At 69.2% G+C, this 56,511-nt stretch carries 53 protein-coding genes and 1 pseudogene (1 of these 54 only partly in view); 27 read left to right on the top strand and 27 right to left on the bottom strand.

What is annotated here, in order from left to right; genetic code table 11:
• Both E3O22_RS13850 and E3O22_RS13845 read right to left on the bottom strand, forming a co-directional pair.
• Positions 1 to 577, bottom strand: the 5' portion of a protein-coding gene (locus tag E3O22_RS13850; RefSeq protein ID WP_134395906.1) for a DUF1003 domain-containing protein. It extends 20 nt beyond the left edge of the window; 577 of the gene's 597 nt are visible here — the first part of the coding sequence; it begins with the start codon at positions 575 to 577; the stop codon falls past the left edge of the window.
• Complete coding sequence (locus E3O22_RS13845) at positions 564 to 1,895, bottom strand: magnesium transporter MgtE N-terminal domain-containing protein (protein WP_134395907.1); 1,332 nt, start codon at positions 1,893 to 1,895, stop codon at positions 564 to 566. The genes E3O22_RS13850 and E3O22_RS13845 overlap by 14 nt, the downstream gene beginning before the upstream one ends.
• Positions 1,896 to 1,949: 54 nt before the next feature.
• Between E3O22_RS13845 and E3O22_RS13840 the strand changes: the two genes are divergently transcribed.
• Positions 1,950 to 2,531, top strand: a complete 582-nt coding sequence (locus E3O22_RS13840; protein ID WP_134395908.1) for a general stress protein — start codon at positions 1,950 to 1,952, stop codon at positions 2,529 to 2,531.
• A 16-nt stretch (positions 2,532 to 2,547) separates the two neighbouring features.
• Here the strand turns inward: E3O22_RS13840 and E3O22_RS13835 are convergent, their stop codons facing one another.
• Entirely contained in the window at positions 2,548 to 4,104 is a 1,557-nt protein-coding gene (locus E3O22_RS13835) for an aminopeptidase P family protein (protein WP_166784660.1), read from the bottom strand.
• Positions 4,105 to 4,253: 149 nt separating this feature from the next.
• Here E3O22_RS13835 and E3O22_RS13830 point away from each other — a divergent pair, with 149 nt between their 5' ends.
• Positions 4,254 to 5,123: a PHP domain-containing protein gene (locus tag E3O22_RS13830; RefSeq protein ID WP_134395910.1), complete on the top strand. Its 870-nt coding sequence runs from the start codon at positions 4,254 to 4,256 to the stop codon at positions 5,121 to 5,123.
• A 181-nt stretch (positions 5,124 to 5,304) separates the two neighbouring features.
• Here the strand turns inward: E3O22_RS13830 and E3O22_RS13825 are convergent, their stop codons facing one another.
• The gene (locus tag E3O22_RS13825; protein WP_134397109.1) at positions 5,305 to 6,882 is read right to left on the bottom strand and encodes a DEAD/DEAH box helicase; all 1,578 of its coding nucleotides are present in this window, start codon (positions 6,880 to 6,882) and stop codon (positions 5,305 to 5,307) included.
• A gap of 286 nt (positions 6,883 to 7,168) precedes the next feature.
• Between E3O22_RS13825 and E3O22_RS13820 the strand changes: the two genes are divergently transcribed.
• Positions 7,169 to 7,798 (top strand): ferritin-like fold-containing protein, encoded by a 630-nt coding sequence (locus E3O22_RS13820; RefSeq protein WP_174720100.1) that lies wholly within the window; start codon positions 7,169 to 7,171, stop codon positions 7,796 to 7,798.
• Positions 7,799 to 7,828: 30 nt separating this feature from the next.
• Here E3O22_RS13820 and E3O22_RS13815 read toward each other — a convergent pair whose 3' ends face one another.
• Positions 7,829 to 8,137 carry a hypothetical protein gene (locus E3O22_RS13815; RefSeq protein WP_134394772.1) on the bottom strand — a complete coding sequence of 103 codons (309 nt, stop codon included), beginning with the start codon at positions 8,135 to 8,137 and terminating at the stop codon, positions 7,829 to 7,831.
• Positions 8,138 to 8,143: 6 nt separating this feature from the next.
• On the bottom strand, positions 8,144 to 8,368 hold the full coding sequence (locus tag E3O22_RS13810) for a DUF3107 domain-containing protein (protein ID WP_104101050.1): 225 nt from the start codon (positions 8,366 to 8,368) through the stop codon (positions 8,144 to 8,146).
• 98 nt (positions 8,369 to 8,466) lie between these two features.
• Here E3O22_RS13810 and E3O22_RS13805 point away from each other — a divergent pair, with 98 nt between their 5' ends.
• Entirely contained in the window at positions 8,467 to 11,781 is a 3,315-nt protein-coding gene (locus E3O22_RS13805) for an ATP-dependent DNA helicase (protein WP_134394771.1), read from the top strand.
• A complete protein-coding gene (locus E3O22_RS13800) occupies positions 11,778 to 15,254 on the top strand; it encodes an ATP-dependent DNA helicase (RefSeq protein ID WP_134394770.1) in 3,477 nt (1,158 codons plus the stop codon). Before E3O22_RS13805 ends, E3O22_RS13800 begins: the two co-directional genes overlap by 4 nt.
• 290 nt (positions 15,255 to 15,544) lie before the next feature.
• On the opposite strand, the pseudogene E3O22_RS16470 reads toward E3O22_RS13800, so the two are convergent.
• Positions 15,545 to 16,300: pseudogene (locus E3O22_RS16470) on the bottom strand (phosphotransferase); the annotation flags it as partial.
• Between the two features lie 90 nt (positions 16,301 to 16,390).
• On the opposite strand from E3O22_RS16470, the gene nudC reads away from it, so the two are divergent.
• Genes nudC through E3O22_RS13780 form a run of 3 tightly spaced genes read left to right on the top strand, consistent with a single transcriptional unit; the run spans position 16,391 to position 19,831 of the window.
• Positions 16,391 to 17,359: an NAD(+) diphosphatase gene (nudC, locus tag E3O22_RS13790; protein WP_134394768.1), complete on the top strand. Its 969-nt coding sequence runs from the start codon at positions 16,391 to 16,393 to the stop codon at positions 17,357 to 17,359.
• Positions 17,350 to 19,065 (top strand): ATP-dependent helicase, encoded by a 1,716-nt coding sequence (locus E3O22_RS13785; protein WP_134394767.1) that lies wholly within the window; start codon positions 17,350 to 17,352, stop codon positions 19,063 to 19,065. Before nudC ends, E3O22_RS13785 begins: the two co-directional genes overlap by 10 nt.
• A 25-nt stretch (positions 19,066 to 19,090) precedes the next feature.
• Complete coding sequence (locus tag E3O22_RS13780) at positions 19,091 to 19,831, top strand: SGNH/GDSL hydrolase family protein (RefSeq protein WP_134394766.1); 741 nt, start codon at positions 19,091 to 19,093, stop codon at positions 19,829 to 19,831.
• Positions 19,832 to 19,970: 139 nt separating this feature from the next.
• Here E3O22_RS13780 and E3O22_RS13775 read toward each other — a convergent pair whose 3' ends face one another.
• Entirely contained in the window at positions 19,971 to 20,831 is an 861-nt protein-coding gene (locus tag E3O22_RS13775; protein ID WP_134394765.1) for a hypothetical protein, read from the bottom strand.
• Between the two features lie 134 nt (positions 20,832 to 20,965).
• Between E3O22_RS13775 and E3O22_RS13770 the strand changes: the two genes are divergently transcribed.
• A complete protein-coding gene (locus E3O22_RS13770) occupies positions 20,966 to 22,528 on the top strand; it encodes an SDR family oxidoreductase (RefSeq protein WP_134394764.1) in 1,563 nt (520 codons plus the stop codon).
• A gap of 581 nt (positions 22,529 to 23,109) precedes the next feature.
• Here the strand turns inward: E3O22_RS13770 and E3O22_RS15970 are convergent.
• Both E3O22_RS15970 and E3O22_RS13765 read right to left on the bottom strand, forming a co-directional pair.
• A complete protein-coding gene (locus E3O22_RS15970; protein ID WP_166784659.1) occupies positions 23,110 to 23,277 on the bottom strand; it encodes a hypothetical protein in 168 nt (55 codons plus the stop codon).
• Between the two features lie 108 nt (positions 23,278 to 23,385).
• Positions 23,386 to 23,664 carry a metal-sensitive transcriptional regulator gene (locus tag E3O22_RS13765; protein WP_134394763.1) on the bottom strand — a complete coding sequence of 93 codons (279 nt, stop codon included), beginning with the start codon at positions 23,662 to 23,664 and terminating at the stop codon, positions 23,386 to 23,388.
• A gap of 228 nt (positions 23,665 to 23,892) precedes the next feature.
• Here E3O22_RS13765 and E3O22_RS13760 point away from each other — a divergent pair, with 228 nt between their 5' ends.
• From E3O22_RS13760 to E3O22_RS13745, 4 genes are all read left to right on the top strand, one after another.
• Positions 23,893 to 25,215, top strand: a complete 1,323-nt coding sequence (locus E3O22_RS13760) for a DUF2207 domain-containing protein (protein ID WP_166784658.1) — start codon at positions 23,893 to 23,895, stop codon at positions 25,213 to 25,215.
• On the top strand, positions 25,215 to 25,550 hold the full coding sequence (locus tag E3O22_RS13755) for a DUF6804 family protein (protein WP_134394761.1): 336 nt from the start codon (positions 25,215 to 25,217) through the stop codon (positions 25,548 to 25,550). Before E3O22_RS13760 ends, E3O22_RS13755 begins: the two co-directional genes overlap by 1 nt.
• A 204-nt stretch (positions 25,551 to 25,754) precedes the next feature.
• Complete coding sequence (locus E3O22_RS13750) at positions 25,755 to 27,935, top strand: DEAD/DEAH box helicase (RefSeq protein ID WP_134394760.1); 2,181 nt, start codon at positions 25,755 to 25,757, stop codon at positions 27,933 to 27,935.
• A gap of 112 nt (positions 27,936 to 28,047) precedes the next feature.
• Positions 28,048 to 29,076 carry a 6-phosphofructokinase gene (locus tag E3O22_RS13745; RefSeq protein WP_134394759.1) on the top strand — a complete coding sequence of 343 codons (1,029 nt, stop codon included), beginning with the start codon at positions 28,048 to 28,050 and terminating at the stop codon, positions 29,074 to 29,076.
• Positions 29,077 to 29,165: 89 nt separating this feature from the next.
• On the opposite strand, the gene E3O22_RS13740 is transcribed toward E3O22_RS13745, so the two are convergent.
• Entirely contained in the window at positions 29,166 to 29,420 is a 255-nt protein-coding gene (locus E3O22_RS13740; protein ID WP_104101065.1) for a mycoredoxin, read from the bottom strand.
• Positions 29,421 to 29,481: 61 nt separating this feature from the next.
• On the opposite strand from E3O22_RS13740, the gene E3O22_RS13735 reads away from it, so the two are divergent.
• The 3 genes from E3O22_RS13735 to E3O22_RS13725 all read left to right on the top strand — a co-directional run bounded on the left by E3O22_RS13735 (position 29,482) and on the right by E3O22_RS13725 (position 31,573).
• Complete coding sequence (locus E3O22_RS13735; protein ID WP_104101066.1) at positions 29,482 to 29,955, top strand: 8-oxo-dGTP diphosphatase; 474 nt, start codon at positions 29,482 to 29,484, stop codon at positions 29,953 to 29,955.
• An 89-nt stretch (positions 29,956 to 30,044) separates the two neighbouring features.
• Entirely contained in the window at positions 30,045 to 31,247 is a 1,203-nt protein-coding gene (locus E3O22_RS13730; protein ID WP_134394758.1) for an inorganic phosphate transporter, read from the top strand.
• Positions 31,244 to 31,573: a peptidase gene (locus E3O22_RS13725; RefSeq protein ID WP_134394757.1), complete on the top strand. Its 330-nt coding sequence runs from the start codon at positions 31,244 to 31,246 to the stop codon at positions 31,571 to 31,573. Before E3O22_RS13730 ends, E3O22_RS13725 begins: the two co-directional genes overlap by 4 nt.
• Positions 31,574 to 31,819: 246 nt before the next feature.
• On the opposite strand, the gene E3O22_RS13720 is transcribed toward E3O22_RS13725, so the two are convergent.
• Positions 31,820 to 33,100, bottom strand: a complete 1,281-nt coding sequence (locus E3O22_RS13720; protein ID WP_134394756.1) for a uracil-xanthine permease family protein — start codon at positions 33,098 to 33,100, stop codon at positions 31,820 to 31,822.
• Positions 33,101 to 33,160: 60 nt separating this feature from the next.
• On the opposite strand from E3O22_RS13720, the gene E3O22_RS13715 reads away from it, so the two are divergent.
• From E3O22_RS13715 to E3O22_RS13705, 3 genes are all read left to right on the top strand, one after another.
• Positions 33,161 to 34,732, top strand: coding sequence for a carboxylesterase/lipase family protein (locus E3O22_RS13715; RefSeq protein WP_134394755.1), 1,572 nt, complete (start codon positions 33,161 to 33,163; stop codon positions 34,730 to 34,732).
• A gap of 138 nt (positions 34,733 to 34,870) precedes the next feature.
• On the top strand, positions 34,871 to 36,376 hold the full coding sequence (locus E3O22_RS13710; RefSeq protein WP_134394754.1) for an NCS2 family permease: 1,506 nt from the start codon (positions 34,871 to 34,873) through the stop codon (positions 36,374 to 36,376).
• Between the two features lie 118 nt (positions 36,377 to 36,494).
• Entirely contained in the window at positions 36,495 to 36,800 is a 306-nt protein-coding gene (locus E3O22_RS13705) for a hypothetical protein (RefSeq protein WP_233194207.1), read from the top strand.
• A gap of 28 nt (positions 36,801 to 36,828) precedes the next feature.
• Here E3O22_RS13705 and E3O22_RS13700 read toward each other — a convergent pair whose 3' ends face one another.
• The 5 genes from E3O22_RS13700 to E3O22_RS13680 form a co-directional block, all read right to left on the bottom strand.
• Positions 36,829 to 37,575 carry a FadR/GntR family transcriptional regulator gene (locus E3O22_RS13700; protein WP_134394787.1) on the bottom strand — a complete coding sequence of 249 codons (747 nt, stop codon included), beginning with the start codon at positions 37,573 to 37,575 and terminating at the stop codon, positions 36,829 to 36,831.
• Between the two features lie 67 nt (positions 37,576 to 37,642).
• Positions 37,643 to 38,434 carry a 3-oxoacyl-ACP reductase gene (locus E3O22_RS13695; RefSeq protein ID WP_166784656.1) on the bottom strand — a complete coding sequence of 264 codons (792 nt, stop codon included), beginning with the start codon at positions 38,432 to 38,434 and terminating at the stop codon, positions 37,643 to 37,645.
• A gap of 35 nt (positions 38,435 to 38,469) precedes the next feature.
• The gene (locus E3O22_RS13690; RefSeq protein ID WP_134394753.1) at positions 38,470 to 39,831 is read right to left on the bottom strand and encodes an aldehyde dehydrogenase; all 1,362 of its coding nucleotides are present in this window, start codon (positions 39,829 to 39,831) and stop codon (positions 38,470 to 38,472) included.
• The gene (locus E3O22_RS13685) at positions 39,828 to 40,631 is read right to left on the bottom strand and encodes a gamma-glutamyl-gamma-aminobutyrate hydrolase family protein (protein WP_241976656.1); all 804 of its coding nucleotides are present in this window, start codon (positions 40,629 to 40,631) and stop codon (positions 39,828 to 39,830) included. The genes E3O22_RS13690 and E3O22_RS13685 overlap by 4 nt, the downstream gene beginning before the upstream one ends.
• Positions 40,618 to 41,985, bottom strand: a complete 1,368-nt coding sequence (locus E3O22_RS13680) for a glutamine synthetase family protein (RefSeq protein WP_134394752.1) — start codon at positions 41,983 to 41,985, stop codon at positions 40,618 to 40,620. The genes E3O22_RS13685 and E3O22_RS13680 overlap by 14 nt, the downstream gene beginning before the upstream one ends.
• A gap of 219 nt (positions 41,986 to 42,204) precedes the next feature.
• Here E3O22_RS13680 and E3O22_RS13675 point away from each other — a divergent pair, with 219 nt between their 5' ends.
• The 3 genes from E3O22_RS13675 (at position 42,205) to E3O22_RS13670 (ending at position 44,767) form a co-directional block, all read left to right on the top strand.
• Positions 42,205 to 43,752 carry an amino acid permease gene (locus E3O22_RS13675; RefSeq protein ID WP_134394751.1) on the top strand — a complete coding sequence of 516 codons (1,548 nt, stop codon included), beginning with the start codon at positions 42,205 to 42,207 and terminating at the stop codon, positions 43,750 to 43,752.
• A 146-nt stretch (positions 43,753 to 43,898) separates the two neighbouring features.
• The gene (locus E3O22_RS16465; RefSeq protein ID WP_241976655.1) at positions 43,899 to 44,219 is read left to right on the top strand and encodes a hypothetical protein; all 321 of its coding nucleotides are present in this window, start codon (positions 43,899 to 43,901) and stop codon (positions 44,217 to 44,219) included.
• Positions 44,207 to 44,767 carry an alpha/beta fold hydrolase gene (locus E3O22_RS13670; RefSeq protein WP_241976654.1) on the top strand — a complete coding sequence of 187 codons (561 nt, stop codon included), beginning with the start codon at positions 44,207 to 44,209 and terminating at the stop codon, positions 44,765 to 44,767. Before E3O22_RS16465 ends, E3O22_RS13670 begins: the two co-directional genes overlap by 13 nt.
• A gap of 42 nt (positions 44,768 to 44,809) precedes the next feature.
• On the opposite strand, the gene E3O22_RS13665 is transcribed toward E3O22_RS13670, so the two are convergent.
• From E3O22_RS13665 to E3O22_RS13655, 3 genes are all read right to left on the bottom strand, one after another.
• Positions 44,810 to 45,571 carry a glycosyltransferase family A protein gene (locus E3O22_RS13665; RefSeq protein WP_166784655.1) on the bottom strand — a complete coding sequence of 254 codons (762 nt, stop codon included), beginning with the start codon at positions 45,569 to 45,571 and terminating at the stop codon, positions 44,810 to 44,812.
• A 61-nt stretch (positions 45,572 to 45,632) separates the two neighbouring features.
• Entirely contained in the window at positions 45,633 to 46,508 is an 876-nt protein-coding gene (locus E3O22_RS13660) for a fumarylacetoacetate hydrolase family protein (RefSeq protein ID WP_241973279.1), read from the bottom strand.
• Positions 46,505 to 48,097: a DNA-3-methyladenine glycosylase 2 family protein gene (locus tag E3O22_RS13655; RefSeq protein ID WP_134394784.1), complete on the bottom strand. Its 1,593-nt coding sequence runs from the start codon at positions 48,095 to 48,097 to the stop codon at positions 46,505 to 46,507. Before E3O22_RS13655 ends, E3O22_RS13660 begins: the two co-directional genes overlap by 4 nt.
• Positions 48,098 to 48,286: 189 nt before the next feature.
• On the opposite strand from E3O22_RS13655, the gene E3O22_RS13650 reads away from it, so the two are divergent.
• The 3 genes from E3O22_RS13650 to E3O22_RS13640 all read left to right on the top strand — a co-directional run bounded on the left by E3O22_RS13650 (position 48,287) and on the right by E3O22_RS13640 (position 51,467).
• Positions 48,287 to 49,678, top strand: coding sequence for an FAD-binding oxidoreductase (locus E3O22_RS13650; RefSeq protein WP_134394748.1), 1,392 nt, complete (start codon positions 48,287 to 48,289; stop codon positions 49,676 to 49,678).
• A 22-nt stretch (positions 49,679 to 49,700) separates the two neighbouring features.
• Positions 49,701 to 50,936: a PrsW family intramembrane metalloprotease gene (locus E3O22_RS13645; protein ID WP_134394746.1), complete on the top strand. Its 1,236-nt coding sequence runs from the start codon at positions 49,701 to 49,703 to the stop codon at positions 50,934 to 50,936.
• A 159-nt stretch (positions 50,937 to 51,095) separates the two neighbouring features.
• A complete protein-coding gene (locus E3O22_RS13640; RefSeq protein ID WP_134394744.1) occupies positions 51,096 to 51,467 on the top strand; it encodes an FKBP-type peptidyl-prolyl cis-trans isomerase in 372 nt (123 codons plus the stop codon).
• A 39-nt stretch (positions 51,468 to 51,506) separates the two neighbouring features.
• Here E3O22_RS13640 and E3O22_RS13635 read toward each other — a convergent pair whose 3' ends face one another.
• Complete coding sequence (locus E3O22_RS13635) at positions 51,507 to 51,791, bottom strand: DUF167 domain-containing protein (protein ID WP_241976653.1); 285 nt, start codon at positions 51,789 to 51,791, stop codon at positions 51,507 to 51,509.
• 56 nt (positions 51,792 to 51,847) lie between these two features.
• Between E3O22_RS13635 and E3O22_RS13630 the strand changes: the two genes are divergently transcribed.
• Positions 51,848 to 52,267, top strand: coding sequence for a hypothetical protein (locus E3O22_RS13630; RefSeq protein WP_134394742.1), 420 nt, complete (start codon positions 51,848 to 51,850; stop codon positions 52,265 to 52,267).
• Positions 52,268 to 52,443: 176 nt separating this feature from the next.
• Here E3O22_RS13630 and E3O22_RS13625 read toward each other — a convergent pair whose 3' ends face one another.
• The 6 genes from E3O22_RS13625 to E3O22_RS13600 all read right to left on the bottom strand — a co-directional run bounded on the left by E3O22_RS13625 (position 52,444) and on the right by E3O22_RS13600 (position 55,946).
• Entirely contained in the window at positions 52,444 to 53,004 is a 561-nt protein-coding gene (locus E3O22_RS13625; RefSeq protein WP_166784654.1) for an integrase core domain-containing protein, read from the bottom strand.
• 8 nt (positions 53,005 to 53,012) lie between these two features.
• Positions 53,013 to 53,324 (bottom strand): transposase, encoded by a 312-nt coding sequence (locus tag E3O22_RS13620; protein ID WP_134394738.1) that lies wholly within the window; start codon positions 53,322 to 53,324, stop codon positions 53,013 to 53,015.
• Positions 53,325 to 53,621: 297 nt separating this feature from the next.
• The gene (locus E3O22_RS13615) at positions 53,622 to 54,056 is read right to left on the bottom strand and encodes a hypothetical protein (RefSeq protein WP_134394736.1); all 435 of its coding nucleotides are present in this window, start codon (positions 54,054 to 54,056) and stop codon (positions 53,622 to 53,624) included.
• 175 nt (positions 54,057 to 54,231) lie between these two features.
• Positions 54,232 to 55,047, bottom strand: coding sequence for an SDR family NAD(P)-dependent oxidoreductase (locus E3O22_RS13610; RefSeq protein WP_255570057.1), 816 nt, complete (start codon positions 55,045 to 55,047; stop codon positions 54,232 to 54,234).
• Positions 55,048 to 55,084: 37 nt separating this feature from the next.
• A complete protein-coding gene (locus E3O22_RS13605) occupies positions 55,085 to 55,510 on the bottom strand; it encodes a pyridoxamine 5'-phosphate oxidase family protein (RefSeq protein WP_134394732.1) in 426 nt (141 codons plus the stop codon).
• Positions 55,511 to 55,622: 112 nt separating this feature from the next.
• A complete protein-coding gene (locus E3O22_RS13600) occupies positions 55,623 to 55,946 on the bottom strand; it encodes an LPXTG cell wall anchor domain-containing protein (RefSeq protein WP_134394730.1) in 324 nt (107 codons plus the stop codon).
• Here E3O22_RS13600 and E3O22_RS13595 point away from each other — a divergent pair.
• Positions 55,933 to 56,325: a hypothetical protein gene (locus tag E3O22_RS13595; protein WP_134394728.1), complete on the top strand. Its 393-nt coding sequence runs from the start codon at positions 55,933 to 55,935 to the stop codon at positions 56,323 to 56,325. The two genes, E3O22_RS13600 and E3O22_RS13595, sit on opposite strands and share 14 nt — an antisense overlap.
• Positions 56,326 to 56,511 lie beyond the last annotated feature (186 nt).

The raw sequence follows: 56,511 nt of genomic DNA, 5'->3' as shown, positions 1-56,511 counted from the left end.
CTTCGCGGTCGCGGTCTCGCTCGCGGTCGCCCTTGCGGAGGCGTTTCCGGGTCTGCTTGTCCTGATCTTCGCGCTCTTCCAGGTTGTCGAGAAGGGCGCGCAGTTCGGAGCGGAGGAAATCGCGGGAGGCGAGATCCTTCATGCCGAGGCGCAGCGCCACCACCTCCCGGGCGAGATATTCGGTGTCGGCCAGGTTGCGTTCGGCGCGCTGCCGGTCCTGTTCGAACTGCACCCGGTCACGGTCGTCCTGGCGGTTCTGCGCCAGCAGGATCATCGGGGCCGCGTAGGAGGCCTGCATCGACAAGACCAGGGTCAGCGCGATGAAGCCGAGCGACACGGAGTCGAAGCGCCACTGCACCGGTGCGAGCGTGTTCCAGGCGATCCAGCTGACGGCGAAGAACGTCAGCCCGAGCAGGAACCACGGCGTGCCCATGCCGCGGGCGATGGCCTCGGTGAACCGGCCGAAGCGGTCGCGGCTGGGGCGGTCGCGGCTACGCCGGCGGTTGCGGCCGAGGGCGGGCGTGCGCAAACCCTTGGGGGAGTCGAGGCGGAGATCCGCTCGGTTAGCTCGGGCCATTGCCGGTCCTCCGTCCGTGGTGCAGCGGGATGCTTCCCGTGGTCAGCTCGGTGCGGGCCTCGGCCCGGCGGCGCACGTCGTCGTTGCCATCGTGGCTGCGCCAGTCGTCGGGCAGTAGATAGTCGAGGACGTCGTCAATCGTCACCACCCCGACGAGTCGGTGGTTGTCGTCGACCACGGGCACGGAGACGAGGTCATAGCTGGCGAGGATGCGGGTGACCTCCGCGGCCGAGGTGTCGGCGGTGACGGGATCGAGACCCTGGTCGAGCAGTGTGCCAAGGCGTTCGTGGGGCGGGTAGCGCAGCATCCGTTGGAAATGCACCATGCCGAGGAATCGGCCGGTGGGCGGCTCGTAGGGCGGGAGGGTGACGCAGATGGCCGCGCCGAGGGCCGGCGCCAGGTCGTGACGACGGATGAGAGCGAGCCCCTCCGCGACCGTGGCATCGGCCGAGACGATGATCGGTTCGGTCGTCATCAGGCCGCCGGCGGTGTCGGGGGCGTAGGTGAGCAGGAAGCGCACATCGTCCGCTTCCTCCGGCTCCATCAGGTCGAGCAGCTGTTCGCCGAGCTCCTCCGGCAGCTGCGCGATCAGGTCGGCGGCGTCGTCGGGCTGCATGTGGTCGAGCACGTCGGCGGCGCGGGCGTCGCCGAGCCGGGTCAGGATGCTGACCTGCTCACTTTCCGGCATCTCCTCGAGGGCGTCGGCGAGGCGGCCGTCCGGCAGCTCGCCGGCAACCTCGTGCATGCGCTCCGGCGGGAGGTCGAGCAGGGTATTCGCGAGGTCGGCGGGCTTGAGGTCGGAGTAGGTGGCGATGAGCTGCTCGGCCGACTGGGCCTGGCCCTCGGTGGTCTGCTCGCGCACCTCGGCCCAGTCCGTGAAGGTCGTGGCGCCCTTCGCGAAGAGGGACAGGCTGGTCTTGGGGCGGCGCACGAAGAGCTGGCTGATCGCCCAGCCGCCCTGGGGGAGCTCCTCGATCGAGACGTCTTCGATGGTCGCCTCACCGGAATTGTCGTTGAAGACCACCGTGCGGCCAAGCATCTCGGCAATGACGCGCACCTCGCCGCCGCGCTGCTCGAAGCGGCGCACGTTGATCAGGCCGGTGGTGATGATCTGACCCGAACCGATGCTGGTGACGCGCCCGATGGACACGAAAACGCGGCGTTTGCCCGGGATCTCCACGATCAGGCCGACGACGAGGGGCGGGTCGTTTTTTCGGTAGACCACCAGCACGTCCCTGACCTTGCCCACACGGTCTCCCGCGGGGTCGAAAACGGTACACCCGGCCAAACGGGCAACGAAGACTCTGGTGGCAGACACAGATCAAATCTAGGCCACCTTCAGGGCGGATCGGTCGTGTGAAAGAATGGACTCATGAGCAATCAGAGCCCCTTCGGCGGGCGCAGGGCCGCATTGTTCCCCGTTTTACCCAAGGGGGAGGTGCTCGCGACATACGCCACCTATGGCGAGGCTCAGGAAGCCGTGGACACTCTGGCGAAGTCCGACTTCCCGGTGAAGCAGGTCTCCATCCTCGGCAACGACCTCAAAACCGTCGAGCGGGTCACCGGAAAACTCACCTGGGGGCGCGTCGCTCTTGCCGGTGCGGCCTCCGGCGCCTGGCTGGGCGTGTTCTTCGGGCTGCTGTTCTTCATCTTCTCGCCGGATGGTGCGGGCCTGCCGTTCGTATTCGCCGCCGTGATGATCGGTGCCGGGTTCGGCATGCTGTTCGGGGTCGTCAGTGCCGCGCTCAATCGCCGTCGCCGCGACTTCACATCGACCATGCAGGTGATTGCCAGTACCTATCAGGTGATCGTCGACGGCGCCCTGGTCAACCGGGCCCGGAACCTTCTCGCCGGGCACGCTGAGGCCGAACGGGCGGTGCCGGCTCCGCCGCATCCGTCGGATCCCCCTCGCGTCGAAGATCCGCCCGCGGCTCCGCAGCATCCGCTGCCCTGACAGTCCGCGACCAGGTTCAGGTGGTGAGGGCGGCGATCCAGGCCTCGACCGCCTCGATGGTGCGGGGGATGCCGGCCGACAGGTTCTCCGGGCCGTCCGCAGTGACCAGGATGTCGTCTTCGATCCTTACCCCGATGCCGCGGTACTCCTCAGGCACCGTCAGGTCGTCGGGCTGAAAATAGAGGCCGGGTTCGATCGTGAACACCATTCCGGGCTCGATCGCGCCGTCCATGTACATCTCGCGGCGCGCCTGCGCGCAGTCGTGCACGTCGAGGCCGAGGTGGTGGCTGGTGCCGTGCACCATATAGCGGCGGTGGTGGCCGTTGTCGGGCAGCAGGGCCTCCTCGGCGGTGACGGGCAGCATGCCCCACTCGGCCGTGCGGCGCGCGATGACCGCCATCGCCGCGGCGTGCACGTCGCGGAACACGGCGCCGGGACGCGCCACGGCGAACGCGGCATCCGCTGCCTCGCGCACGGCGTCGTAGACGCGGCGCTGCACGTCGGTGAAGGTGCCGTCCACCGGGAGGGTGCGGGTGATGTCGGCGGTGTAGTAGCTGTCGACCTCGACGCCGGCGTCGATCAGGATCAGGTCGCCGGGCACGACGGCGCCATCGTTGCGGGTCCAGTGCAGGATGCAGGCGTGAGGGCCGGACGCGGCGATCGTGTCATAGCCGACCGCGTTGCCGTCGGACCGGGCCCGGGTGTTGAACACGCCCTCGACGAGCCGTTCGCCGCGGTGGTGGGTGCTCGAGCGGGGCAGGTCCCGGATAACGTCCTCGAAGCCGCGGGCCGTGGCGGCGACGGCGAGGCGCATCTGGGCGATCTCGTAGGAATCCTTGACCAGGCGCAGCTCCGACAGGCCGCGGGCGAACTGCTCGTCGGCGGCGTGGTCGCCGTTGATCTCGAGGCTGAACGGCGAGTCGGAGGCGTCGGTCGTGAGCACCTTCTCCGCCGCGAATCGGAGGCGGGCCTCGTCGACCTCGGTGGTGACGAGCGGGTCGGCCTCCCGCAGCACGAGGCTTTCGGTGTCGATCGTGTTCATGACCAGGGCCAGGTCGGCGATGCCGCGCACCGGCACGCCGAGGTCGGCGGCAACCTGGGCGATCCCGGGGCGTGGGCCGATCCAGAATTCGCCGATATCGGGGTTCGCGTAGAACTCGTCCGAGTCGCGGCCGGCCCGCTCGCGAAAGTAGAGGGTGGTGTCGTGGCCGGTCGCTGTGGGTTCGAGCACCAGCACGGCGCCGGGTTCGGCGTCGCTGCCCCAGCCGGTGAGGTAAGCGAAGGCCGAGTGTGCGCGGAACGCGTAGTCGGTGTCGTTGGAGCGCTGCTTGAGACGGCCGGCGGGGATGACCAGACGCTGTCCGGGGTGCATGCCGGACAGGCGTTCGCGGCGGGCGGCCGCGAAACGCGCCTGCTCGCGGGCGAGCGGCAGCTCTTCGGTGCGCTCGGCCCAGTCGCTGGAGATGTACGCCTTGAACCCGGCCGAACCGGGGGTGGTGGAGCGGTTCTCATTCGATCGGGGAGCAGGGGTGATCGCGGTTTCGCTGGAAGTGGCCATGGCCCATTGTCCCATTGAGCTAGGAGGTCGGGGCGTGGGCGGCCACGATCGGGCGGTGGTCGCTGCCGGCCCCGTCTCCCGACTCGATCACGCGCAGGCCCTGACGGCGCCGGCTGGGAACCCCGCGGGACGGTCCGGGTCCGCCGCACAACTAGCATGGGGGAATGCTTGGTGCTCGACGATTCCGCGGTCCGATCGACCTGCACACGCATTCGAGCGTGTCGGATGGCACGGAGACCCCGTCGCAGCTTGTGCGGGCCGCCGCCGCGGCCGGCCTGGGCACGGTCGCACTGACCGACCACGATTCGACCGCCGGCTGGGCCGAGGCCGGTGTTGCCGCCCGCACCGCCGGACTCACACTCATCCCCGGCATGGAATTCAGCACCCGGGTGGGCTTCTCCAGCGTGCACCTGCTCGCGTACCTGTTCGACCCGTCCAACGCCGGCATCGTGGCCGAAACCGCCCGGGTGCGGCAGGCACGGCTGGTGCGCGCCGAGCAGATGGTGGAGCGCATTGGCGTCGACTACGCCCTGACCTGGGAAGACGTGCTCGCCCAGACCACGCCGGATGCGACGGTCGGCCGCCCGCATATCGCCGACGCACTGGTGGCCCGCGGGTTCGCGCTCACCCGGAGCGAGGCCTTCGCGGGAATCCTGCACTGGGAGGCCGGCTACTATCAGCCCCACTACGCGCCGGACCCGCTGCGGGCCATCACCCTCGTACGCGCGGCCGGTGGGGTGCCGGTCATCGCGCACCCGGCGACGCGCGGGGCAGTCGACGTCATCCCCGAAGCGAAATTGGCCCGGTTGGCCGAAGCCGGCCTTTTCGGGCTCGAACTCGAGCACCGGGAGAACAGGCCCGAGGCGAAGGCCCACCTCTACGCGCTCGCCGAGAAGTACGGACTCTTCATCACCGGGTCCAGCGACTACCACGGCGAGGGCAAGCCGAACCGCCTGGGCGAGAACACGACGGCGTCTGAGGTGCTCGAGCGCATCATCGAACAGGGAACGGGCTCGCCGCCCGTCTACGGCTGACGCCGCCCACCCGAGGGAACCGGGCGCACGGTCTACCATGCGCCGCGAGTCCTCACGTGAGCCGCCGCGGAGGCAAACGACAAGCGCCCCCGCCGAAGCGAAGGCGCTTACGGCCGGAACTGCCGTGCAGGAACTGCCTCGCAGGGGGTGGCTAGTTGGGGGGTGGCTAACTGAGGGGTGGCTAGCTGGGGGTGCCGGCCTGCGGGGCGTGGCGACGCGTGCGGCTCCGACGCCGCGGGGCGCTGTTGCCGTCGTGGTGCTCGGCGCCGCCGCCGTCGTGGGTGCCGGCGGCCGGGGTGATGACCGGGGCATCCGGGTTGGTGGTCGCGCTGACCCGGGTGCGCGAGCGCGGCGGGCGACTGCCGGCCTGCTCGCCGGAGTGGCTCGCGCCCGAGCGTGCGGCGTCGGTGTGACCGGCGCCGGAGCGACCGGCGCCCGAGCGACCGGATTCGCCACCGGCGCGGCCCCCGCCGGAACGGCCGGAGTCAGAGCGGCCCGAGTCGGAGCGGCCGGCGCCGCCGGTGCGGCCTGCGCCACCCGTGCGTGCAGCCGAGGCGGCGGTCTCTCGGATGGGCGAGGCGCGGAGGCGCCCCTTCGACCCGACCGGGATGTTCAGGTCGGCGTAGAGGTGCGGCGACGACGAGTAGGTCTCCATCGGAACCGGCGTGCCGAAGTCGAGCGCGGTGTTGATCAGCGTCCACTTGTGCATGTCGTCCCAGTCGACGAACGTGACCGCAATGCCGGTCTTGCCCGCACGGCCGGTGCGTCCCACGCGGTGCAGGTAGGCCTTCTCGTCCTCGGGGATGGTGTGGTTGATCACGTGGGTGACGTCGTCTACGTCGATGCCGCGCGCGGCGACATCCGTGGCGATCAAGATGTCCTTCTTGCCGGCCTTGAAGGAGGCCATGGCGCGTTCACGCTGTTCCTGGTTGAGGTCACCGTGCACGGCCGTGGCGTTGAAGCCGCGATCGCCGAGCTCCTCGACCAGCTTGGCGGCGGCGCGCTTGGTGCGGGTGAAGATCACGGTCTTGCCGCGCCCTTCGGCCATCAGGATGCGGCCGATCACCTCGTCCTTGTCCATGTTGTGCGCGCGGTAGACAAGGTGCTCGATGCTGGCCTGCATCAGGCCCTCGTCGGGGTCGGACGCACGGATGTGGATCGGGCGGTTCATGAACCGGCGCGCGAGGGCCACGATCGGGCCCGGCATCGTGGCCGAGAACAGCATCGTGTGGCGGGTGGACGGCGTCTGCGAGAACAGCTTCTCGATGTCGGCGAGGAAGCCGAGGTCGAGCATCTTGTCGGCCTCGTCGAGCACCATCTCGCTCACGTTGGCGAGGCTGAGCAGACGCTGGCTGGCGAGATCGAGGAGTCGGCCGGGGGTGCCGACGACGATCTGCGCGCCGGCCTTGAGAGCCTCGATCTGACCTTCGTACGCCTTGCCGCCGTAGATGGAGACAACCTTGGTGTTGCGGTTGCTGGATGCCATCTCGAGGTCTTCGGAGACCTGCACGCACAGCTCGCGGGTCGGGACGACGACGAGTACCTGCACGCCGGGGGCGGGGTCGAGCCCGAGTCGCTGGATGATCGGAAGGCCGAAGCCGAGGGTCTTGCCGGTGCCGGTCTTGGCCTGACCGATGATGTCCTGGCCGCTCAGGGCGAGGGGGATGGTCTGCACCTGGATGGGGAAGGGCTCGATGATGCCTTTATCAGCGAGAGCCTGAACCATGTCCTGGTCGATGTTGAGTTCGGAGAAAGTCACGAATTATTGCCTTGTCATTAGCTGGAAGCGGGATGCGCCCGTCTTTTGCTTCGGGCACCTGGCCATCGATCCATGCCGATGGCGTGGTCCCAGCCTATCGGGCGGCCCTGTGAAGTCTCTTATACCGGACCCGGACGCGCCGATTCGCCCAGCGTGGGCCGGAACCCGCGGTGCCGGCGCGACACTGTCCTAAGCTGGGCCTGTGATCATGTGGACTGGTCGACGCGGGAAGCGCGTGGAGGCACCCCGGCAACCGGCGCGGCGGGCACGCCAGTCGACCACGAAAATGGACATCGCCGGTTTCACGCCGGAGTTGCTGCCCTACCTCGGCCAGGCGGCGTACTTCCAACTCGGCATGTTCGAGAACCTCGCCCTGGCCATCGCGATCGCTCCGGACCTCACCGCGAAGGAGGCGCTGAGCGTCGCCGCCGGCCGGGCCCTCGCCAAGCACCAGGGGCTCGTGGCCGAGATCCGTCGCCGCGGCGGTGAGCCGTCCGAGGTGATGGCCCCGTTCGCGCCCCACCTCGACGCGTTCCGCGGGCAGACGGCCGGCGCCGACTGGAACGAGCTGCTGCTCAGCTGCTATCTCGCCGGGGGACTGCTCGACGACTTCTTCATCCGGCTGTCCGACGGGCTGCCCGGCGACGTGGGCCCGCGGGTGGCGCACCTGCTCGGCCAGGATGCCGGCACGGAGGTTCTCGTCACCCATCTGAAGGCCGCCATCGGGGCCGCCCCGGCGCTTGGGTCGCACCTGGCCCTGTGGGGACGACGCTTGGTCGGGGACACCCTGCTGGTCGCACGCTCGGCTCTGCCGATGGAGGGCATCACCGCCGCCGAGTCCCGGATCGAACCCGTGTTCACCGAGCTCATCGCCGCGCACACGCGGCGAATGGACGGGCTCGGCCTGACCGCCTGACCGCCGGCCCCCGCCGCCCGGGAGCCGTCGTCACGCGCCGGCCGGGTGCCCGTCGCGCATCAGGGTGTGCAGCATCCGCTCATCCCCGGCGGTGCGCGTGCGCACCAGGGCCAGGTCGGCTGCGACGGATGCCAGTGCGGTCACCCCGAGGGTGACCCACCAGATCCAGCCACCGTCCCAGGGCACGCCGAGCCAGGTCAACGCCACCCAGACGACGGACGCGACCATGGTGCCGATCGCCGGGACGAGGACAGCGCCGTGTGCGCGGCGCCCCGGAATGGCATACCGTGCGGCAATCCCCAGAACCGCACCGCCGAGGGCGATGAAGAGCAGTTCCACGGTTGGTCAGGCGACGAAGCCGACGCGGCGGGACTCCTCGGAGCCCAGCTCCACGTACGCGAGCCCGACGGTCGGAACGATGTAGACCTTGCCCTTGCTGTCGGAGAGCTTCAGGTACCCGGTCTGTCCGGCGAGGGCGGCAGCGACCGTTTCCTCGACCTCGTTCGCGGGCTGTGAGGTCTCGAAGCCAATCTCACGGGGAGAATTGAAGATGCCAATGCGGATATCCACCAGATGCGCCTTTCGTTGCCTAAGCGCCCAGATTACGACAGAACCGCGTACCGGGCCGACATCGTTCACTGTCGGCGCAACCCGTTACGTTTGAAAACGTGACAACCCTGGGATTCCCGCTTCGCACCGAGCAAGAACCGGTCGTGCTCGACGACTCGCAACGCGCCGTTCTGGCGCTGGTAGCGCAGCCTGCCCTGCCCGGTGGGCGACGCCACATCCCGGGAGTCGGCGCCGCCGTGATCGGCGCACCCGGCACCGGCAAGACCACCACGCTGGTCGAACTCGTCGCCGAGTGCGTGCGCGACCACGGGTATTCGCCCAGCGAGGTGCTTGTGCTGGTGCCCACTCGCACGGGGGCGACGGCCCTGCGCGACCGGCTCGCGCTGCGCCTCGGCGTGCCCACCAACGGCCCGCTGGCCCGCACCGCGAACTCGGTCGCGTTCCAGATCGTGCGGGATGCCGTGGCCCGGGCGGGAGGCGCGGCTCCCACCCTGCTCACCGGCGGCGAACAAGACCAGATCATCGCCGAGCTGCTCGAGGGGCACCGACAGGACCACGCCGAAGCGCAGCAGGCCGAAGCGCAGGGCGAGTCGCAGCACATCGAGTCGCACCCTGAGTCGCGGCACGCCGCACCGGACTGGCCCGACACCCTCGGCGCCGAGGTGCGCAGCCTGCGCGGGTTCCGCACGCAGCTGCGCGACCTGATGATGCGCGCCGTCGAATACGGCGTCAGCCCGGAGGCGCTCGCGGCTCTCGGCCGCAGCGAGCAACGCCCGGAGTGGGTGGCCGCGGCCGAGTTCATCCGCGGCTACGACGACGTGAAAGACCAGTCCCGCCCCGGCCAGTACGACTCCACCGAACTGGCCCAGTTCGCCGCGGCCATCGTGGCCCGGGCCCCGGCCGGTTCCGCGACGCTCGGCTCGCTCGGCGGCCTGCGCCTGATCCTGCTCGACGATGCGCAGGAACTTACCCAGGCCAACCTGACCCTGCTCGCGCAGTTCGCGGCGCGCGGCGTGGGCGTCATTGCGTTCGGCGACCCCGATATCAGCACCGGTTCCTTCCACGGCGCCCACCCGGATGCCCTCGGCCGGCTGGGCGCGTACCTGTCCGGCGCCGTACTGCCGACCCTGGTTCTCAGCACGGTGTACCGGCACGACGCGGCCATCCGCGGGGTGGTGCGGGGGATCACGCACCGCATCGGCGCGGCCTCGGCCGGCACTCAACGGTTCGCCGTCGGCGTGGCCGACCCGGCCGCGCAGGCAGTCCAGCCTGGAGGGCAGGCGGACCAGGCCGAGCCTGCCGGGGAGCCGAACCCCGTGCAGACCATGCTCGCGGACAGCCCCGCCGACCAGCTCGCCGTGATCGCCCGCCGGCTGCGGGAGCGGCACGTGCTCGGCGGCATTCCGTGGGGTCAGATGGCGGTCGTCGTGCGCAGCGGCTCGCTCATGCCCGCCCTGTCCAAGGGGCTCGCCGCGCTCGAGGTGCCCACCCAGGTGTCGTCGGCGCAGACCGCGCTCCGCGACGATTACGCCGTGCGGGCCTTCATCCTCGCGCTCGAACTGACCCTGGGCCGCACACCCCTGGGGCCCGAGGAGGCGACCCTGCTGCTCCGCGGCCCGCTCGGCGGCCTCGACCCGATCACCCTGCGGCGCCTGCGTGCCGCGCTGCGCCAACAGGAACTCAGCAGTGACCGGAATCGCTCCGCCGACGAGCTCCTGGTGGAGGCCCTCGGCGACCCCGGCCTGTTCGCCGCCATCGACAACCGCACGGCCCGCCGGGCGGCCAGCTGCGGGGAGAGCCTCCGGGCGGCCGCCGTGGAATACGCTGCCGGCGCCACGATCGAGGAACTGCTCTGGGGTCTTTGGCAACGAAGCGGCCTCGCCCGGGAGTGGAAGGACCAGTCCACCGGCACGGGCATTGTCGCCGACGAGGCCAACCACAACCTCGACGCCGTGGTGGAGCTCTTCTCCGCCGCGCAGCGCTACGTGGAGCGCACCCCGACCGCCCCGCCGGTTTTGTTCCTCGAACACCTTGTCGACACCGACGTGCCCGAAGACACCCTCGCCCCGCGCGCGCTGGGCGACGCGGTCGTGGTGTCGACCCCGAGCGGCCTGATCGGCCGTGAATTCGACGTCGTCGTCATCGCCGGGGTGCAGGAGAACGTCTGGCCCGACCTGCGCATCCGTGGTTCGCTGCTCGGAGCCGGCGACCTGGCCGCGCTCGCCGCCGGCCGGCGCCCGGAGGAGGCCGGCGCCCGCACCACCGTGCTGCACGACGAGCTGCGCATGTTCGCCCAGGCGGCCAGCCGCGCCCGCAGCGAACTGCTGGTGACTGCCATCGACAACGAGGAGAACCAGCCGTCGGTCTTTTTGCGGCTGCTGCCGAAGCCCGTACCGCACACGGCTCCGGAGACCGGCGACATCAGCCGCTACCCGCTCTCCCTGCGCGGCCTGGTGGGCCGGCTCCGCCGGGATTTGACCCGGGGCACCGCGGCCCACGGCGACGAGGCCGCGAGCCGGGCCACGGATGCCGCAGCGACCCTGGCCCGGCTGGCCCGGGAGAACGTGGTCGGTGCCGCCCCCGACCAGTGGTACGGCCTGAACGAGCCCAGCACCGTGCGCCCGCTCAACGACCCGGAGGTCGGCGACGCCCCGGTGCGCGTCTCGCCGTCGCGGATGGCGGCCTTCGAGACCTGCCCGCTGCACTGGGTGATCGGGCAGGTCGGCGGCGGCACGTCCAACACCGCCGCGAACCTCGGCACGATCATCCACAAGGTGATGGAGGACTCCACCACTCATAGCCCCGACGCGCTCTGGAAGGGCGTCGAGGCGCGCTGGGGTGAGCTTCAGTTCGACGCCGACTGGCAGTCCCGGGTGCAGAAGGTCGAGGCGCGCGCGTTGACCGACCGGCTGGCCTCCTACCTGCTCGACTTCGAACGCGGCGGTGGCAGCCTGCTCAGCGCGGAGGGCACCTTCCAGCTCGACGTCGACGGCGCCGTGCTGTCCGGCACGGTCGACCGGGTCGAGCGGCTCGGCGACGGGCGGGCGGTCATCGTCGACCTGAAGACGGGCCGCGGCGACCCGATCAGCGACGCCGGGGTGGCCCTGCATCCGCAGCTCGGCGCCTACCAGCTCGCGTTCAGCGAGGGTGCCATCGAGGGCATCCCCGCCGGAATGCCGCTCGCCGGCGCTCGCCTCCTGATCGTGTCCAGCGGCACGGTCAAGCAGAATTACCGAAATCCCACCCAGCCCACCTTCAGCCCTGAGGAGCTTGCGGCCTTCCGCAGCCGGGTCGGTTGGGACGCCGCCGGCATGGGCGCCGCCACCTTCCTCGCCGAAATCAGTTCCCACTGCCTCGACCCGCGCTCGCACGGGTCCTGCCGAATCCACGTCATCAAGCAGGTCAGCTCATGAACCAGTCCGTCACCCCGCCGCCCATCTCGGCCCGCCAGATCGCCACGACGCTGGGCATGTTCCCCCCCACGGACGAACAGCAGGCCGTGATCGAGGCGCCGTTGGCGCCCACCCTCGTGGTGGCCGGGGCTGGCAGCGGCAAGACCGAGACCATGGCCAATCGGGTGCTCTGGCTGCTCGCCAACGGGCACGCCCGGCCCGACCAGATCCTCGGCCTCACCTTCACCCGCAAGGCCGCCGGCGAACTGTCCGAGCGCATCCGCGACCGCATCGACCAGCTCGACGCGCAGGGGCTGCTGCCGAAGCCGCCGGCGCCCGCGGCGGGGGCGGTCACGATCGATTCCTCCGACCTGTTCAACATGCCCACGGTGTCGACGTACAACTCGTTCGCCAGCCGCCTGTTCACCGACAACGCCCTGCTCCTCGGGCGTGAACCCGAGTCGGTGCTGCTCAGCGAGACCAGCGCCTGGCTGCTGGCCCGCCGGGTGGTGATCGAGCACGGCGACAGCCGGCTCGTACCCTTCGGCAAGAAGATCGACGCGGTGACGGATGCCGTGCTCGCCTTCAGCCGTTCCCTCGCCGAGAATCCCCCGCCCGTCGTTCCGGGCGTTCCGGCCGCGCCGCACGACCTGACCGGCCTCTCCGCCGGCTTCGGCTATCTGCGAGACCTGCCCTACGGCAACCCGCGCAAGAAGATCCCGTATGCCTCGGTCGCCGAGTCGCTCGCGGCGGTGGAGCCGCTGCCGGTTTTGTTCGAGCTCGCCGAACGTTTCGCAGTGGAGAAGCGCCGGCTCGGGCTGATCGAGTTCTCCGACCAGGTGGCTCTCGCACTGCAGGTCAGCCAGAAGGCCCTGCAGGTCGTCGCTCGCTACCGCGACCAGTACCGGGTGGTGCTGCTCGACGAATACCAGGACACGTCGGTGCTGCAGACCGAGCTGCTGCACACCCTCTTCAGCCGGCATCCGGTGATGGCCGTCGGTGACCCGCATCAGTCCATTTACGGCTGGCGCGGGGCCAGTTCGGCGAACCTGCTGGGTTTCTCGCAGAGCTTCGCCGGACTCTCCAACCGCCAGTCGCCGTCGATGAGCCTCTCCGTCACCTGGCGCAACCCGGTCACGGTGCTCGACACCGCGAACGCGCTGGTGGCGCCGCTGAGCGAGGCGCTCCGGGCCCGGCCCGACGGCATCCAGGTCGGCACCCTCGCGGTGCCGGCCGGCAAGGCGAACGGGCGGGTCGAGGCGTCGATGCTGGAGACTATCGCCGACGAGGCCCGGGTCGTGGCGGACTGGTTCGCCCAGCGCCTCACCAGCGGCACCGACAAGACCGGCGCGATGCTCTTCCGGGCCCGGCGCGAGATGGAGTTCTTCGCCGAGGTGCTGCGGGAGCACGGCGTCCGCGCCCACGTGCTCGGCCTCGGCGGCCTGCTCTCCACCCCGGAGGTCACCGACGTCATCTGTGTGCTGCGGGTCGTGCACGATCCCGCCGCCGGCAGCGAACTGGTGCGACTGCTCGCCAGCGGTCGCTACCGGGTCGGCCCCCGCGACCTGCAGCACCTCGCGGCCGTGGCGCGCTGGCTGGCGGCACACGACTGGGCCCAGCAGGCGGTGACGCGGGAACTCAAAGACAAGATGCGGGCATCCGTCGCCGTCGACGAGGGCGCGTCGCTCGTCGACGCCCTCGACTTCGTGGCTGCCGCCCCCGAGACCCACGGGCAGCTCGCGGGCTTCAGCGACACCGGCCGGGCCCGGGTGCGGGCCGCCGGCCGCCAGCTGGCCTGGCTGCGCGCGCGGGCCGGCCTGCCGCTGCTGGACTTCGTGCGGCTGATCGAGCAGGAGCTCCTGCTCGACGTGGAACTCGTCGCCAACGAGGCCAACAGCCTGGGCCTCGCGAACCTCTACGCTTTCCACGACACGGTCACCGCCTTCCTTGCCAGCGACGAGGTCGGCAGCCTCGCCGGTTTCCTGCGCTGGCTGGGCAGGGCCGCCGCCTCCGACGACCTGGGCCCGCGGGTCGAGCCGGGCGAGAGCGGCACCGTGCAACTGCTCACCATCCACGGGGCCAAGGGGCTCGAGTGGGACTATGTGGCCATCCCCAACCTGACCGAGAAGAGCCTGCCGGCGCAGACCCGGGACGGGGCCGGCTGGCTGAAGTTCGGTGAGCTGCCCTACCCGTTCCGCGGCGACCGGGCCGAGCTGCCCGAGCTCGCCTGGCAGGAGCATGAGACCCAGCTGTCGTTCGACACCGAATTTCACGCCTATAAAGTGCAGCTCGCCGCCCGCCACGACGACGAGGAGCGGCGCCTGATCTATGTGGCCACGACCCGCGCCCAGCAGGAGCTGCTGCTCACCGGTTCATACTGGGGCGGCGGCAGCACCGTGCGCGCCCCCAGTCGGTACCTTGAAGAGCTCGCCGAGGCCGGGCTGATCGCCGCGCTGCCGGAGGGCAGCGAGTACGGTGAGAAACCCGACACCGGGGAGCGCGTCGATGAGCACTGGCCCTTCGACCCGCTCGGCACGCGGCGGCCCCTCGTCGAGGCCGCAGCCGCCCGGGTGCGCGCCGAAGCACAGACCGAGCGCGACACCCGGTGGTCCCACGCGGTCACCCTGCTGCTCGAGGAACGGATGCTTCGCCTTGCCGGCGCGGGCCCCGTCCCGCTGCCCACGCGCATTCCGGCTTCGCGGTTCAAGGACTACATCGATGACCCGGTGGGGGTGGCCGCCGCCCTGCGCCGCCCCATGCCCGAGCGACCGTACCGGGCCACCCGGCTGGGCACTCTGTTCCACTCCTGGGTGGAACAGCGCGCCGGCGGGGCGTCGGGCGGCGACCTGATCGACGCGGACGAGAGCGAACTGGATCTGGGTGACCAGGGCCCCGACGCCTTCGACCTCGACCTCGACCAGAACCAGCCGCTGGAGCAGGCCCAGCTCGAACGGCTGCAGCGCACCTTCGAGCAGTCGCCGTGGGCGTCGGTGCAGCCCGAAGAGGTCGAGATCGAGATCCACCACGTGCTGGCCGGGCAGGTCTTCGTGTGCAAGCTCGACGCGGTCTACCGCACCGTGACGGGCTACCAGGTCGTCGACTGGAAGACCGGACGGGCGCCTTCGAGCGCCGTGGACCTCGAGCTTAAGCAGACCCAGCTGGCCCTGTACCGGCTCGCCTATGCGCGCTGGAAAGGCATCGACCCGGAGATCGTCGATGCGGTGTTCTACTTCGTCGCGGACGACACGATCGTCGCCCCGGACCGGCTCTACTCCGAGGAGGACCTGGTGCGGGCCTGGTCGTCCGTTCGCCTGAGGGCGGTGTCGCCCACGGTTTCGCCCACGGTGTCGATCGCGCCGGTGGTGGCATCGTCGGACGATGACGATGACGATGACGATGACGATGACGATGACGAGGACGACGAGCCTGGACCCGAACCGGAGCCGGTCTCGTCGTCGTCCTCGAACTCGCCGCCGAACTCCGACAGGTTGTAGGCGTCGGTGTGCATGGAACCGCCCAGGTCGCGGCGGGGGATGCCGCGCGGTGTGGACTTGAGCATGCTCTCCACCGCGGCAACATCGAGGATCGGGCCGGTGGCCGGTGACAACGGATGCGACGTAGCCTGGTGCACGTTGTCCACCAGACCGTCGAGCATGGCCACGGCGTCGTCGACGATCCTCTGGCTGCGTGTGTCCGTGCCGTGCAGTAGCCAGCGGGCCAGCTCCAGCTCGGCGTAGAGCATCGCGCGCTGCGTGATCCTCGGGTCGTTGCCCTGGCGAGCCGACGCGTACGACGCGACGGCGGTCTCGCCGGACGTCCCGCGGGAGGCAAGCAGCCAGTGCAGGTCGCGGGCCGGGTCGCCCACGCTCAGGGCGGACCAGCCGAGAACCCCGGAGACGGAGTCGTCGGTGATCAGGAACGAGTCGGCCGACAACGACCCGTGCACCACGCAGGGCGCGAACTGCCAGAGCCCGTCGTCGTCGGTGGCCTGTTCCCAGCGGCGCAGAATCGCGGCGGGCAGGTAGCCGGTGGTGGCCGCCCGGTCGATCAAGGCGATGGTACCGGTACGGCATTCCTGAGCGCTCTGCTGCGGCAACCCGGCGGTGCCGACGAAGGCCGTCGGCAGTGAGTGCACCGCGGCGATGGCGCGGCCGATCGAACCGGACACGCCCGCGTGGCCGGTGAGGGCATCCGCGTCGAAGGAATCGCCCTCCAAAAACTCGTAGACGACGGCCCGGGTGCCGCTGAGCGGCGCCTGGCCCACGAATTGCGGCACGTCGAAGGGGAGCCGGCTGCGGTTGCCGACGGTGAGCGCGCGCAGGGCTACCAGATCGGCGGACTGCTCGGTTTCGGCGGCCTGTGAGGCGGGGACCCGGATGATGAGGGCACGGTCGTCGCGGTCGATCAGCAGTGCGGATTCGAACGCGCCGCTGGCTCCTCGAGAACGCGCGACGGTGCCGTGCAGACGGACCTGGACGACGTCGAGACCGGGGACGGCGGCAGTGGCCAGCGCGGCTAGAGTGAGAGGGGATCTGACCATACCTACTAGGTTAGGTCGACTTCCCCTCGGCGCGGTTGTTCGCCACGCCTCGACACAACTTCGGCAGTCTGTCCGAGACCGAGGAGCACCATGTCGTTTGCGTTCACCTCCCGTCTGCCGCTTTCCCGTCACGCGGTCGACCGTGACGGCGAGGCGCGCGCCACCCCCGGGTTGCTCAACACGCTGCAGACGGATGCCGGCACGCGCCTGCTCGTGCTGTGGCGTGGCTCCGCGCTGATGGAGGCCGCCGCCCCCGCCCGACTGCGCCTGCTGGCTCCCGACCGAGTTCCCGCCGGCGAGTTCCGGCTCTACCTCGGCCGTTCCCTGGCCGAAGATGCGCCGGAGCCCGTGGGCACCCCGCTGGTCGCGGCCGTGCTGACCGACGAGGAGGCCCTGGCGCTCGAACCCGACGAGTCCCTCTGGGTGTCCCTGCGCTCCGTGGCGACCGCCCTATCCGACCGCGACGCGGGACTGTTCACCGAGACGCTCGGCGTCGTGAACTGGCACGACTCCCACGCCCACTGCCCGCGCTGCGGCACGGCCACCCTGGTCGAGAACGCCGGTTGGACGAGGCGCTGCCCCGACTGCGGCGGCCAGGTGTTCCCGCGCACCGACCCGGCCGTGATCGTGCTGATCACCGACGCCGACGACCGCATCCTGCTCGGCTCGAACGCCCTCTGGGAGGGCAACCGCTACTCGCTCCTGGCCGGTTTCGTCGAACCGGGCGAGTCGCTCGAGGCGGCCGTCATCCGGGAGATGTTCGAGGAATCCGGCCTGCGCGTGGCCGACCCGGTCTACCTCGGCTCCCAGCCGTGGCCGTTCCCGGCCTCGGTCATGTTCGGCTTCACGGCCCGGCTCGCCGACGGCCAGACCCCGGCGGCTCTGCGCCCCGACGGGGAGGAGATCCTTGACCTGCGCTGGTTCAGCCGCGACGAGCTACGGGCCTCCGGCGACGTCATCATCCTGCCCGGCCGTTCCTCGATCGCCCGGGCGATCATCGAGCACTGGCTCGGCGAACCCCTCGACTTCGGCCCCGACACGGTGCACGGATGGCGCTGACCGCCGGTTCCCTGCTGGCCGGCCTCGACGACCAGCAACGGGTGGCGGCCGAGGCGCTCGTGGGTCCGGTGTGCATGCTCGCCGGCGCCGGCACCGGCAAGACCCGGGCCATCACCCACCGCATCGCCTACGGCGTGATGACCGGCGCGTACTCGCCGAACCGGGTGATGGCCCTCACCTTTACGGCCCGCGCCGCCGCGGAGCTGCGCGGCCGGCTGCGCCAACTCGGCGCCGGGGGCGTCGCCGCCCGCACGTTCCACTCGGCGGCCCTGTCGCAGCTGAACTATTTCTGGCCGCACGTCGTCGGCGGCCAGGCTCCCCGCATCCTCGACGGCAAGGGTCGCCTGCTCGGGCACGCCGCCGAAACCCTGAAGCTCAAGCTGGACACGGCAACCCTGCGCGACCTGGCCGCGGAGATCGAGTGGCGAAAGACCTCCGGAATCGGCATTGAGGCGTATGGGGCCGGCATCGCCAAGCGCAGCCTGCCCGGCCGGCTCGACGTGGACCAGGTGCTGGCCATGATGGAGTCCTACGAGCGCCTCAAGGACGACCGCAAGCAGATCGACTTCGAGGATGTGCTCCTGGCGATGGCCGGGATGATCGAGGCCGAGCCATCCGTCGCCCTACAGGTGCGCGAGCAGTACCGGTTCTTCGTCGTCGACGAATACCAGGACGTCTCCCCGCTTCAGCACGACCTGCTCTCGCTCTGGCTGGGCCAGCGCCGTGACCTCTGCGTCGTCGGGGACGCCAGCCAGACCATCTACTCCTTCGCGGGCGCCCGCAGCGACTACCTGCTCGACTTCCCCAAGCGGTGGGAGGACGCCACCGTCGTGCGCCTCGAGCAGAACTACCGGTCGACGGGGTCGATCGTCGCCACCGCCAACCAGCTCATGCGCGGGCGGACCGGCGCCCTCACCCTGCGCGCCCACGCCAGCGAAATCGGCACCGAGCCGGGCGTGCGCGAGTACCCGAACGACATGGCCGAGGCCCGCGGCGTCGCCCAGAACATCGTCGAGCTGATCGAGGGCGGCACCCGCCCGGAGGACATCGCCGTGCTGTTCCGGGTGAACGTGCAGGCCGCCTTCCTCGAAACGGCCCTCGGCGACGTCGGGGTGAGCTATCAGATCCGCGGGTCGAAGCGCTTCTTCGACCTGGCCGAGGTCAAGCAGGCGGTGATGCAGCTGCGCGCGGCATCCGTCTCGATCATCGGCGAACCGCTGTTCAAATCCGTCAGCGACGTGCTGCGCTCCCTCGGTTGGAGCCAGAGTGCGCCGGAGGCCCAGGGCGCGGTGCGCGACCGGTGGGAGTCGCTGAACGCGATCATGGGCCTCGTCGACCAGGCAGCCCCGGAGACCACATTCCGCCAGTTCACCGACGAGCTGATGGAGCGCCAGGCCGGCCAGCACGAACCCACGGTGTCCGCGGTGACCCTGGCGACGCTGCACTCGGCGAAGGGCCTCGAATGGGACGCCGTCTTCCTGATCGGTCTGTCCGAGGGACTCGTGCCGATCAGCTACGCAGGCACCTTCGAGCAGATCGACGAGGAACGCCGGCTGCTCTACGTGGGCATCACCCGGGCACGCAAACGGCTGTCCCTGAGCTGGTCTGCCGCGGGCCACCAGCAGCGCAGCCCCCGGGAGCGTTCCCGGTTCCTGTCCGAGATCGGCGCCCGCGGCGTGCGTGCGCCCACCGTCCGCGGTACCTGAGACCGGCGCGGGGTAGCCTCGGGGCGTGCCTACTTTTCCGTTCACCCGCCTGGCTGCGGTGCCCTACGCGCCGTTGCTGGTGACGCAGGCACGCCGACTGCGCCGCGACACGCCCCGGCTGCCCGACGCCGCCCTCCCGTGGACCGGTTTCCGGCCCGGCCCCGACCCGCTGCGCATCCTCGTGCTCGGCGACTCGACCGCTGCCGGCGTGGGCGCCGAGACCCAAAGCGAGGCCCTGCCGGGCTGGATCGCCCACGAGGTTGCCGAGCGCTGGGGCCGCGGCAGCACCTGGCGGGCGATCGGTGAGAACGGCGCCACGGCCCGGGACGTGCGCGCGCGCTTTGTGACGGACGCCGCCGCCGTGCCCTTCGACCTGGCCCTGCTGACCATCGGTGCGAACGATGCGCTGGGGCTGCGCTCCCGAAACGCCTTTACGAACGATGTGCGCCGAATCGTGCTCGCCCTGCGGGCCGCGGCGCCGCAGGCGGCCGTGCTCGTGTCGCTGATGCCGCGCTTCGACCGCTTCGCGCTGTTGCCCGAACCCCTGCGCGCCACCCTCGCGCGGCACGCCGCGAGCCTCGACACCGGCGCCCGCCTGGCCGTCGACGGCCTCGACGGGGTCGTCGCGATCCCGACCCCGCCGCCCTACGTCGAGGGCTTCTTCGCCAGCGACGAGTTCCACCCGAGCGCGCTCGGCTACCGCCTCTGGGCCCGGTTCGTCTTCGACTCAGCGCCCGGCCTCCGACTCGACGGCCCGGTCGGCTGAGAGCACCTGATGGCCCTGCTCCGTTCCCTGGATGGCCTGAGCGGTGCCCCGGGATCGGGAAAGTCGACCATGAGATCCGGCTCGCCCGAGCCTGATCTGGGCCCCGGTCTGCGACCGGGTCTGACCTGGACCTGTCCGGTCAGTCCCGGGCGGGGCGCCCGGCCCCGGGCAGCGCGGTCACGTTCCCGGGAACGGTGCGGCAGCCGCACCGCTCATGCGGCCGGTAGCCACGACGTTTGAGCGAGCCGGACGCCGCGTCGAAGACGAGCGCGGTCTCCGTGAGGGTGGACCGCCCGAGGACCAGCCGGTCGTGGCCGATCCCGGCGACGAGGGCGGCCACATCGATGCCGGCCCGGGGGGTTTCCGTGGGTGCCCGGCGGCTGAGCAGCTGGCAGGCCAGGGCGGCCCACGACGGGTCGGAATCCATGTGCGCCAGCTCGAGGCAGTACAGGCAGGGGCCGACCCCCGGCTCGACCAGCGGTCCGATCCGCACCTCGCTGTCGCTGAAGACCACGGGCAGGTGCGGGATGTCCCGGCGCAGCCAGCGCCCGTGCCGCTCCGGTTCTAGGGCGTAGTGACCCAGTACCACGGCCAGCCCGGTGCCGGGGTCGTCGGCCTTGGCCAGGGTCAGACCCAGGGTGCCGATCAGGGTGCGGATCAGGTCCGCCGTGAGCCCGCGCCCGTCGACGCAGATTCTGGGCGGCGGTGTCACGGCGACCGGTTCGGGAATCCGGGCCGGGCCCGGACCAGTCTCCGCGGTGACCAGAAGAGCCGGCCGCAGGGCGCGGAGCATCGCCAGGACGGCCTCGTCGGAGGCCCCGCCCTCACGCCCGATCATCAGGGCTCCGGAGCGGGGCACCCCCACGAACAGGGCCGCGAGCACCCGTTCGAGTCCCGGGCTCAGGGCGGTGATCAGGACCAACGGGCGGTCGACGCCGACCTGGATAATGTCGGGCGTGCGCCAGACGACCGGATACCGAGGGTCGAGTCGAAGTGTCATTCGGCGATGATGCCGCACTCGGCGCGGGCCCGCGCGAGTCATCCACAGCCCCGTCCCACAGCCGCCGCTCAGCACGGCGCGGCCGTTTGCCCGATCCTCGGCGTCAGTCCAGCATCCGCCCCTAGGCTTTCGCCATGACGACGCAACGACGTGTACTTGTGACCGGCGCTACCGGGTATATCGGCGGCCGGCTCGTTCCCCTGCTGCTGGAAGCCGGCTACGACGTGCGCGTGCTCGTGCGCACACCCCAGAAGCTGAAGGATGTCCCGTGGGTCGAACAGGTGGAGGTCGCCGAGGGTGACCTCGGGGACCTGGCCAGTGTGCGGTCCGCCGTCGCCGGGGTCGATGTGCTCTACTACCTGGTGCACTCGATGGGCACCCGCGGCGACTTCGAGAGCACGGAACGCCTCGCGGCCACGAACGTGGCTACGGCCGCCGCCGCGGCCGGCGTCTCCCGCATCGTCTACCTGGGCGGGTTGCACCCGGACACCGAGGAGCTGTCCCAGCACCTGCGCTCCCGGGCAGAGGTCGGCCGCATCCTGGTGGAGTCCGGTGTGCCGACAGCAGCCCTCCAGGCCGGGGTGGTCATCGGCTCCGGCTCCACGTCCTTCGAGATGATCCGGCACCTGACCGACGTTTTGCCGTACATGCCGGCGCCGCAGTGGGTGCGCAACAAGATCCAACCGATCGCCGTGCGTGACGTGCTCTACTACCTCGTCGCGTCGGCGGAGCTTCCCGCCGACGTCAACCGCACCTTCGACATCGGCGGCCCCGACGTGCTGCGTTACGGCCAGATGATGAACGGCTACGCCCTCGAGGCCGGCCTGCGCCAGCGCCCCATCGCGTCCCTGCCCGTGTTCACGCCCTGGCTCGCATCACAGTGGGTCAATTTGGTCACGCCCATCCCGCGCAGCCTGGCCGTGCCGATCATCGCCAGTCTGCAGAACGACTGTGTGGTGCACGAGCGCGACATCGATCAGTACATTCCCCAGCCGAAAGAGGGCCTCACCGGTTATCGCACCGCCGTGCGCCTGGCCCTCGGCCGCATGCGCGACGGCGACGTCGAGACCAGCTGGCGGAACGCGTCGATCGCGGGCGCGTCGAGCAACCCGCTGCCCAGCGACCCCGAATGGGCCGGGCACCTCGTCTACACCGACCTCAAGGAAAAGCACACCGCCGCGAAGCCGGAAGACCTGTGGCGCGTGATCGAGAGCATCGGCGGTGACAACGGCTGGTACTCATTCCCGCTGGCCTGGGCTATCCGCGGCTGGATGGACAAGCTCGTCGGCGGGGTCGGCCTGCGCCGCGGCCGTCGCAACCCCGACCACCTGCATACGGGCGACGTACTGGATTTCTGGCGGGTCGAACGCATCGACACCGGCCGGTTCCTGCGTCTCCGTGCCGAGATGCGCGTTCCCGGCCGGGCGTGGCTGGAGATGACGGCGGATCCGGCGCCCGGCGGCGGCTCCGTGTACCGTCAGCGCGCCGTCTTCTTCCCACGGGGACTGGGCGGTCGGCTGTACTGGTTCGCGATCCTGCCCTTCCACGGCGTCATCTTCACCGGCATGGCCAACCGGATCACGGCGGCCGCCGTCGGGGAGGCGGCCGTCGGGGAGGCGGCCGTGACGAACGCGAACGCCACGACTGCCCCGAATGCCCCCGGATCGGGCCGGCCGGTCGCCGAGGGCGCCGCCTGAGCGGTGAGTCGACCGAGGCTGACTCGACCGGGCGTGACTCGACCGGGCCTGACCTGATCGGGCCTGACCTGATCGGGCCCTGACCTGATCGGGCCCGACCTGATCGGGCCCTGACCGCACCGGTGAAGACCGGGACTGCGACGCGGGATGAATCCGCGTTCAACCGCCCAGGTTTTCCGAGTCCGACACCCTGCAGCCACTCAGCCCGGAACGAAGTCCACGGCGATTCTGGCGCCCCGGACACGTACGTCGGTCAGGCCCGGCTGAGCCCGCGCGTGTGGCCAACTCAGGACATCCGCCGCCTGGGTCCGCCAGCCGCCGCAGACCAGTGCGGAACCTGCGCGGATGCCCGGCATGCCCCGAGCGGATCTCCTGAGTTGGCCACAACATCTGCCGGATATCAAACGGTGATTGCCCGAGGCGCCGCGTGTCTTGTGCGGCTCGGGCCCTGGCCGGGGCACCCGCCGCCCCGCCGGTGCTGACCCGCGTGCACTCGGTGCCCTCGGACCTGCTCGTGCGCGATGGCTCGTGCGCGATGGCTCGTGCGCGATGGCTCGTGCGCAGTGACGCGTGCGCAGTGGCTAGTGCGTGGGAAGGTGCGCAGAGATCTGCTCGTCGGGCTCGAGTTCCGGCTGGCGCTCACGGAAGAGATTGAGCTGGCGCTGGCGGTATTCGCCGACCAGGCTCGTGATGTCGTGGTGTTCGGTGTGGCCGGGGAGGTTCGGGAGGGATGCAGATTCTGAAGTCAATGGGAAAACCAATTCGTCTCGGGGGGAACGACCGATGCCCGGATTTGGAGCATTCAGAGACGCTAATTGATTCCACCGGTGATGTCAACGCGGCGGGTGCCGCCAGCGTCAGCCTCGGTTGTTGTTGAGTTCGAAGACCTTGAGCAGCTCCGCGATGGCGGTCTCCCGAGCCTCGCCCCCGGCCTCGAACATCTCCGTCACGTGTGTTTGCAGGTGATTGTCCACCAGGAGCTTGTTGAGCGAGCCGAGCGACTTCTGGATCGACAAGGACTGCGTGAGGATGTCGATGCAGTAATCCTCGTTCTCGATCATCTTCTCCAAACCGCGCATCTGACCCTGGAGGATGCGGGCACGGTGCAGGGCACGCCGTTTGATGTCGTCAATCATGGGTTTACAGTACCGCAATTTCGAATACCCCGGAGGGGTACTCTGCCTTCTGTCGGCGGCGTCACTATCGTGTGCGACCAACCCGGCACCATGCCCGACGTCATCCGGCTGACCCGACGCTGAGTAGAGTGAACGCATGCGTCGTGCGCTCATCCTCATGCTCACAGCCACACTCGGAGCATTCGCGCTGCTCGGCCTGTCCGGCCCGCCTTCGCGGTAGCCGGCCCGGTGCGGGCGCCGTCCGCAGTGTCGGCGGGCGTCGAGGACTTCACCTTCGACTCGTGGCACTCAGACTTCCGGCTGTTGCTCACCGGCGACGGGCACTCGCGCCTCACCACCACCGAGACGATCGTGGCCCGGTTCCCGGAGACCGACCAGAACCGCGGCATCCTGCGTGCCATCCCCACCCATTACGACGGACATCCGACCGACCTGGAACTGGTCAGCGTCACCGACGAGAACGGGCGGCAGCGCGACGTCGAGACCGAAACCACCAGCGAAGACGGCGGAGACCAGTTCCTGGCGGTGACGATCGCCACCGATGGCTCCGTGCATGGCGCGCAGACCTATGTCATCACCTACGAACAGGTCGACGTCACGCTCGACCCGGAGGATGCCTCGATCCAGGAGTTCTACCGCGAGGTCAACGGCACCGGCTGGGCCCAGTCGTTCGGCGCTGTGTCCGCCACCCTCACCGTCGACTCGGTGGTTGCGCCTCGGCTCACCGGGGATGCCGCCTGCCATCAGGGCACCGGCGATTCGTCGGAACCCTGCGCCTCGCTGACGACGGATGCCGTGGGCGAGGCCGTCACGATCGACGTCACCGCCGGGGCACTCGGCCCGGCCGAGGGGCTCACTCTGGCCGTCGGGTTCGAGCCCGGTACCTTCGTGCCCCGCGACCAGTCGTTCACGGCGAACCCGTTCCCGGGTATCGGCCTCGCAGCGGCCCTGATCGGCCTGCTCGGCGCCGGTCTCGCCGTCGTCTCCCGGGCCACCCGCTGGCGGAACGCACCGGGTCGTCCGACTGTCGTCGCCGAGTATCTGCGGCCGCGGGGTGTCAACCTGCTCGTGGCGGGAAACGTGATGCGCACGAGCGCCAGGGCCATGACCGCCCAGTTGCTCAGCTTCGCTGTGCGTGGCAATGTGCGGGTCCTGGAGGGGGAGGGCACAAAGCACTACCTGCTTGAGCTGCTGCACACTCGAGACCTCGACCCGGCCGAAGAGGCGGTGCTCCGGCTGCTGTTCCCGGGGCAGCCGGGGCAGGTGCTGAAGCTGTATGAGGACCTGCTGCCGTTCGCGGTGCTGTTCGGTCAGGAGAAGGAGTGGGCCCAGGTTCTCGGTGACTACTACGCCCGGAGTGACGCGCAGCCTGACTGGTACGCTGAGTCCGCTCCGTTCAACCCGGTCTGGTTCGCCGCCGGGCTGAGCTCGTTCACGAGCTCCACCTCGGCCTCCTGGTCGGGAAGCGCGTCGAGTTCCTCCAGTTCCGGTTCGGGTGGAGGTGGCTCGGTCGGCGGCGGTGGCGGCGGCGGCGGAGGAGGAGGAGTCTGATGGGCACCCCGGTCGAACCCACAGTCACACGTTCCGCTCTGGCCCCCGGTCTGCTCGGGGCGGTCATCCTACTCGGCGGGCTCGCGCTGCTGGACTCCGAAAGCTTCATCATCATCCGTTACGCGGTCAGTATCCTCGCGATGATCCTCTGCGTCTTCGCCATCCAGGCGAGAGCCTGGCTGTGGCTGATCGGTCTCGTGCCGATCGCGGTGCTGTGGAACCCGATCGTGGTCATCGACCTGTCCGGCCAGGGCTGGGTGTCCGCCCAGTTCATCGCTGCGCTGGTCTTCATCCTCGTCGGGGTCGTCACCAAGGTGCCGGTGCATCGGGATTGACCAGCGGGCGTAAACTGGATTCGCGCCGAAAAAGCCCGATTACCGTCTTGACCGTGCCGCTGCATCCCAAATGCCGGTGGCGCAAATAGGGTTGGCACGTTGCTCGATTCAGGCTTCGACGTATCGATCGCACCGGTGTCCACGGATGCCGCACCACGTCGAGCACGGCCTTTGTCTGCTGTGCTGCTGTGAAGTTGGAGAAGAATGGCTTACACCCGCCACCAGGCCGCTGGTTCGAACAACCGTGTTGCCGCCGGAGGTCGCGCTCGGCAGCGACCTCGTTCCCGCGACGATGACGCCCCCATCATTCCCATCCTCGCCCGCAAGGTGCGCGAGGTGGAGGCGAAGGCGCAGATCGGCGCCAAGCTGGGCCCGACCAACCGCACCAAGTACCAGGTCATCGCGCTGCTCATGCGTGAGGAACGCGCCCGGGTCAAGGGCGACAAGGACCTCACCGACGCGAACCGCGCGGAGCTGCTGAAACGCCTCGACGGCATCGCCCAGATCCTGGCGAAGACCGCGGCCCGCGACACCAGCCTGATCACCCTGCTGGAACCGGATGCCGGCGTGTCCACGGTCGCGCAGCGGTTCCGCCGCGACTGGCTGCTTGAGTCCGGTGCCGAACTCACCCCCGACGAACTGATCATCACCCGCGAGCCCGAGGCCAAACCGGAAATTCCGGTCAATCAGGTCATCCCTCAGTCGGTCAAGGCCCGCCAGCTCGCCAACCCGTTCCTCGCGCCCGATTTCAGCGCCGCGACGGCCCAGCCGGTCGTCTCCGGCCGTCGCCTGGCCAACTGGGAACTCATCGGCCCGCTGTTCAAATCCTTCGAGTATGGTTCCGGCGGTCAGGCCGCCAGCATGGACCTGCCCGAGGCACCCCGCGTCGACCGGCTCTCGCCTCGCGGCATGGAGCTGATGCGCCACCAGGCCCGGTTCGTCGAAAGCGCGCGCCTGGGCCACCGCAGCTACCTGCTCGCCGACGAGCCGGGGCTCGGGAAGACGGCGCAGAGCCTGCTCGCGGCATCCGTTAGCGGGGCCTACCCGCTGCTGGCCATCGTTCCCAACGTCGTCAAGATGAACTGGGTGCGCGAGGTCGAACTGTGGACGCCGAACCGCCGAGCCACCGTCATCCACGGCGACGGCGACACGCTCGACGCCTTCGCCGATGTGGTCATCGTCAACTACGACGTGCTCGACCGGCACCGCACCTGGCTGGGCACCCTGGGCTTCAAGGGCATGGTCGTCGACGAGGCGCACTTCATCAAGAACCTGCAGTCGCAGCGCTCCAAGCACGTGCTGGCCCTGGCTGAGCAGATCCGGCGCCGCACGCCCGGCGGCAACCCGCTGCTGATGGCTCTGACCGGAACCCCGCTGATCAACGACGTCGACGACTTCCGGGCGATCTGGCAGTTCCTCGGTTGGCTCGACGGCGACAAGCCAGCCCCCAGACTCATGCAGAAGCTCGAAGCGATCGGGCTGACCCCGGCCGACTCCGGGTTCTACAGCGCCGCGCGAGCCGCGGTGATCGACCTCGGCATCGTGCGCCGTCGCAAGGTCGACGTCGCCGCCGACCTGCCGGCCAAGCGCATCGCCGACATCCCGGTCGAGCTGGACGACGACCTCGGTCGCTCCATCCGCCAGGCCGAGCGGGAGCTCGCCGCCCGCCTGGTCACCCGGTACCACTCCCTCGTCGCCGCCCGCCATCAGGGCCAGACGCCGCCCGTCCTCGACGGCGAGCAGCGGGCCGCCTTCATCCGCGCGGTTGCCCACGCCGAACTCGAGGAGTCGAAGGGGCAGACGACCGGTGAGAACGTCTTCACCATGGTGCGCAAGATCGGCCAGGCCAAGGCCGCCCTCGCGGCGGACTACGCCGTGCAGCTGGCGCACTCGGTGGGCAAGGTCGTGTTCTTCGCCAAGCACATCGACGTGATGGATGCCGCCGAAGACATCTTCGCCAAGCGCGGCCTGCGCACGGTCTCCCTACGCGGCGACCAAAGCGCACTGGCCCGCCAGGCCGCCATCGACTCCTTCAACGATGACCAGGGGGTGGCCGTGGTGGTCTGTTCCCTCTCTGCCGCCGGAGTCGGCGTCAACCTCCAGGCCGCCTCCAACGTCGTGCTCGCCGAGCTCAGCTGGACTGCCGCCGAGCAGACACAGGCCATCGACCGGGTGCACCGCATCGGCCAGGACGAGCCGGTCACCGCGTGGCGGATCATCGCCGCCCACACCATTGACGCGCGCATCGCCGAACTCATCGGTAGCAAGCAGGGCCTCGCGGCCCGCGCCCTGGACGGCGCCGTCGACGAGATCTCGTCCGCAGATTCCGTGCAGGCCAGCGCCCTGATCTACCTGCTGACCCTGGCGCTCGACGGGGAGTTGTAGAACGCGCCCCTCACCGGCGTGGATTTGAACCGGGCCTCGTTTGGGGTCCATCATTGAGTGGCGGCGGTGTGGGCGCCAATCTGATCACTTGTGCAACAAGGAGCAACGACAAATGAAAATTGGTATCCTCACCAGCGGCGGAGACTGCCCCGGCCTGAACGCGGTTATTCGCGGTTCCGTCCTTAAAGGCATCCGCGTCCTCGATGCCGAATTCGTCGGCATTCGCAACGGCTGGAAAGGCCTGGTCGAGGGCGACTTTATGACTCTGGACCGGCACAGTGTGCGCGGTCTCTCGCGTCAGGGTGGCACCATCCTCGGCAGCTCCCGCACGAACCCGTTCGAGGGTGAAAACGGCGGCCCCATTAACATTCAGAAGACGATGGACGCGGAAGGAATCGACGCGATCATCGCCATTGGCGGCGAAGGCACCCTCACCGCGGCACGCCGACTGACGGATGCCGGACTCCAGATCGTCGGCGTTCCCAAGACCATTGACAACGACCTCGAAGCCACCGACTACTCATTCGGCTTCAACACCGCCGTCGAGATCGCCACCGAGGCCATCGACCGACTGCGCACCACGGCCGAATCCCACGGCCGCTGCATGATCGTCGAGGTCATGGGTCGCCACGTGGGCTGGATTGCCCTGCACTCCGGCATGGCCGGCGGCGCCCACGCCATCCTGATCCCGGAGCAGCCCCAGACCATCAAGCAGATCTGCGACTGGGTCATGCACGTGCGCGACCGCGGCCGCGCACCCGTGCTCGTCGTCTCCGAGGGCTTCAAGCTCGCCGGCATGGAGGAGGCGCTCTCGACCAAGGGCCTCGACGCGTTCAACCGCCCCCGCCTCGGCGGCATCAGCGAGATGATCGCTCCGATGATCGAGGAGCGAACGGGCATCGAGTCCCGCGCCACCGTCCTCGGCCACACCCAGCGCGGCGGCGCTCCGTCGGCCTACGACCGGGTGCTCGCAACCCGCCTCGGCATGGCGGCCGTCGACGCCGTCTACGCCGGCCAGTGGGGCTCCATGGTTTCCCTGCGTGGCACCGACATGGAAATCGTCAGCATCGCGGACGCGACCATCGGTCTGAAGACCGTGCCGCAGGCGCGCTACGACGAGGCCGCGGTGCTGTTCGGCTAAACCCGCACCAAGAGCGGAGGGGTTCCGGATCGATTTCCGCCGATGGGCGGAGGTTGAACCGGAACCCCTCCGCTCGTTCCCGGACCGACTCAGGCGAGTTTGGCCTGAACCTGCGCCAGCGACGGGTTCGTAGCGCTGGAGCCGTCCGGGAAAAGGACTGTCGGAACCGTGCGGTTGCCGTTGTTCAGGCTCATCACTAGCTCGGACGTGCCGTCGACCTCCTCCACGTTGATCTCGGTGTAGGCGATGCCGGCCTTGACCAGCTGGGTCTTCAGGCGGGTGCAATAGCCGCACCAGGTCGTCGTGAACATGGTTATGGTTCCGGATTCCGGCACAAAGTTCATAACTGGAGCCTAACAAACCGGCCTGGACGGGAGCCGGACCGTACCTCGTTACCATTGGTGCATGTCTCTTCCCCAGGTCTGCGTGGGCTACCTCACCCGCCGTTCTCCATCGGGGGACCTGCAAGTGCTGCTCGGCCGCAAGAAGAAAGGACTGGGTCGGGGCAACATCGTCGGCCTGGGCGGCAAGCTCGAGCCGGGGGAGTCCGCCGTGGAAGCGATGGTGCGGGAGATCGAGGAGGAGTCCGGCCTGGTCGTGGCGGCATCCGCCCTGACGCCGTTGGGTCTGCTGACGTACCTGTTTCCGCACCGGGAGGCCTGGAGCCAGGAATCGAGCGTGTTCGTCTGCACGCAGTGGAGCGGTACCCCGCGCGAGTCCGACGAGCTGAACCCGGTCTGGTTCGACGTGGCCGCACTACCGGTGGACGAGATGTGGGACGACGCCCGGCACTGGCTGCCGGGGGTGCTCGCCGGCATTCCGGTGCGGGCCACCTACACCTTCGGCCCCGACTTGGCCACGGTGGTCGACCCGGTTTGAATTGATTTGCTTCCCCAAGAGTGTCAGGCTTATCACCGCGGTGCAGCTTGAGATAACCCCGGCTGTCGTACACCCAGAGGAAGACCCCGGTGGATTTCACCCTGATCGTAGCGCTTGTGATTGCGCTCGCACTGATTTTCGACTTCACCAACGGCTTCCACGACACCGCGAACGCGATGGCAACCCCCATTGCGACCGGCGCCATGCGCCCGAAGGTCGCGGTGGGACTCGCCGCCATCCTGAACCTGGTCGGGGCTTTCCTCTCCACTGAGGTCGCCAGGACCATTTCCGGCGGCATTATCAACACGGATGACGCCGGAGTTCAGATCACTCCCGAGATCATCTTCGCGGGCCTGATCGGCGCCATCGTCTGGAACCTCATCACCTGGCTGCGTGGCCTGCCGTCCAGCTCGAGCCACGCCCTGTTCGGCGGACTCATCGGCGCGACGATCATCGGCGTCGGCTCGCAGGCGGTCGCCTACGACGTCGTGCTGGCCAAGGTCATCCTGCCGGCCCTGATCGCCCCGCTCACGGTGGGTATCGTCGCCTACCTCGCCACCCGGCTCGCCTACTTCATCACCCGCCGGGACTCCGGCAAGGCGGATGGCCGGGGCGGCTTCCGCTACGCGCAGATCGTCTCCTCGTCGCTCGTTGCCCTCGCACACGGCACCAATGACGCCCAGAAGACCATGGGCGTCATCACCCTCACCCTGATCGCCGGCGGGATGCAGGCCGTGGGCACCGGCCCGCAGCTGTGGGTCATCACCACCTGCGCGATCGCGATCGCGATCGGCACGTACACCGGCGGCTGGCGAATCATCCGGACCATGGGTCGCGGCCTCACCGACATCAAGCCGGCCCAGGGCTTTGCTGCGGAGACCAGCACCGCGGCCACCATCCTCGCGTCCAGCCAACTCGGCTTCGCGCTCTCCACCACGCAGGTCGCGTCCGGGTCGGTGATCGGCTCGGGTCTGGGCCGCCGCGGCTCGACCGTGCGCTGGGGCATGGCCGGCCAGATCGCGCTCGGCTGGGTGCTCACCCTGCCGGCGGCGGCCATCATGGGTGCCTTCGCGGCCGGACTCGCCCTGATCGGACCGATGGGCATCGTGCTCGACCTGGTGATCGGTTCCCTCGTCGTCGCCGTGCTGTTTCGCCGGTCCCGCCAGAGCCGGGTCACGCACGACAACCTGCATGACATCGACGACGCCGGGCGGGTCGTGAAGATCCGGAAGACCCCCCGCAAGGCCGCCCGCACGGCCTCTCACAAGGATCGGAAGAAGGTCGCGCTGTGATCGATTGGTCTGCGTTCCTGGTCGTCGCGCTCGCTTCGCTCGTCTCGTCCGCGGTCGTGGTGAGCCTGTATTCGCTTGGCCTGCGGTTGCTCACCACCGCAGGCCGCGTTCCCGTGGTCGAACCGGCCGAATTCACGGGAGCCATCACCGTGCTCACCCCCAAGCGCGCGGCCAAGGAGGCCAAGCGCGCGCGCAAGGCCGCCGCCGGTCCACTGAGCCCCCTGCAGAAGCAGATCGCCCTGGTGGGTGCCTACGCCTGTTTCGGGCTCTGCAGTGCGGCCGTGCTCTCAGGTGTCTACCTGATTGTGCCGGCCCTGCACCGCTGACCGGCAGCGCCCCTGTTCCGCTTCCCTCGCAGCGATCCGAGCCGTAACGTGCGCTCTCGGTCGCCGCGCGGTAGCCGCGCCGCTGCGCTGGTGGCGCTGCACGCGCGCAACGCCGGATGCCTGCGCGACCCAGTCCGTCAGGTTGGCGGCGCACCCTGTGGAGCGGGGCGCACGGTGGAACGTGCGCCGCGAGCCACTACGTGCTTTGCGAGCCAGAACGTGCGCCGCCGCGGAGGGCGGCGGATGCTACCGTGCGGTGCCGCGCACCCGGGCCACCCACGTCATCAGGTGGTAGATCACAATGGCGGCGACCGTGCCGAGCGCGATGCCGTTGAAGCTGAGGGTGCCGGCCGAGAAGGTGTAGTCGGCGATGCCGATGATCAGCGCGGTGGCCGCGGTGAACTGGTTGACTGGCTTGCTGAAGTCGACCTTGTTGTCGAGCCAGATCTTCACGCCGATGATGCCGATCAGGCCGTAGAGGGCCGTGGTGACACCGCCGAGCACGCCCGCCGGGATCGTGTTGATGACCGCACCGATCTTGGGGGAGAGCCCGAGCAGCACGGCGGTGATGCCCGCGACCCAGTAGGCGGCCGTGGAGTAGATGCGGGTGGCCGCCATGACGCCGATGTTCTCGCCGTAGGTGGTGGTGCCCGATCCGCCGCTGAAGCCGGCGAGCATCGTGGCCAGGCCGTCGGCCATCAGGGCGCGACCCGTGAAGCGGTTCACCTTCACATCCGTCATCTGGGCAACGCCCTTGATGTGGCCCACATTCTCGGCCACCAGCACGAGCACGACCGGCAGGAAGGCCGGCAGCACGCCCAGAGCGGCGGACGGATCCGCGAACGGGTTCATCGCCGCGGTGAACGGGGGCAGGCCGATCCAGGCCGCCCCGCCCACCTCGCTGAAGTCGACCTCGCCGGCCACCACGGCAGCCACATAGCCCACGATCACGCCGATGAAGATGGACAGCCGGCCCAGGATGCCGCGGAACACCACGGTCGAGAGGATCACGGCAAGCAGGGTGATCATCGCGGTGAGCGGGGCCAGCTCGAAGTTCGACTTGGCGACGGGTGCAAGGTTGAGGCCGATCAGGGCGACGATGGCCCCGGAGACGACGGGTGGCATCAAAGCGTCGATCCAGCCGGTGCCGGTGAGCTGCACGATCAAACCGATCAGGGCCAGGAGTAGGCCGACGATGATGATGCCGAACAGGGCGCTGCCCATGCCCGCGCTCGCGGTCGCGGCGGTGATCGGCGCGATGAACGCGAACGAGGAGCCGAGGTAGCTGGGCAGCTTGTTGCGCGTGATGACCAGGAAAAGCAGGGTGCCGATGCCCGAGAAGAGCAGCGTCGTGCTGGGCGGGAATCCCGTGAGCAGCGGTACCAGGAAGGTGGCACCGAACATGGCGACGACGTGCTGGGTGCCGATCCCGATGGTCAGCGGCCAGTTCAGGCGCTCGCCGGGGCCGACGACATCCGTGGCTCCGACCGTTTTTCCGTCACCGTGCAGGGTCCAGGGCAGAGCCATGTGTATCTCGTTTCCGTGTCGTACGTAATCCCGATGGTAGTGAACAATTAAGATCGGACGGTGAGACCATCCGTTCAGCCTGCCCAAGCAGAGCCACTCTCGGTGCGGATTGAGACCGGCTTGCTGCACGGAATCCGGGTGCGCGGGGTGCGCCAGTGGCGCGGGATTCCTTACGCGGCCGCCCCCGTGGACGAGCTCCGATTCCGTGCCCCGCAGCCGGCCGCGCCTTGGCCGGGCGAACGGGATGCAAGCACTTTCGGCCCGGTCGCCACTCAGAGCCACCGCGGCCAGTTCATCGGCGCGAAACCGACGATCCCGCAGGGTGAGGACTGCCTCAACCTCAACGTGATCGCTCCCGACGAACCGGTCGACCCGCGGATGCTGCGGCCCGTCATGGTCTTCATCCACGGCGGCGCCTACAGTGTCGGGTCCTCGCGGGAGGTGCCCCGGCAGGGTGAGGGGCTCGTGCGGCGCGGCGGCATCGTCTACGTCAGCTTCAACTACCGGCTGGGGGCTCTCGGCTACCTCGACTTCAGCCGGTACTCGACCGCGGAGCATGCGTTCGAGAGCAACCTCGGGCTGCGCGACCAGGTGGCTGCGCTCGGCTGGGTGCGGCGCAACATCCGCGCGTTCGGCGGCAACCCGGATGCCGTCACACTCTTCGGCGAATCGGCCGGAGGCAACGCCGTGACCACCCTGATGACCGTCCCGGCCGCCACCGGACTCTTCCAGCGCGCGATCGCGCAGAGCGCCCCGCCGAACGCCGTCTATGCCCCCGATGTCACCACCGAGTGGGCAGCGGACTTCGTGCGGCTCCTCGCCCGGCGCACCGGGCAGGCCGACCCGACGAACTCGACCAACACGGCGGCGGATGCCGCTGCCCTGCTTCTGCAGGCCGACCCGGCACATCTGGCCGAGGCCACGAGCGACCTGACCCGGCGCGCCCCGGACCGGTACCCCGGGACGATCCCGCTCTCGCCTGTGATCGACGGCGACTTCCTGCCCGAACGACCTCTCGACGCCTTCCGCGACGGCCGCGCCCACCGGATTCCGCTGATCATCGGCACCAACTCGCGGGAAGGGTCGCTGTTCAGCGGGCGCATCGACATCCTCGCCACGACGCCCGGGCGCATCCGCGCCGTGTTCGCGAACACCAAAAAGAAAGCTCGAACGCGCCTGCGGGCGCAGTACCCCGGGATACCCGCGCTGCGGCCCGCACTCGATTTCGGTGGCGATTTTTCGTTCTGGTACCCGAGCGTGCGCGTGGGCGAACGGCACTCCCGGTATGCCCCGGTGCGCTTCTACCGCTTCGATGCCGCGCCGCGCCTGGTGCGCTTGATGGGGCTCGACGCCACGCACGGCCTCGAGCTGTTCCCGCTGTTCGACCGGCTCGACGGCTGGTTCGGCCGCGGCATGACCGCGCTCGGCGGTCGCCGCGACTTCCAGAGGATCGGTGTCCGGATGCAGGGTTGGTGGCTCAGTTTCGCCGCCTCCGGGGTGCCGGATGCGGCCTGGCCGCTCTACGACGAGGCCGAGCGCCTGACCCTGGTCATCGACGCCGTCGACCGTGTCGAGTCCGACCCGCGTGGGGACCGCCGCCGGGCCTGGGACGCCTTCGTGCCGCACATCTGAGCCCGGCGTGCCACAGCCCGGCAGCCCGCCGGTTGCCTCCGCCGGCCGTCCCCGCGCAGCCCCGCGGAATCGGCGCGCGCTCCGGGGCCGTAAACTGAGGAACTGAGAATCAGCTGAGTCGGACACCAGGAGCACCCCATTTCTGAAACAGAGACCCACACGTCATCCACGCCTGCCCCGAAGCCGGACACCCCGGCGGGCACGAACCCAGGGGTCAAAGCCCGGATCGATCGGTACTTCGAAATCACCCGGCGCGGCTCCACCTACGGCCGGGAGGTCCGCGGCGGTCTGGTGACGTTCGTCACGATGGCCTACATCGTGATCCTCAACCCGCTCATCCTCGGCGGCTTCAGCGCCGACCAGGCCGCGGTCGACGTGGCCGGCGGATGGCTGCCCAACGGCCAGGTTGCCGCGGTCACCGCCCTCACCGCCGGCGTCATGACCATCCTGTTCGGCGCCGTCGCCCGGCTTCCATTCGGTTTCGCCGCGGGCCTGGGCATCAACTCCTTCCTGGCCGTGAGCGTCGTCGGCCAGGTGACCTGGCCGGAGGCCATGGGCCTCGTGGTCATCAACGGGCTCATCATCGTGCTGCTCGCCTCCACCGGCCTACGCGAGCTCATTTTCAACGCCGTGCCGCGCCAGTTGAAGATCGCCATCACGGTCGGCATCGGCCTGTTCATCGCCTTCATCGGCCTGGTCGACTCCGGCTTCGTTCGCGCGAGCGGCGCCGCGTCGCCGCCCGTGCAGCTCGGCGACAACGGCTCCGTCGTGAGCCTGCCGACCGCCGTGTTCGTGCTCGGCCTGATCATTCTCGGCATTCTGGTCGCCCGAAAGGTGAAGGCGGCCCTCCTGATCGGAATCGTCGCCACCACGCTGATCGCGGTGGTCCTCGAGGCGATTTTCAAGGTCGGGCCGTCATTCGGGCAGAACCCCGACGGTTGGAACCTGAACGCGCCGGTACTGCCGACCTCCATCGTCTCGCTGCCCGACCTGAGCCTCGTCGGACAGGTCAGCTTCGGCGCCTTCGACCGGATCGGCATGCTGGCCGCGTCGATGCTCGTTTTCACGCTCGTCTTCACGAACTTCTTCGACGCCATGGGCACCATGACCGGCCTGGCCAGCGAGGCCGATCTGGCCGACGCGAAGGGCAACTTCCCGCGCCTGAAATCCGCCCTGATCGTCGAGGGCGTCGGCGCCGTCGTCGGCGGGGCAACCTCTGCCTCATCGAACACGGTGTTCATCGAGTCCGGTGCCGGCATCGGCGAGGGTGCTCGCACGGGACTGGCCAACATCGTCACGGGACTGCTGTTCCTTGCGGCCATGTTCTTCACCCCGCTCACCCAGATCGTGCCGCTCGAGGTGGCCGCGGCCGCCCTCGTGATCGTCGGCGCGATGATGGTGTCCCAGATCCGGTTCATCGACTTCACGGAGTTCTCCATCGTGCTACCGGTGTTCCTCACGATCATCGTGATGCCGCTGACCTACTCGATCGCCAACGGAATCGGGGCCGGCTTCATCACCTGGGTGCTGGTGCGTTCGTTCTCGGGGAAGGCGCGCGAGATCAGCCCGTTGCTCTGGGTGGTCGCGGCCGGCTTCCTGGTCTTCTTCGTGCGCGGCCCGATCGAGGTTCTGTTCGGCGCGTGAGCGCGTGACCGCCCCCGGCCCGATTCGGGGGCTAACCCCATGGGTGCCAGAACGGATGCTCCGTAGTGTCGTGGGGAGAGCGGCATCCGTCGCTCCCCATCGAAACGGAGAACCACCCATGTCAACCATCGCTCCCGACCAGGCCACGGTCTACACTGCCGAGCCCGTACCCCCGCGGAGCAGCACCCTGGCCGTGTCGAGCCTCGTGCTCGGCCTCGTGTCGATCGTCGCCGGCTGGACCTTTCTCGTGCCCATTGCCGGCCTGGTCGTCGGCATCCTCGCCCTCGGACGGGAACCGCAGGCGCGCACCCTGGCGATCTGGGGCATCGTGCTCAACGCCGTGCTGCTGGCCGGCTCGCTGCTGCTCGTGCTGCTGGCGCTGGCCCTCGGCCTGCTGGCGCTGCCGTTCGCGTTCTTGATCTGACCTCGATCTGGCCCGGCGTGGCCTCGCGCTACTCCAGGAAGCCGCGCAGGAGCAGGGCGGTGCCGGCCAGGTGCTCGGCCATCGCCTGCGCGGCGGCGTCGGGCCGACCGGTCAGGATCGCGGTCACGATCTGCTCGTGCTGCCGGTCCGAGTGTGCGATGTTCGGGCCGAGTGACGGGATGTTGTCGAGCAGTTCGTTGACCCGCATCCGCACTTCAGCCAGCAGCGGCACGAGCGACGGTGAGCCGGCCAGCTCGCCGATGGTGAGGTGCAGCCTGGAGTCCAGCCGGCGGTAGTCCTCGCCGGTGGCGCCGATCGAGTCGGCAAGGCTGTTCCACAGCACTTCCCGTTCGCCGGGCGACAGAGTGCGCGCGGCGGCATGCCGGGCGGCGCCCTCCTCCAGGATTTCCCGGAGCGCGAGCGCGTCCTCGATCTCTGCCACGGAGATGTCCCGGCGCGCCGGTAGTCCACGCTCGTGGCCTCGGCCGGGCGTCTGCTGGGGCAACGAATCGTTGACGAAGGTGCCGCCGTAGCGGCCGCGTCGGGAGACCAGATAGCCGGCCTCGGCCAGGGACGCGATCGCATCCCGCAGCGTGTCCCGACTCACGGCGAGCATGGCGGCAAGTTCACGTTCGGCCGGCAGTCGTGCGCCGGGCGCGATCAGCCCCAGCCGCACGGTCTGCAGCAGCCGCTGCACGGTCTCCTCGAAGGCGTTGCCACTGTGCACGGGGCGCAGCAGCAGGCCACTGTCGAGCCGGGGCTGTTCGTCGTCGATCACTGTTCTGGTCCTGGCTCCTGGTCGGACTTCCAGTCCATCACGGTTTCCGCACCCTCCCGCACCGCTACATCGGCGTCACGTAGGCCGAGCTGATGCCGCCGTCGACCAGGAACGTGGAGCCCGTGATGAACGAGGAGTCATCGCTGGCCAGGAACGCGACAGCGGCCGCGAGCTCCTCGGGTTCCGCGAACCGGCCGACTGGGATGTGCACCAGCCGCCGGGCCGCGCGCTCCGGGTCCTTCGCGAATAGCTCTTGCAGGAGCGGGGTGTTCACCGGGCCGGGGCACAGTGCGTTGACCCGGATGCCCTGGCGCGCGAACTGCACGCCCAGCTCGCGGCTGAGAGCGAGCACGCCGCCTTTCGAGGCGGTGTAGGAGATCTGACTGGTCGCGGAGCCGAGCACGGCCACGAACGAGGCCGTGTTGATGATCGACCCGCGGCCCTGCTTCACCATGTAGCGCAGGGCGGACCGGCAGCACAGGTACACCGACTTCAGGTTGACGTCCTGCACCCGTTGCCAGGCCGGCAGCTCGGTCGTCTCGATCGAATCGTCGTCGGGCGGGGAGATCCCGGCATTGTTGAACGCGATGTCGACGGAGCCGTAGGTGAGATAGGCGGTGTCGAAGAGGGCGTTGACCTCGTCCTCGTCGGTGACATCAACCTTGACGTAGAGGCAATCGAGCTGGTCGGCGGCCGCGAGTCCCGCCGCTTCGTCGAGGTCGCCGATCACGACCGTTGCTCCTTCCGCGGCGAACCGTTTCGCCGTGGCCAGGCCGATGCCGCTGGCGCCGCCGGTGATCACGGCGACCCGGCCCGCGAGCCGCTGGGTGAGGTCGATGGGGGTGAGGGTGCTCATGCTGGCTCCTTGGGGTTCGTCGGGGGGTGTGGCGTCTAGTCGACTGCGATGAAGACGTTCTTGGTCTCGGTGAACGACAATGGGGCGTCCGGGCCCAGTTCCCGGCCAAGGCCCGACTGCTTGAAGCCGCCGAACGGAGTCGAGTAGCGCACGGAGGAGTGCGAGTTGACGGACAGATTGCCGGATTCCACGGCCCGCGCCACTCGGATCGCCCGGCCCACGTCGCGGGTCCAGATCGATCCGGAGAGGCCGTAGTCGGTGTCGTTGGCGAGGTTCACGGCGTCGTCCTCACCGTCGAACGGCAGCACGGTGACGACGGGTCCGAAGATCTCGTCGGTGACAGAGCGGTCCGTGCGGGAGTCCGGGGTGAGCACGGTCGGCGGGAACCAGAAACCCGGTCCGGTCGGAGCGCTGCCCCGAAAGGCCACGGGGGAGCCCTCCGGCACATAGGCCGAGACCGCGGCGTGGTGCGCGGCCGAGACGAGCGGGCCCATCTCGGTGCTCTCGTCGGCGGGATCGCCCACCCGCACACCGGCGACGGCCGGCTCGAGCAGCTCGAGAAACCGGTCGTAGACGCTCCGCTCCACCAGGATGCGGCTGCGGGCGCAGCAGTCCTGACCGGCGTTCTCGAACACCCCGGAGGGTGCGGTGGCGGCGGCCTTCTCCAGGTTGGAGTCGGCGAACACGATGTTGGCGCTCTTGCCGCCGAGTTCCAGGGTGACCCGTTTGACCTGGGCGGCGCAGCCGGCCATGATCCGCTTGCCGACATCCGTCGACCCGGTGAAGACGACCTTCCGCACCTGGGGGTGCGTCACGAACCGCTCGCCGACCACCGATCCGCGGCCGGGCAGCACCTGGAACAGCCCCTCGGGCAGGCCGGCCTCCCGGGCGAGTACGCCCAGTTGGATGCTGGAGAGTGGCGTCCACTCCGCCGGTTTCAGCAACACCGCGTTGCCAGCCGCTAGGGCGGGAGCGAAACCCCAGGCCGCGATCGTCATCGGGAAGTTCCACGGGGTGATGATGCCGACCACACCCAGCGGTTCCTGGAAGGTCACGTCGAGACCGCCGGATACCGGGATCTGCCGCCCGAAGAGTCGCTCGGGGGCGGCCGAGTAGTAGGTCAACACGTCGCGCACATGGCCGGCCTCCCAGCGCGCCTGCATGATCGGATGCCCCGAGTTGGCCATCTCGATGCGGGCCAGGTTCTCCCGGTCCCCGTCCACGGCCTCCGCGAAGCGGCGCAGAACGGCAGCCTTGTCGGCCGGCGCCACCCGGGACCAGAGCCGCTGCGCGGCCACCGCCCGGGAGACGGCCTCATCGGTCGCATCCGTGTCGAGGTGTTCGACCACGGATACTGTGGTCTCGTCGGCCGGGTTGATCACGGTGTAGCTGCTCACAGGGTCGCCCTTTCCTGGTCGTGCTCGTGGTCATGGGTCGCCCGGTAGCGGGCGGCCGCGTCGACCAGGCCCGCGAAGAGACGTAGGTCGTCGTGCTGTTCCGGATGCCACTGCACGGCCAGCCCGAACGGGACGTCGGTGAGTTCCACGGCCTGCACGACCCCGTCGTGAGTGCGTGCGGACACGGTGAGTCCGGCGCCGATCCGGTCGATGGACTGGTGGTGGTAGACGGGAACGGGAAGCGGCACGTCCAGGGCGTCGAGCAGCCCGTGCAGCCGCGACTCGGGTTCCACGTGCACGTCCACGATCGTGAAGACGCCGCCGCCGGCCTGGTAACCGCCGTGGCCCACGACGTCGGGCAGGTGCTGGTGCAGGGTGCCGCCCTGTGCGATGTTGAGCATCTGGGCGCCGCGGCAGATGCCGAGCAGCGGCAGCTCCCGGTCGATGGCCCGGTGGATCAGCTCATGCTCCCAGGCGTCGCGGTCCCGCCGAGGCTCGTCGGTTTCCGTGTGGGCGGCCTGACCGTAACGCGCGGGATCGACGTCCTTGCCGCCGGTGATGACCAGGCCGTCGAGGCCGTCGAGCACCCGGTCGGCAATGGCCGCGTCCACGGGCTGCGGCGGCAGCAGCACGGCGATGCCGCCCGCGCGGATGACCGAGTCGAAATAGGCCTGGGGCAGGAAGGCGGCCGGCACGTCCCAGACACCGGTCTGGGACTGCTCGAGATAGGTGGTCAGGCCGATCACGGGGCGCAGGTCGGCACCGGGGCGCGGTGAGGTTCCGGGGTCAGAGGCGCTCAAAGCCGCGCACCCGCTCCCAGTCGGTCACCGCCGCGTCATAGGCTTCCAGCTCGATCCGCGCGTTGTTGAGGTAGTGATCGACGACCTCGTCGCCGAACGCCTCCCGGGCGACCGTGGATGTCGCGAACAGTGCGGTGGCCTCCCGCAGCGAGGCCGGAACCCGCTCGGCGCCGCTCTCGTAGGCGTTGCCGACGAAGACATCGTCCAGTTCGAGTTCGTTCTCGATGCCGTAGAGGCCGGCCGCGATCAGCGCGGCCACGGCCAGGTACTGGTTCACGTCGCCGCCGGGCACTCGGTTCTCCACCCGCAGGCCGAGGCCGGCCCCCACCACGCGCAGGGCGCACGTGCGGTTATCGAGCCCCCAGGCGATCGCTGTCGGCGCGAAACTGCCGCTGACATAGCGCTTATAGGAGTTGATGTTCGGCGCCGAGAACAGGGTCAGCTCGCGCATCACCGCGAGCTGGCCGGCGAGGAAGTGACGGAACAGCGTCGACATACCGTAATCGGCGTCCTTGTCGGCGAAGACCGCGGATCCGTCGGTGTCGCGCAGGCTGATATGGATGTGGCAGCTGTTGCCCTCCCGCTCGTTGAACTTGGCCATGAAGGTCAGGCTCTTGCCGTGGGCATCCGCGATCTCCTTGGCGCCGTTCTTGTAGATGGAGTGGTTGTCGCAGGTGGCCAGGGCGTCGGTGTAGCGGAACGCGATCTCCTGCTGGCCCAGGTTGCACTCGCCCTTGACGCCCTCGCAGTACATTCCGGCGCCGTCCATGGCGTTACGGATGTCCCGCAGTAACGGTTCCATCCGGGTGGAGGCGAGCAGCGCATAGTCGATGTTGTAGTCGCTGGCGGGGGTCAGGTCGCGGTAGCCCTTCTTCCACGCCTCCCGATAGCCGTCGTCGAAGACGATGAACTCCAGCTCGGTGCCGACATAGGGCACCAGCCCGCGGTCGGCCAGCCGGGCCAGCTGGGTTTTCAGGATCTGGCGCGGCGACGCCACGACGGGTGTCTTGTCGAGCCACTGCAGGTCCGCGGTGACGAGGGCGGCCCCGGGCAGCCAGGGCGCGCGTCGCAGCGTGGCAAGGTCGGGGATCATGGCCATGTCGCCGTAGCCGCGTCGCCAGCTCGACATCTCATAGCCGTCCACCGTGTTCATCTCCACGTCGACGGCCAGCAGATAGTTGCAGCACTCCGCGCCGTGGCCGGCCACGTCTTCCAGGAAGAGCCGCGCGGAGACCCGCTTGCCCACCAGCCGCCCCTGCATATCGGTGAATGCGACGACGACCGTGTCGATGTCGCCGCCGCGAACCAGGGAGGTGAGGTCCTCGAGCGAGAGATTTCCGGAGCGGGGTGTCATCAACTTCTCCTCATCGAGCCGGTCAAAGGGTGAACATTCGACCATTAGACCACAGATCGAGCGCGGCGTAACGGCCAATTTTTCTTCCGCTCGACTCAGTAATCGGGACGTAAAGGTATGTACAAGCCACCATTGGAGCCCTATAGTCATGCCAACGTAAACTCCCGGAGTTGCCGCTCGTTCGCTGAGGTGTGCAACCAGAGCGCAAAGGAATCCAGGATGTCCAAAGACACCTTGAACGTCTCGGGCGTGACCTACACGACGGCAGAGGCAGGGTACTTCGAGAAACGCAAGCTCCGCCGCAGCGCCGGGATCTGGGGGCTGTGGGGCCTCGCCGTCGCCGCGGTCATCTCCGGCGATTTCTCGGGCTGGAACTTCGGCATCGATTTCGCCGGGTTCGGCGGAATGCTGATCGCCTTCGCCCTCTTGATCGTCATGTACTACGGCATGATCTTCGCGATCGGGGAGATGGCGTCGGCCATGCCGCACACGGGCGGCGCCTATTCGTTCGCCCGGGCGGCGCTCGGGCCCTGGGGCGGTTTCGTCACCGGCCTGGCCGAGACCATCGAGTATGTCGCGACCACCGCGGTGATCGTGTACTTCTCGGCGTCCTACGCCGACGGCATCACGAGTGAACTGCTCGGAGTCTCACTGCCCGCCTGGGCATGGTGGGCCATCCTCTACGCCGTATTCATCGGCCTGAACTCGGCCGGCGCCGCGATCTCATTCAAATTCGCGATCGTGGTCTCGATCATCTCCATCGGCATCCTGCTGGTGTTCTCGGCCATGGCGGCCTTCTCCGGGCTCTTCAGTGTGGACAACCTCTTCGATATCGCCCCGGAGGCCGGCCAGTCCGAGTTCCTGCCCTTCGGCGTGGTGCCGATCCTGTTCGCCCTGCCCTACGCCATGTGGTTCTTCCTCGGAATTGAGGAGCTGCCGCTGGCCGCGGAGGAATCTCACGACCCGGTGCGGGACATCCCGCGAGCGGGTCTGATCGCCCGCACGACCCTGATCGTGACCGGGCTCCTGGTGCTGGTGCTCAACACCGGGATAGTCGGGGCCTCGAACATCGCCACCGCCGGGGAGCCTCTGCTCGACGGCTTTCGGGCGATGGTCGGCGACGAGGCGGCCGCTGTGCTGGCCCTGTTCGCCCTGGTCGGGCTGCTGGCCTCCCTGCAGGGAATCATGTTCGCGTACGGGCGCAACATGTACTCCCTGTCGCGGGCCGGCTACTACCCGAAATTCCTCTCCCTGACCGGCCGCCGCCAGACTCCGGCTGTGGCGCTGCTGGTGGGGGCCCTGATCGGCTTCGTGGCCCTGATCCTCGTCGACTCGCTCGGCGGCGCCGGCGGCGTGGCCGGGGCGATTGTGCTCAACATCGCCGTATGGGGAGCCGTGATCGCCTACATCCTGCAGATGATCTCGTTCGTCGTGTTGCGCCGAAAGTACCCGAACGCGAACCGGCCCTACCGCAGCCCGTGGGGCGTACCCGGGGCGGTGATCGCGGGCATCCTCTCGCTGGCGATCTTCTTCGGGTTTTTCATCAACGAGCCGGCCCGCCCGGCGATCGCGGCCATCGCCGTGGTCTACGTGGTCATGCTGCTGATCTTCGCGCTCTACGGGCGCAAGCGCCTCGTGCTCTCCCCGGAGGAAGAATACGCGGTGTCCGGCGGCCTGCACGGCGACCCGCAGAAGGAGGGCTACGGCGGCGCCGTGGAGGAGCAACTGCTCGCTCTCGACGGCCGGGACGACCAGCGCGCACAGTAGCCGAGCGATTTTCGATCGCTTGGTTGGGTCGCCCTCCGCCGGTCAGAGCTGACGCACCCGCGTGGACGCTGTTCAGCACCGGCCGAGCGACCGGCCGGTGTTGAACCAATTCGACGGAGATTCTCGAGGAAAACACTCAGTTCGCCGTGGTGAGGTCCGTTTTCGGCGAAATCTCCGTCGAATTCGCTCGGGCTGCGGGGCGGGAGCGCTACTGTGACGCCATGTGCGTCTGGCAGCGGCGTTCCCGCGGCCGACCGGGTTCCGCGCCGGCCGCTCGGCCGGTAGGGAACCCGGCCGATGTGATGGTGCTGCGCGACCACACCCTCCCCGACCGGGACTGGACGGTGCTGCCCGCAGGCAGCCGCGCCTTCTGGTTCCCGGTGCCGAGCGGGAACCTCGCCGCCTTCGAGCTGGGCGACCCGGCGGCACCGAGCCCTGGGACTAGGCCCTGTTCGTGGCCGATCTGATCGCGTTCCTCGACGCAGGGTCCACCCCGGTGCACGTGCTCGGCTACTCGTTCGCTGGGATCGTCGCCGAGCTGGCCCTCGCCGAACGCCCCGAGCTGTTCGCGAGCCTGGTGCTGCTGGGTGTGCCGCCACAGCCCGGCCAGGCGTTCCGGCGGGTGCGCTGGATTGGCCCGCTGAGCCGGGTGCTCCCGCCGAGGCAGATCGCGGGACTGACCATCTGGGCCATCGTCTCCAACGTGAACCGGGTGCCCCTGGGCCGACTCGCTTTCGTGCGGCGCCGGTTCGGCGTCACGAACCGGCACAGCGTCGACGAGATCGTCGGGCTGATGAAACGGATGCCCGCCCAACGTGCCCTGCTTCGGCGCGCGCCGATCCCGTGTCTCGTTGCAGTCGGCGACCGAGACGTCTGGCCCACGGCACTCCACCGGGAGTTCGCCCGTCAGATTGGGGCCGAAATCCGGGTGTACCGCACCGGCCACAGCCCGTGCGAGACCACCCCGAACCAGCTGGCGCGCGATATGCCCGCGCTTTACCGCGCGGCCGGCTGAACCGGAGACCGCCGGGCTGATCCGACGCCTCCGCGAGACAGGTCAGCGCCCGATCGTGGGACGCCCGGCCCGGCGCCGCCGCACCGCGTACCGGGCGGCATGCCGGCGCCACGGGTTGTTCTCCGGCCAGCCCTGCAGCAGGGTGCGCCCGCCCCACCGCGCCCGGCGGGCGATGGCGCTCCAGGAATCGAAGGGCCGGCCGGAGATGGCCACCCGCAGGGTCGGGTCGTAGCGCACGCGCACCGCGGGGCTCAGGTTCATACTCAGGTCGAGGTCGTCGTGGATGTCGTCGCGGTCGCGGTGCACCCGGAGGCGGGCCTCCAGCCAGACCGCCCGGTGCATGGCGAAATTCGAGCCGAAGACCGGGCGGTGCCCCAACCAGAACGGCATCCAGAAGAAATAACCGCCGATGTAGAAGGTCCCGCCCAACCAGGCCACGAGGGGGCTGCAGCCGTAGAAATCGCCGGGGCCGGTGACCATGTCGCTCCCGGGGGACTCCGCCAGCGCGGACTCGATCCGCGCCAGCCAGTCGGCCGGCGGCACGGAGTCGGCGTCGAGTCGGGCGATCACGTCACCGGATGCCGCGTCGTAGCCGGCCGCAGCCGCCGGCCAGATGCCCCGCTGGGTCGCCCGCACGACCCGCGCACCCCCGGAGAGAGCGACCTCTGCCGAAGCATCCGTGCTCGCGTTGTCGACGACGATCACCTCGTCGGGCACCCGCTGCTGCCGGGCCAGAGCCGTGAGGCAGGCTTGGAGAAAGGCGGCGTCGTTGTAGCAGGGGATCACGACCGAGATCGTCATCATCGCTGCGTCCTTTCCCGCGCGCAGTGAGCTGTCGCGTTGATCCTCCATCTGGCGGTCACGGTCAGATCGCGCGGCAGTGCGTGGTGAGGAACCCGATCTTGTCGATGGTGATCGTGACCGTCGAACCGTCGCGCAGGAATACCGGCGGTTTGCGGCTGTAGCCGGCGCCGCCCGGGCTGCCGGTGGAGATGAGCGTGCCCGGCATCAGGGTCGAGGTTCTGGAGAGGTAGGAGATAATCTCGGCGACCGAGCGCACCATGTCGCCGCTCGAGGCATCCTGCAGGATGCGGCCGTCGACGTGGGTGGTCAGCCACAGGTCCTGCGGGTCGGCGATCTGGTCTGCCGTGATGACGACCGGCCCGGTGGGCGTGAAACCGTCGAAGGACTTGCAGCGCGACCACTGCGCCTCGGAGAATTGCAGGTCGCGCGCCGTGATGTCGTTGACGACCGTGTAGCCGAAGACATGGTCGAGAGCGTCCGCCACCGACACGTGGTGTGCGGCCGTGCCGATGATCACGCCGAGCTCCGCCTCGTAGTCGACCTGGCTGGTCAGATCGGTCGGCCAGGTGATCGTGGACTCGTGCCCGGTGAGCGAGTTGGGCCAGAGCGAGAACACGGTCGCGGCCGTTTCGACGCGCAGTTCGAGCTCGGAGGAGTGGGCGGCGTAGTTGGCGCCGATCGCGATGATCTGAGGCGGACGCAGCACGGCCGACGAGTAGCGCAGCTCGCCCAGCGGGGTGAGCGTTGCTCCCTGCGCGGCGGCGTTCTGGCTCAGGGCGCGCACCCGGTCGTACTCGTCAGAGTCCTTCTCGATCAGGTCCTGCAGATCGCGGGGGGCGTCGTCCATGATCTCGTCGAGGAACAGCGCTGCGTCGTCGAAGACGGCGGCGAGCCGCGGAGTGGTTTGACCTTCAACTCTCAGGTGGGCGAATTTCACCTGTTTAGGCTATCTGGCCCGGGAGCGGTCGCGGTGCGCGGGGCAGCCGCGGCGCCTGCCGCGCGCCACAGGTGCATGCCGGCGTAGCTGCGCCACGGCGCCCAGGCGGCACCGTGGCGGGCGAGTTGCCGGGCCTCCGCGGGCAGGCCGAGCCGCCCGGCGCCCTGCAACAGGGCCAGGTCGCTGGTCAGCAGGATGTCCGGGCTGCCCAGCACGCGCAGAGCCACGTATCCGGCCGTCCACGGTCCGATCCCGGCCAGGGCGGTCAGACGGGACTCGAGATCCTCCCGGGTCTGCCCGTAAGAGAGCACCAGATCGCCGGAGCAGAGCGCCTCCGCCACGCCGATGATCGCGTTGATGCGTGCGGCCGGGCCGCGAAGCACGCCGCGGCCCTCGGTCGCGATCCGCTGGGCGGTGGGGAACAGCCGGGTCAGGGGAGCGGTGGTGGGGTCGTGGATGAAGGGGCTGGTGCCGGTGGTGGCGCTGGCGCTTTCGCTGTCGCCCGCACCCGGGTACACGTCGTCGCCGAGCGCAGCGGCCAGCCGGGTGAGTGCCGTTCGGGCGGAGGCCACCGAGACCTGCTGGCCGATGAGCGCGCGGAACAGGGTCTCCTCGGGGTCCACGCTGCCCGGCACGCGTATGCCGGGGGTGGCCGCGATTCCGGCCGCGAGTTGCGGGTCCCGCCCGAGCGCCAGGTCGATCGCCCGGGAGTCCGCGTCCAGGTCAAGCAGGCGCCGCACCCGGCTGACGAGCGGCGCGAGGTCGGCGAGGCTGGCCAGGCGGGCGCGGCAGGCGACGCCTGGCGCGGCCGCCGTTCCCGACAGGGTCAGTTCCACCGTCGCGGGTCCGTGTGGCAGGCGCAGCGTGCGCGCGTAACGAGCATCCGTCGCCTGCTCCACCCCCGCGAGGCCTCGCGCGGCGAGGAACCGCAGTACCCCCACCCCGTCGAACGGCGCGCGCGCCGGCAGCAGCAGGTCGATGCCCGTCCCGTCGACGAGCCCGAAGACGGCCTCCCCGATCCCGCCGACGCTGAGGGGCTGGGCGCGGGGCTGGGCGCGGGCGGGACGGGCGCGGCGCAGCTCGGTGGGGGTGCGCTCGTAGACGGCGGCGATGGTGTCGTTGAACTGGCGCACGCTGCCGAAACCGGCGGCGAATGCGACCTCGGTGATCGGGACATCCGTGCTCGCCAGCAGCACGCGGGCGGTCTGCGCTCGATGCGCCCGGGCGAGCGCGAGCGGGCCGGCGCCCAGCTCGGTCACGAGCACGCGGGTCAGGTGCCGTTCGCTGTAGCCGAGGCGGCGGGCGAGGCCGGGCACGCCCTCCCGCTCAACCGTGCCGTCGCTGATCAGGCGCATGGCGCGGGCGGCGAGGTCGTCACGGATGTCCCAGTCCGGCGACCCGGGGACGGCATCAGGAAGGCAGCGTTTGCACGCCCGCAGGCCGGCCTCGTGCGCGGCCGCGCTGGTGAGATAGAACGACACATTGGCCGGCTTCGGTGTGGCCGCCGGGCAGCTGGGGCGGCAGTAGATTCCGGTGGAGTGCACGCCCGTGATGAACTGACCGTCGAAGCGGGAGTCTCGGGAGGACATGGCCCGGTAGCGCTCGAAGAAGACCGGATCGAGCCCGGCAGGAGGGATGGTCACCCGGCCAGCCTGCCACCGCTAGCTCGGGCGCACCAGCGGGAATCGGCCATCGCCGGTGCCGGCCGCAGCGGCCGCGGGCCATGCCGGCCTGCGTTCGGGCCTGCCCTCCGGCACCCGGCCCGGTACTCTGGGCGTATGACCGCACTGGAGCGTCTGCAGGCCGAACTCGGCACCCACGTCAGCGTCGATCCGCGCCGGCTCGCGGCCGTTCGGGGCGACAAATCGGGCTGGGTTGCCCCAGGGATGCCGCTGGCGGTCGTCTACGCCGCATCCGTCGACCAGGCGCAGGCCACGCTGCGCATCGCGACCGAGTTTCGCGTGCCGGTGATCACCCGCGGAGCCGGAACGGGCCTTGCCGGGGGAGCGTGCGGCACGGACGGCGCCATTGTGCTGAGCCTGGAACGGATGAACCGTATCCTCGAGATCCGCCCGGAGGATGAACTGGCCGTGGTCGAGCCGGGCGTGCTCAACGGCGACCTCAACACGGCCCTCTCCGCGCACGGGCTGTGGTTCACGCCGGACCCGGCAAGCCGGGCGATCTCCTCGGTCGGCGGCAACATCGCCACCAACGCGGGTGGGCTGCTCTGCGCGAAGTACGGCGTCACCCGGGAGGCGGTGCTGGCGTTGACGGTGGTGCTCGCCGACGGGAGCCTGCTGGAGATCGGGCACCGCACCGTCAAGGGCGTCACCGGCTACGATTTGACCGCGCTGCTCACCGGCTCGGAGGGCACCCTCGGCGTGATCGTCGAGGCCACCGTGCGGGCGCGCGCCATCACCCTGGGCGAGACCGTCACGATCGGCGCGACGTTCCCCGACGTGGCCCAGGCGGCCGCGGCATCCGGTCTCGTCACGGCGGCCCGGCTGCGCCCGGCCGTGATGGAACTCATCGACCCGGTGGCTCTGGCCCTGATCGTGGCGTACCTCGGGCCGAACCTGTTCGAGGGAGTTCCGGCCGGGAGAGCGTTCCTTCTGGTGCAGACGGATGGACCGGGGAGCCAGGCGGAGGCGGACCAGGTGGTGGCCGTGCTGCTGGCTGCGGGCGGGGAGGTGCGCGTCTCCACCGACGCCGAATCCGCCGATCGACTGCTGGCCGTGCGGCGGGCCGCGCACCCGGCGCTGGCCGCCCACGGCGAGGTTCTGATCGAGGATGTCTGCGTGCCCCGCTCCCGGCTGGCCGAGATGTTCGCCCGGATTGCTGAGATCAGCGCCCGCACGGGCCTGCCCATCCCCACGGTGGCCCACGCCGGAGACGGCAATCTGCACCCCAATTTCCTGATCCCGTTCGATCCGGCCCGGGGCGGCGCGGAGCCGGTCGTGCCGGAGGCGGTCTGGCTGGCGGCCGACGAGCTCTTCCGTGCCGCGCTCGAACTCGGCGGCACGCTCACCGGCGAGCACGGGGTCGGCGTGCTCAAGCGGCGCTGGCTGGCCGAGGAGCTCGGCGACACGGGCTTCGCCTTGCAGCGTCGGATCAAGGCGGCGTTCGACCCGTTGGGCATCCTCAACCCGGGCACCATGTTCGAGGCGTGAGCGCGCCGCTAGTCTGTTGGGCATGACCCACGAGCCGACCCCGGAGCACTCCGCCGCCGCCGCCCATTCTCATCCGGCCGGAACCCAGCCCGCAGCCCAGCCTGCCCCGGTGCAGCCCGCGGCCCAGCCCGTGCAGCCCGTCTGGACCGCCCCCGTTCGTCGCACCCGGGCGGGCATCGTCACGCTCACGGTCGCCGGCCTCGTCATCGGGGGCGCCGCGCTGCTGCTGGTGTTCGTCTACCTGGCCACCTTCCTCGGTGCCGGCACACTGCTGGTCGGCCTCATCCTGGCGCTCATCCCGCTGATCGGGATTTTGCTCGCCGTGGGCTGGATCGATCGGTGGGAGCCCGAACCCCGCCCGGCCCTCTGGTTCGCGTTTCTCTGGGGCGCCGGCGTCTCCATCGTGACGGCGCTGCTCTTCGACCTCGGCGTGCAGCTGGCCCGGGCCGGCGCCGGAGCCATCGAAACGGATGACGGTTTCGCCGCCGCCGTCTTCCAGGCGCCCCTCGTCGAGGAGGCTGCCAAGGGCGCGGGGGTGCTGCTGCTCTTCTGGGTGCTGCGTCGCAGATTCGACGGCCCGGTCGATGGCGTGGTCTATGCCGCGACGATCGCCGCCGGATTCGCCTTCACCGAAAATATCCAATATTTCGGTGTGGCGATGATGGAGGGCGGCGCCGAGAACCTGGGCTTCACGTTCCTGGTGCGGGGGGTGTTGTCGCCCTTCGCCCATGTCTTGTTCACCGCCTGCATCGGCTTGGCGTGCGGGCTGGCGGTCCGGTACCGGCCGTTCCTGGCCTTTGCCACGATTCTGCTCGGATTCGTCTCGGCGATCTTTCTGCACTTCGTCTGGAACGGGGCGTTCTACCTGGTCGAGAGTGGCTCGCTGGTGGCGTACTACCTCGCCGTGCAGGTGCCTTTGTTCCTCGGCGCGATCATGGTTGTCGTGCTGCTGCGGCGCCAGGAAGAACGCGTCACCGTGCTCCGGCTGAGCGAGTATGCCGCGGCCGGCTGGTTCAGCCCGGCCGAGGTGGGCATGCTCGCCACCCGCGATGGCCGTCGGCAGGCTCGATCCTGGGCCGCGCGGCAGCCCCACACCCGGAAACGGGCCATGCACCACTTCATCCACAACTCCACCCGCCTCGCTTTCGCCCGACAACGCATGGTGAACGGCACGGCCGCGAACGTCGACCGGGCCGACGAAACGGAGCTGCTGGGGCTGATCCAGCGCGACCGTGCCGGCGTGATCACCGGACGCTGATGCCCTGACGCACAGGGACTCGCCGCCCCGGTGGTGTGGCAGTGCCGACGACTCTCCCGGAGCGGCGAGTTCTGTTCCCATGGTGCGCCCGACGGCCGCGTTCGCGCAAGGGGGAATTTTCGGTGTGCGGGCGAGCGCGCAATCCGATTGGATAGAGGAATGACTGATCAAAACATCAAGCCCGAACTCGACGCTCTTGAGGGCCCCGCGCCTACCGAACTGACCATCACCGACATCGTGGTGGGCGAGGGAGCCAAAGCAACCCCCGGCGCCACCGTCAACGTGCACTACCTCGGCGTCGCCTACGACACCGGAGACGAATTCGACTCCTCCTGGAGCCGCGGGCAGTCGATCAACTTCCCGCTTGCTCAGCTCATCGCGGGCTGGCAGCAGGGCATCCCCGGCATGAAGGTCGGCGGACGCCGCAAGCTGGTCGTCCCTCCGCACCTGGCCTACGGACCGGCCGGCGGAGGACACCAGCTCTCCGGCCAGACCCTGATCTTCGTGATCGACCTGCTCGGAACCCGCTAGAAATCCGCAGTGCCGGAAGCACGTGCGAGTCGCGCATCGCTACGAATCGTGTTCGATTCGCACGTGCTTGATCCGGGAGGTGTGGCCGCGCACGATGGTCACCGCGCTCTTGGACACGCCGAAGTGCTTGGCCAGCAGCTTCACCAGCGCATCGTTGGCGGCCCCCTCAACAGCCCGCTGCTGCAAGAACACGGTGAGCGCGGCATCCGTCGGAGCACGGGGCGCGTCGTCGCCCGGCTCCCGACCCGGCCCTCCCCCGGAGACCAGCGGTCCCTTCCGGCTACCGGGCTTCACATGCACCGTCAAGTTCACCGTTCGCGTCACGCCGGTCCTCCGGGAATATAGTTCTCTTCACAACGCTAGTGGGCGGAGTCGTCTTCATGATCTCAATCGATAGTGCGCGGGCCCTGGCCGAAGCCGGGCTGCAGTGGCGTCCTGTTTCCGGTGACGCCTTCCGCATCGAGCGCTCCGGCTTCGAAAGCGACGTGTTCACGGTCAGTGACATGACGATCGAGCCGCACGAGTTCGACACGGGAACGATCCTCGGGTTCAACGGCACCACCGAGTGGGCCCTCGATTCACTGGCCCTCGAGGATGCCCTGTGGATGCCGCGTGAGGACCAGCTGCGCGATCTGTTGCGGAGCACGTTCCGTTCGCTCACCCGTCAGGGCGAGGACAGCTACCGGGTGACGGTGGAGCTGAACGGCACGCCGGAATTCTTCGACGCCGCCGACCCCGCGGATGCCTACGGCAACGCGCTCCTGCGTCTGATCAGCCTGTCCGCCGACTCCCTCGCCTGAACACCCACTCTCTCACCGGCTCCGCCGGTGGCCGAGCCTGCCGAGACCCGGTGACCGGGCCCTCGAATCCGCCCATCGGCGTTCGTCACCGTCGCTAGCTCCGAAGTTTTTCGGAACGCGCCGGGCAACCGGCCTGGGGCGACCCGGTCTTTTCGGACGGGGTCCTTGGTTTCATTTTAGGCGGCGAGTGTGAGTTTGATGAGGCGTTCGGTGGGTGTTGAGTAGCCGAGAGTTTGGTGCAGGCGAACGGTGTTGAAGTGGTGAATGTAGTTGATGACTTCGGTGCGGGCCTTGCGCCGTGTCGTGAAGGTTTGCCAGTTGAGGCTTTCGCTCGTGAGTTTGGAGAAGAACGTTTCGGCGGCGGCGTTGTCCCAACACTGCATCTTCGCGCCCATGGAGCGGGAGGCTAGGTCGATGACGGTGGCGAGATAGAGCCAGCCTTCCTGGGTGTGGATGTAGGTGATATCACCGACGAGGATCGTGCCGACGCTCAGCGAGGTGAAGTCCCGCAGGAGCAGATCGACCGGGTCGGCCAGTCGGGAGGCCCGCTGGTAGCGGATCGTGAAGGCGCGTTCTGCCGCGCCCTTGGACTCGGCGAACGCGATCATCACCTGCGCGGTGAGGTCTTCATGCCGCCTCTGCGCGGGCGCGGTGACGTGGTGCGACCAGTCGGAGAACCCTGATGTTGATACTCTGAGCCGGCGGCAGAGGTAGGTGATGGGGAAGTCGGCCTTCATCCGGGAGATCATTTCGAACCGTTGTCGTTTTGATCGAGTTCCAGGAAGAGGGCCTTCGCTTTTTTCTCGAAGTCGAGATCCCTCCGCAGCAGGGCGTTTTCCTTCTCCAGGTCCCGGATCCGTTTCCGGGCTTGCGGCGTGAGCTCACCAGCAGGATCGATGGTCTTCAGCCTCGCGGCGTTGACCCAAGTCCACAGAGTCCGGTGGTTGATCCCGAGCGCTGCGGCGACTTTCACGATCGATTTGTCGCCCTCCGCGACGCGGGCCACCGCGGCAGCCCGAAACTCCGGGCTGAAGTGTTGGTGTTTCTCGTGTTCCATTTGTCTATCCAATCCCGAAGCCAGGAGGACTGTCCGGAAACACTGGGTCACCCCAGCCCACCAGGACGGCGTGTTGCGAAAAACTCCGAAGTTACGTGACACGGATGCGTGCTGATGGGTGCCGATCTGGAGCACGGAATGTCAGTGGTCAGCCGTAACGTGAGTCTCATGAAGCCCTCCTACAGTGAGCACACCCTGCGGTTGCCCGTGCGTTCGGCCGACCCCCCTTGCCGAGAGCCGCACCCTGATGAATGAACTAACCGGCACCCGGGCGGCCCTGCAGGATGGGTCGATCACCTACCGGCAGGCGCAGGCGATCACGGCCCGGCACCAGAAGTCGGTGGGGACCGCACGGTGATCTTCGAGCCGGAGACCGACGGAACGGCGTCGCTCCACTGATACGCCACGGCGGAGAAAATGAAGGCCGGGTACGACCGCCTCACCGTGATGGGGATGAGCCTGCAGGGCCCGAACGAGACCCGTACGCTGACCCAACTGCGGGCGGACGTGTTCGAAGACCTCATCCTCAATGGGGTCACCGCGAATGGCGTCGGCCAGGGCATCCGCGGCTCGGTGCACGTCACCGTCCCGGTGATGACGCTCCTCGGCCACTTCGAGGAACCCGGCCACCTCGAGGAACCCGGCCACCTCGAGGGGTACGGGCCGATCGACCCCGACACCGCCCGCGAGATCGCCGCTCGGGCACCCGGCTTCATCCGAATCCTGACCCATCCGGAGTCCGGGGTGCTAGTTCGACGGGATCACCGCGCACGACAACCTCGCGCATCTGTGCCCGGTCGACCATGCGCTCAAGTCCGAGACCCGGTGGAGTTACGTGCACCTGCCGTACGGCACGCTGACGTGGACCTCGCCGACCGGGCGCACGTTCATCAGCCGGGGACCGACGTCAGGCCAGCCAGGTCGCCGTCATCCGCTGCACGACTCCGCCGTCGAGGTCGGCGAGCTTGGCCCCCACGAACTGGCGCGCCGCCTCCGAGGTCTGCACCCGAAACGGGGGGCGGTCGCCGTCGAGCAGGGCGGCGACGATCTCGCCGGCGCTCCGGGCCGACTGGGCCGAGCCGAAGGATGACGCTGCGCGGGCCAGGTACGCCTCCAGTGCCGCGGCGTACGGGTCGTTGGCCAGGCCGGATTGGTTGAGGTCGCGGCCGACGTTGGCGACGAACGAGGATGCCACGGCGCCGGGTTCGACCACCGTCACCCACACACCGGCCGTGGCGGCAACCGGGGCCAGGCTCTCCATGAATCCCTCCACCGCGAACTTCGCCGCACAATACGCCTCGTTGAAGGGCTGCCCGATGGCTCCACCCACGCTCGAGACGGTGATCAGCCGGCCCCTGCTGCCCCGAAGAAGAGGGAGCGCGGCCCGTGTGAGGGCAACCACCCCGAAGAAGTTCACCTCCATCACGGCGCGAACGTCGTCGACCGTTTCGTTCTCGATGGTGCCGAGCCTCCCCGACCCGGCGTTGTTGATGAGCGCGTCCAGCCGGCCGTGCCGGTCGATGGTCCCGGCCACGGCATCCATGGCCGCCTGCGGTTCAGTCACGTCCAGGCGACGGATGTCGAGACTCACCTCCGCGTCGGCGGCCGCGTCCCGCAGAGCGCGGGTGCCCTCGAGGTTGCGCATGGTGGCTACCACCGTGTGGCCGGCGCGGGCCGCGGCGATGGCGGCGTGGAGTCCGATACCGGAGGAGGTCCCCGTGATCAGAACGACGCTGGAGTCCGGTGCGTGAGTCAGGCTTCTAGTACCGGTCGGGTTCCGGGCCGAGCTGGAACCGGCGGCCTGTGATCCTGGTCGGCGTTATCTCGACGTAGATGTACTTCAGGGTCGGGATGAGCGGGCGCAGCGGCAGTTGATCCGCGGCCTCGATCTCGGCTTGCTTGTCGAGAGCTCGGGCCTCGCCTCGCACCACGACGCTCCACGCCTCGCTACGGCCGATGCCGTCGATCTCGAAGGCGACCCGGTTGTTCACCGTGAGCTCGAGGAGCTTCGTGCCCTCGGCCGTGCGGAAAACGAGCCGCCGGTCTGCGGAGACGAAGTTCACCGGGTAGATGTCCGGCTCACCGGAAATGCTCATCGCGAGTCTTCCGAAACTGGACGAGATCAGGAGATCCCAGCAGTCGTCCTCGCTGAGGTTCTGAACCGCATACAGGTCGTTGGTTTCCATGACTCATAGTCCCACGCGGTCCGGTCCGGCGCGAGCAGGTGCCGGAAACGAAAAACGCGCCCACCGTTCCCCGAGGGGCGGTGGGCGCGTTTCGGCCTGACAGCGAGTCGGATCAGTCCCGACGGACGCGTTCGACGGTGCGTCGCAGAGCGAGGAGCGCGCCGAGTCCGAGGAGCAGAGTGCCGACGGCCACGGAGATCAGCAAGGGAGCCGAGTCGACGCCGGTCGCGGCCAGCTCGGGAGCGGCCGTGATCGTGTCGGCGGCGATCGGGAGGGCCGTCTCGGTCGGGGTCGGGGTCGGGGTCTCGGTCGGTGTCTGCGTGACCTCGGCCGGGAGCGCGATCGTGTTGAGTTCGGTCGCGCACTCCACGGTCGAGCCGCCACCGTTGCTGGAATAGTTGCACTGGTTGATGGTGACGGGAATGTCTGTCGTCACCGTTGCCGAGGGATTCACCCGGCAGTGCACATCGGCGCCGCCGCCGTTCCCGGCGTTGTTGCACTGCGTGACGGTCGCGCCGGTGGTGTTCTCAAGGGGCACGCAGTCGAGTTCCGTGCTGGCTCCGGAGCCGACGCACTGGTTGACCGTGGCTGGGGTTGCCGTGGTCGCACCGGTGATGTGGTTGTTCACGGTCACCGTGCAGATAGTGTTACCGCCGCCGACGTTGATCGAGCCGTTGCACTGGGTGATTGTGTGGATCAGCTTGGAAGAGTTCACGACCGTCGCTGCGGGGGGCTCCACCTCGGTGTTTGCCGCGTGGATGCTGACGACGGTGCTGGTGGTCGACCTTGTCGCGCCGGTGGCCAGATTGAGATAATTGTCGACCGTGACGCTGCATTCGACGGCGCCGGTGCCGCCGCCGACTCCGGCGACATCGTTGCACTGTTCGACGGTGCCGTCGACCGCAGCAGCCGAGGCGGGAACCGCCGGCGAAGCGGTCAGGACGAAGGCCGAGAGGAGGAGGCCGAGGGCCAGAACAATCGAACGGTTCAGTGCCGTCGAG

It is taken from the genome of Cryobacterium sp. TMT2-18-2 (assembly GCF_004402245.1).
In the GTDB taxonomy this organism is placed as follows: domain Bacteria; phylum Actinomycetota; class Actinomycetes; order Actinomycetales; family Microbacteriaceae; genus Cryobacterium; species Cryobacterium sandaracinum.
Note: the sequence above shows the minus strand (reverse complement) of the source record. Positions and strands in the feature narration are given on the sequence as shown.

Bases quoted from the DNA above. Each gene is read 5' to 3' on its own strand.
- E3O22_RS13840 (WP_134395908.1), top strand. From the start codon at position 1,950: ATGAGCAATCAGAGCCCCTTCGGCGGGCGCAGGGCCGCATTGTTCCCC.
- E3O22_RS13835 (WP_166784660.1), bottom strand. From the start codon at position 4,104: ATGGGACAATGGGCCATGGCCACTTCCAGCGAAACCGCGATCACCCCT.
- E3O22_RS13830 (WP_134395910.1), top strand. From the start codon at position 4,254: ATGCTTGGTGCTCGACGATTCCGCGGTCCGATCGACCTGCACACGCAT.
- E3O22_RS13820 (WP_174720100.1), top strand. From the start codon at position 7,169: ATGGACATCGCCGGTTTCACGCCGGAGTTGCTGCCCTACCTCGGCCAG.
- E3O22_RS13800 (WP_134394770.1), top strand. From the start codon at position 11,778: ATGAACCAGTCCGTCACCCCGCCGCCCATCTCGGCCCGCCAGATCGCC.
- nudC (WP_134394768.1), top strand. From the start codon at position 16,391: ATGTCGTTTGCGTTCACCTCCCGTCTGCCGCTTTCCCGTCACGCGGTC.
- E3O22_RS13785 (WP_134394767.1), top strand. From the start codon at position 17,350: ATGGCGCTGACCGCCGGTTCCCTGCTGGCCGGCCTCGACGACCAGCAA.
- E3O22_RS13775 (WP_134394765.1), bottom strand. From the start codon at position 20,831: ATGACACTTCGACTCGACCCTCGGTATCCGGTCGTCTGGCGCACGCCC.
- E3O22_RS13770 (WP_134394764.1), top strand. From the start codon at position 20,966: ATGACGACGCAACGACGTGTACTTGTGACCGGCGCTACCGGGTATATC.
- E3O22_RS13765 (WP_134394763.1), bottom strand. From the start codon at position 23,664: ATGATTGACGACATCAAACGGCGTGCCCTGCACCGTGCCCGCATCCTC.
- E3O22_RS13755 (WP_134394761.1), top strand. From the start codon at position 25,215: ATGGGCACCCCGGTCGAACCCACAGTCACACGTTCCGCTCTGGCCCCC.
- E3O22_RS13750 (WP_134394760.1), top strand. From the start codon at position 25,755: ATGGCTTACACCCGCCACCAGGCCGCTGGTTCGAACAACCGTGTTGCC.
- E3O22_RS13745 (WP_134394759.1), top strand. From the start codon at position 28,048: ATGAAAATTGGTATCCTCACCAGCGGCGGAGACTGCCCCGGCCTGAAC.
- E3O22_RS13740 (WP_104101065.1), bottom strand. From the start codon at position 29,420: ATGAACTTTGTGCCGGAATCCGGAACCATAACCATGTTCACGACGACC.
- E3O22_RS13735 (WP_104101066.1), top strand. From the start codon at position 29,482: ATGTCTCTTCCCCAGGTCTGCGTGGGCTACCTCACCCGCCGTTCTCCA.
- E3O22_RS13720 (WP_134394756.1), bottom strand. From the start codon at position 33,100: ATGGCTCTGCCCTGGACCCTGCACGGTGACGGAAAAACGGTCGGAGCC.
- E3O22_RS13705 (WP_233194207.1), top strand. From the start codon at position 36,495: ATGTCAACCATCGCTCCCGACCAGGCCACGGTCTACACTGCCGAGCCC.
- E3O22_RS13695 (WP_166784656.1), bottom strand. From the start codon at position 38,434: ATGAGCACCCTCACCCCCATCGACCTCACCCAGCGGCTCGCGGGCCGG.
- E3O22_RS13680 (WP_134394752.1), bottom strand. From the start codon at position 41,985: ATGACACCCCGCTCCGGAAATCTCTCGCTCGAGGACCTCACCTCCCTG.
- E3O22_RS13675 (WP_134394751.1), top strand. From the start codon at position 42,205: ATGTCCAAAGACACCTTGAACGTCTCGGGCGTGACCTACACGACGGCA.
- E3O22_RS13665 (WP_166784655.1), bottom strand. From the start codon at position 45,571: ATGATGACGATCTCGGTCGTGATCCCCTGCTACAACGACGCCGCCTTT.
- E3O22_RS13655 (WP_134394784.1), bottom strand. From the start codon at position 48,097: ATGTCCTCCCGAGACTCCCGCTTCGACGGTCAGTTCATCACGGGCGTG.
- E3O22_RS13650 (WP_134394748.1), top strand. From the start codon at position 48,287: ATGACCGCACTGGAGCGTCTGCAGGCCGAACTCGGCACCCACGTCAGC.
- E3O22_RS13645 (WP_134394746.1), top strand. From the start codon at position 49,701: ATGACCCACGAGCCGACCCCGGAGCACTCCGCCGCCGCCGCCCATTCT.
- E3O22_RS13640 (WP_134394744.1), top strand. From the start codon at position 51,096: ATGACTGATCAAAACATCAAGCCCGAACTCGACGCTCTTGAGGGCCCC.
- E3O22_RS13630 (WP_134394742.1), top strand. From the start codon at position 51,848: ATGATCTCAATCGATAGTGCGCGGGCCCTGGCCGAAGCCGGGCTGCAG.
- E3O22_RS13625 (WP_166784654.1), bottom strand. From the start codon at position 53,004: ATGAAGGCCGACTTCCCCATCACCTACCTCTGCCGCCGGCTCAGAGTA.
- E3O22_RS13620 (WP_134394738.1), bottom strand. From the start codon at position 53,324: ATGGAACACGAGAAACACCAACACTTCAGCCCGGAGTTTCGGGCTGCC.
- E3O22_RS13615 (WP_134394736.1), bottom strand. From the start codon at position 54,056: ATGGGTCAGGATTCGGATGAAGCCGGGTGCCCGAGCGGCGATCTCGCG.
- E3O22_RS13605 (WP_134394732.1), bottom strand. From the start codon at position 55,510: ATGGAAACCAACGACCTGTATGCGGTTCAGAACCTCAGCGAGGACGAC.
- E3O22_RS13595 (WP_134394728.1), top strand. From the start codon at position 55,933: ATGTCTGTCGTCACCGTTGCCGAGGGATTCACCCGGCAGTGCACATCG.